The following is a 57671-nucleotide window of genomic DNA, read 5'->3' as shown; positions in this document are numbered from 1 at the left end:
GCCTGATACGTACGAAAGGGGAACGAGACACATGGCATACCTTCCCACTTGCTCTTCCATCGGCGCACAGGGGATTCGCCGCTTCGGCTGCGCGATCGCCGCGGTTTCTGCGTTTTCTGCGTTCACTGCGAGTTCGATGCCAGCCAGCGCGCTCCCGTCGTTTCCGGGGGCAGAGGGCTTTGGCGCCGTCGCGACCGGCGGGCGCGGCGGGCGCGTCATCAAGGTCACCAACCTGCGCACGAGCGGGTCGGGGAGCCTCCAGGCGGCCCTCGACGCGAGCGGGCCTCGCATCATCGTCTTCGATGTGAGCGGCGTGATCGAAGGGGATGTCCTCATCCGGAACGGCGATGTGACGATCGCGGGCCAGACGGCGCCAGGCGCGGGCATCACCATCCACGGTCGTTTGACCGCGAAGTACTCCACCGCGGTCAACAACATCGTCGCACGGTTCTTGCGTGTCCGGCCCGTGTACAACGGCTCGGCCGGAGAGCAGTTCGACGGAGTGCAGATCTCGCGGAACTCGAAGGTGATGCTCGATCACATGTCGATCTCCTGGGGCGTCGACGAGAACCTGGACCTCTATGAGGCAGATGACGTGACGGTTCAGTGGTCCACCATCGAGTCGTCGTCGACCACGGGGCATCCAGAGGGGATGCATAATTACGGTCTCATCAACGGCCCTGATGGCCACCGGATCACGCTCCACCACAACCTGTTCGCCCACCACAAGGCGCGTTGCCCCGCGGTCGCGAACGGCCCGGCCGACATCCTCAACAACGTGGCCTACAACGTGAGGCACGGGTTCGTGCACCACAACCCGGCGACCGGCCACTTCAACATCGTGGGCAACACGTACATCAAGGGGCCGAGCGATCAGCTGATCCCGTTCTACTTCGACGACAGCGCCGGCGCGGGGCTCAAGTACTTCCTCGGCGACAACTACATCGATGATCCCGGGAAGTTCACGGGCACCGTCGAGAACCCCTGGAAGCAGCCGTACCTCCACCCGAGCTTCAGCAAGCTCAACAAGCCCGAGTCGTACCGCTCGGCGACGCAGTTCAATTTCACGCGGGAGGTCCCGGGGTACATCCCGGTGACGACGCAGCGCGCGCAGGACGCGTATCGGCTCGTCGTCGCGCAGGCGGGCGCGCTGCCGCGCGACGTGGTGACGAAGGGCGTCTTCAAGAACATGGAGCGCCGCGACGGCTCGTGGGGCGCCCGCTACGTGAACAACCTGATGGACGGGCTCAGTCCGGGGACGGCCCCCGCGGACGCCGATCGCGACGGGATGGCGGACGCGTGGGAGCGGGCGCACGGCCTCAGCTCGTCGAACGCGAACGACCACACCAAGGTGATGCCGTCCGGGTACACAGCCATCGAGGAGTACATCAACGAGCTCGCCGCCGCGCTGATCAACAAGGCAGCGGGCAGCTCCGCGATGCTCCCGGGCGAGGGCGAAATCGAGGAGCAGATCGAATAGCGAGCTCCAAGAGAGCGCGATCGAGAGGCCACGGCTCGGTCCAGCGTACCGCGCCGCTCCGCCCAGCGAAGCGGGGCGGCGGCGGCGGTGCGGCCTCGCGACGTGGCGCGGCGCCGGCCCGCCTGTTGCGTGGGCCGTCGCCCCTGCTAGGTTCCCCGCGGCGCTCGTTCAGACAGAGCGTCCCGGACGAGACGCGCCGTACCCGGTCAGGATAAGACGACGCAGCCGCATCACGAGGAGAGTCGTCATGTCCTGGCTGGCGTTGCTCCTGGCAGGCCTGCTCGAGGTCTGCTGGGCTATCGGTCTCAAATACACACACGGCTTCACGCGCCCGTTGCCGACGGCGCTCACGGTCGGCGCGATCATCACGAGCATCGCGCTCCTCGAGACCGCATCGCGGACCTTGCCCATCGGCACGGCGTACGCCGTCTGGGTCGGCATCGGCGCGTTCGGGGCGGCGATCGCGGGCATCCTCCTGTTCGGTGAGCCCGCAACGGCCGCGAGGCTCGGTTTCCTCGCGCTGCTCGTCGTGTCCATCCTCGGCCTCAAGCTGGCGAGCCCCTGAGCCCTCGTCACCCGGCGCGCGACCGGACGCCTCGGGTCGACTAGCCTTCCCTCCATGCACGGAACCCCGGAAGCCCGCGCCCTGCACGCGCAGTACCCCGCCATCGATCTCCACGCCGACAGCCTCATGTGGGCGCGCTGGGTCGGTTACGATCTGCAGGAGCGGCACGAGCCGCCGCTGCCGCTCGCGGCCCTCGGCGGGCACGTCGACGTCCCGCGGCTCCGCGAGGGCGGCGTCGGCGCGCAGTTCTTCGGGCTGGTCTCGCTGCCCATCGGACAGCGGCGCGGGCTCGCCGCCGTCGTCGAGGAGCAGATCGATCTCCTGGAGCAGGCCGTCCGCGCGCGGCCCGGCCGCCTCGTGAAGGCGCTCACGGCCGAGGACATCAAGGCGGCGAGGGCCGGCGGCGCCGTCGCGGCGCTGCTCGGCGTCGAGGGGGCGCACGCGCTCGAAGGCGACCTCGACACCCTCGCTCGCTTCGCGCGGCGCGGCGTGCGCTACCTCGGGCTCTGCCACTTCAGCGCCAACGAAGCGTGTTATCCCGCCTATGGCAGCGGTCGGAGGGATGGTGAAGGCCTCACCGCCTTCGGCCGCGATGTCGTGCGCCTCGCCGAGGACCTCGGCGTCATCGTCGATCTCGCGCACATCAACCGGGCTGGCTTCCTCGACGCATGCGCGCTCGCCCGCCGGCCACCCATGGTCAGCCACACGGGTATCGCCGGCGCGTTCGAGCACTGGCGCAACATCGATGACGACCAGCTCCGCGCCCTCGCCGACCGCGGCGGGTGCGCCGGGATCATCTTTTGTCCGCTCTATCTCGGCGGAAACGGGCTCGCGCCCGTCGTCAAGCACCTCGTGCACATCATCAACGTTGCCGGCGAGGACACGCCCGCGCTCGGATCCGATTGGGACGGTTTCATCATTCCCACACGTGAGCTGCGTGATGCGGCCCATCTTCCGCTCTTGACGGATGCGCTGCTGCGAGCTGGCTTGAGCGAGCGTGTGATCGCCAAGGTGCTTCGAGAGAACGTGATGCGCATTTTGAGCGACAACCCGCTTCCAACACGGCTCCCGCTTGCGTAGCCTCTCTCGACGGGCCGTCGGGGTGGGTGGTCCCTCCGGCGCTGCGTGAGATCCTCCTTAACGCGGAGCGGATGCAGGCCATGACTCTCCATCGCCTCGCTGCACAGGGCTACGCGACTGCAGCGGATGCATATGAGAAGGGGCGCCCGGACTACCCGCGCGGCGCGATCGAGCTCCTGCGCGACACGCTCCGCATCGACGCGACGAGCACGGTGCTCGATCTCGGCGCCGGCACCGGCAAGCTCACGCGCCTCCTGGTGCCCACGGGCGCGCGGCTGCTCGCGCTCGAGCCGGTCGAGGGGATGCGCCGCAAGCTGGGTCAGATGGTCCCGTCCGCCATCGCGCTCGATGGGGTCGCCGAGGCCATCCCCTTGCCCGAGACATCGGTCGACGCCGCGGTCGCCGCGCAGTCGTTCCACTGGTTTCACGGCGATCTCGCGCTCGCCGAGATCCACCGCGTGCTCCGGCCGAGAGGGCGCCTCTCCTTGCTCTTCAACCTGCGCGACGAGCGCGTCGACTGGGTCGCCCGCATCTCCCACATCCTCGACCGCCACGGCCGGGATGCCCCGATACACAGGTTCGGCGCCTGGCGCCGGACGTTCTCCGACTCTCGCCTCTTCGCGCCGCTCGGAGAGCACGAGTTCACCCATACGCAGGAGCTCGACCTCGACGGGCTGCTCGAGCGCGTCGCGTCGATCAGCTACATCTCGGCGCTCCCCCTGCAGGAGCGGTATGCGGTCCTGAACGAGATCCGTGAGCTGGCCGCGAACCACCCGGACCTCGCGGGGAGGAGCGTGTATCTCTTCCCCTACCGGACGCTGGTGCCCCTGTACGAGCGGCGCTGAGCGTCCGCAGCCCGCCGGCGGGGGCGCCGTGCTAGAGCGGCCCCCGCATGGCGGCGCATGAAGTCGTGATCGTCGGGGGCGGGCCGGCGGGCGTGAGCACGGCGCTCTTCCTCGCCCACCATCGCCCGGCCCTCGCCGACAGGATCGTGGTGCTCGAAAAGGAGCGCTACCCGCGGGACAAGTCCTGCGCGGGCGGCCTCGGCGAGCGAGCGGACAGGGCGCTGTCGGCGATCGGGGTGACGATCGACGTGCCCTCGGTGGTGGTGCACGGCATCAGCGCGGCCTTCCAGGCCGGCGAGGTCGCGCTCCGCGAGGGGAACATCGGCCGCGTCGTCCGGCGCGTCGAGTTCGATCGCGCGCTCGCGCTCGCCGCGCGGGCGCGGGGCGTCCGGATCGTGGAGGGGGCGCGGGTGACGGGCGCCACGCTGAGCGAGCGAGGCGCCCGCGTCGAGAGCTCGGCCGGGGTCTTCGACGGCCGCGTCGTCGTCGGCGCGGACGGCGTCGGCAGCGTCGTCCGCCGCGCGATGGGGCTGCCGTTCGGCAGGCTGCGCGCGCAGGCCGTCGAGGTCGACACCGAGCCCGTCGCGGGGGACCGGGCGCGCGACCTCCTGCACTTCGAGATGCGGGATCGCTCGTTCGCCGGCTACCTGTGGGACTTCCCCACGATCGTCGACGGGCGCGAGCTCGTCTGCCGGGGGGCCTACGTGCTGCACGAGGGCGCGCTCGACATGGCGCGCCCCGCGCCCGACGCCGAGCGCGTGCTCCGGAGCAGGCTCGAGGCGCTCGGCCTCGACCCGGACCGCTACCGGCGAAAGCGCTTCGCCGAGCGAGGCCTCGACCGGCGGGCCGTGATCGCGCGGCCCGCCGCCCTGCTCGTCGGCGAGGCCGCGGGCATCGATCCGATGCTGGGAGAGGGGATCGCCCAGGCGATCGCGTACGGGGCCCTCGCGGGCGAGTACCTCGCCGAGAAGCTCGAGGCCCGCGATCTCGGGTTCCACGACTGGGGCCGGCGCGTCGAGCGATCGCTGCTGGGCCTCGATCTGCGCTTCCGGCGCCGGGTGATGCGCGCCTTCTACGGCGCGCCGCGGGAGCGCGTCGAGCGTTACCTCCTCGGCGAGCCGTCGTTCCTGCGCTTCGGCGTCCGGCACTTCGCCGGCAGAGCCCAGCCGGCGCGCGACGCGCTCCGCGCCGCGGCGACGGGCGCGCTTGTCGCGGGCCGGATCGGGATCGAGCGTCTCGTCGCGTCGCTCCCGCCGCGCGCGCGCAGCGCCGGCAGCGGCGACGGCGCGCACGCCTGACGAGGCAGCGGGACAGCGAGGCGGGCCGTGCGCGCCGCGCGCCGCGCCCGTGAGCCCCGACACCCCCGCGACGGCCACCATGCTAGCATCGCCCTCCATGGTCGCGCCGTTCCAGCCGGCGGTCGGGATGCTCTTCGGAGAGTTCCGGATCGTTCGGCCCCTCAGCGCCGGGGGCATGGGGGCCGTGTACATCGCCGAGCAGGCGAGCACTGGCAAGCTGCGGGCCCTCAAGCTCATGCACCCGCAGCTCTGCGCGGACGCCCGGCTGCGCGAGCGCTTCGAGCAGGAGGCGCGCGTCGGCGCGCTGGTCGAGAGCGATCACGTCGTGCAGGTGATCGGCGCCGGCGTGGACGCGGCCAGCGGCGTGCCCTGGCTCGCGATGGAGCTGCTCGAGGGGGAGGACCTCTCGCAGCGCATGAGGCGCAGCGGGCTGCTCCCTGCGCAGGACGTGCACGAGATCTTCCGGCAGCTCTGCCACGCGCTCGGCGCCGCCCACCGGGCGGGCGTGGTCCACCGGGACATGAAGCCGCAGAACGTGTTCCTCGCGAAGACGCAGAGCGCGACGGCGCGCTGGTCGGTCAAGGTGCTCGACTTCGGCATCGCGAAGATCGCCGCGGAGGCGAGCACGATGGCGACCGCGTCGCTCGGCACGCCCCTCTGGATGGCGCCCGAGCAGACGGACGCGCGCGGGCAGATCTCGCCGGCGACCGACGTGTGGGCGCTCGGGCTGATCGCGTTCGCCCTGCTCACCGGGCGGATGTACTGGCGCGCCGCGAACGACCCGATGGGCACGGCGATGCCGGTGCTGCTCCGCGAGATCCTCTTCGAGCCGATCGACCCGGCGTCGGTGCGCGCGACCGCGCTCGGGCGCGCCGGCTGTATCGTGCACCCGTTCGACGCCTGGTTCGCGCGCTGCGTCGCCCGGGAGCCGTCGCAGCGCTTCCAGACGGCGCAGGAGGCCTTCGATGCGCTCGGCCCGGCGCTCTTCGTCGACCCGCGCAGCGTGCGGGCCGCCGGCGCCGCGATCTCGGTGGTGCCGCTCGGCGCCGCGGCGGCGATCACCTCGGCGGGGTCTGCCTCGCGCCTGTCGATGACCGGACCGACCGAGGTGGCCTCGGACGCGCGGCGCCCCCCGTCGACGCCCGCGCCCGTCCTGGCGAGCAGCGGGCCGGCGGAGGCCCCTGCCAGGCCTGCGCGGCGGGGGCCGATGCTCCTCGCGTGCGGCCTGGCCGGCGCCTTCGCGATGGCGGCGATCGCCTTTTACGCCGGCCGCGCGCAGAGCGACGTCCGGATGGTGCAGCGCCTGCCGGTGCCGGCGCACCCGACGGTGGTCAACCCGGGCCGCGGCGACGCGCGCTCACCGGCGCTGGCGGGCGACGCGAGCGAGCGGCAGCCGTCGCCGGGCCCTCGCGACGCTCCGGTGCCGGCGCCCGCGCCGAGGTCTCCGCGCCCCATGCGCGAAGGCGGCACCACGCCGGCGGCGACGGCGATCGCGGCGAGGCCGTTCGATCGCGGCGCGGCCCACGCGGCGCTGCAAGCGAAGGCCGACACCGCGCGGATCCACTGCAAGGGCAAGGCGGGGCCGAAGGCGGTGACGGCGCGGGTGTTCTTCAACCCCGCGGGCGCAGTGCAGCGCATCTCGATCGAGCCGCAGGTCGCGATGACCCCGGCCGGGGGCTGCGTGCAGATGCTGCTCGGCTCCGCGCGCGTGCCGGCGTTCGACGGGAGCGAGCTCCAGGACGTCACGACGACGGTCGGGATCGAGTGATCGCCGCGGGCGAGCGCGCGGCCGGACCCGTCAGGGGTCGACAGAGACGCACTCGCCCTCGCCGCGGTAGTGCCCGATCGTGCGCGAGAGCGCCGCGACGAACGCCCCGAGATCATTGATGTCTCCGGCGCTGCCCGTCCCGTAGGTGCCCTCCTCGATCGCGACGAGGCGCACCGCGGCGAGCTCCTCCAGGGTGACGGCCCCGTCGTCGTCGGCGTCCGCGGCGGCGATGGGCGCGAACCGGCGCGCGGCGGTCGCGGCCTGCAGGTCGTCGTAGAAGAAGTGGTCGCCGTGGATGGTGAGCTCCACGTCGTCGGTGCCGCCGTTCGTGACGAGGACGCCCTCGGTCTCCTTGCCGGCCTTGTCGCCCTTGCAGTCGGCGTAGCGCGTCGCGAGCGAGAAGGTCCAGTCGAGGCGCTTCTCGACCTCGCCGCCGTCACCGCTCTTCCGCGCGATCGCCTCGATGTGCACGGACGCCCCCGCCGCGAGCATGAGCGCCTTGTCCTCCGCCGTCGCGCCCTCGAGCGCGGTGTCCGCGTCCACCGGGCCGATCTCGTAGGAGACGGCCTCCCAGGGCTTCGCCTCGAGGCCGTCGAAGGTCACCACGGGCTTCGCGCCGGCCTTCGTGTGGTCGAACAGGATCGAGCCCTGCATGCGCCCTCCGACGTTCCCCTCGCGATCGGCGACGGTGACGTTCCGGACGACGAACAGGAACTTCTCGTACTGGATGCTCCAGCCGTCCGCGAGATCGGCGGCCGGGATCTCCTGCTCGATGTAGCCCTCTCCCCACGTCGAGAAAGACACGCTCCCGGCCCCAGGCTCGCCTTCGCCGCAGCCGGCGAGCGCCGCCGCGGCGAGCGCCGCCGCCACCCACATCCGTCTCGTGGTCCTCATCCTCATTCTTTCTCCTCCGGGGAGCCGGGCGCGAACGAGAGCGCGTAGGCCGTCCCCTTCTTGAGGCCGCGCGTGAAGCCGCGCTGGGCCTCGCTCTCGGGCTCGAGGTCGACCGGCGCGCCGTCGTCGCTCGCGGCGACGGCCTCGAGGTCGACCTGATCGAGCCAGACCGTCGGCTTCACGACGAGCGTGACGACGCCGGGCCCGTCGAGGAAGACCTCCTCGAACACGCACCCCTCCACCGACGGCTCGCCGGTCGCGTCGTCGAGGACGTCGGCGGCCAGCGCGCGCGCGCGGAACACCCGCGCGAGCTCGCCCTTCTCGGCGCGTCCCTCCACGGCGACGATGCGCCCGTCGAGCGCCGCGGCGAGCGGGCCCGAGGGCGGCGCGCCGAACGTGAAGCGCGCGGATCGCGCGACGCCGCTCACGGCGTCCGCGTCCGCGAGCGCCGTCGTCCCCTGCAGCAGGTCGACCGACGTCGGCAGCGTCATCTGGCCTCTCGCCTCGCCGGCCTGGTAGTGGCCCGGGTGCGCGTGCGCCTCGGGCACGGCCCACCGGGCGAGCCGCTCGAGCAGCGAGGGGCCGCCGCCCGGCGAAGGCCGCCGCGCCGTGAACGGGGCGCCCTCGAAGTAGTGGAGCGACCCGATCGCCAGGTGCGCCTTCGACAGCGTGATGGTCCAGCCGAGCGCGTTCGTGAACGGCGCGGCCGACGCCGCGTCGGGCGCGATCCGCGTCGCGAGGGTCAGGCGCTTGCCGGAGGTCGCGCCGTCGCCTCCGGCGCCGCAGCCGGCGGCGAGCGCGCCCGCCGCGAGCGCCGCGGCGAGGCGCCCCGCCGCGGCGAGGGCGGCGCGCCGACGGGATCGGGTCTGTGCGGTGGTGGATGTCATCGAGGACCTCAGCCGATGTAGAGGGAGAGCGAAGCGAGGAAGCTGCGCGGGGCGCCGACCGTCACGTGCCGCGCGGGGAGGAGGTCGGGCGCCGCGCCGCGGGTGAAGCTCGAGGGGTAGACGAACTCGCCGTCGAACCACGACGCGTCGAGGAGGTTGTAGACGTCGAGCCCGAGCTCGACGCGGTGGTAGCGGACGTGCGCCGTCACGTCGGTGACGAGCGCGTCGTGGCCGACCTCTCCGAACGGCAGGGGGCGGCCGTGGAGCAGCGTCACGCCGGCACCGGCGCGGGCCTCGAGGCGCCGGCCGAAGAGCGCGCCGAGGCGCGGCGTCACCGCGAGATCGGCGCGGGCGACGACCTGGGGCACGAAGGGGAGGAGATCCCCCGCGGCGTAGCGCCCGCCGGACGCGGTGAAGGCCGCCCGGGTGTACGTCAGGCCGACGCTCGACACGAGCCACGGCGCCGGGTGCGCCACCGCGTCGATGGCCACCCCGGTGCGGGCCGTGGCGGGCACGGGCTCGTTGCGGGCGGTCGCCTCGTCGAAGACGAGATCGTCGCTGAGGCGCGTGTGGAACAGCGCCGCCGACGCCCGCACGCGCTCGTCGGCGTAGCGGAGCCCGGCCTCGGCGGAGAGCACCCGCGTGAAGGGGGTGCGCTCGCCGTCGCCGAGGCTGCGCGCCTGGGGCGAGCGGAACCCCTGGCCCACGCTGGCGAGCGCGCGGAGCCCGGGGAGCAGCGCCACGTCCACCGTGCCCTTGCCGCCCACGTGGACGCCCATCGCGCTGCGCGCCTGCGCGCCCTGGCCGATGTCGTCGACGACCTGGTACGCGAGGCCGTCGGCGCGCAGCCCGCCGCGCAGCGTGATCCGCCGCGCCGGCCGGATCGACGCGTCGAGGTAGCCGGCGATGTCGGTCGCGCGGACCTCCGCGTCGACGAGCGTGGTGGTCGGCCTGTCGTCGACGGCCGCGAGGCGCCGCTGCGACTGCTCGATCCAGTCGGTGCGCGCGACGACGCCCGCCTCGAACGTGTCGCGGTCGGAGAGCAGAGGGAAGGTGAGCCGGTACGACGCGGTGGCGCCCGCCGTGATCGCCTCGTTGAGCTGCTGGGTGGCGTCGCCGTTCGTGGGATCCGCGAGGTACCCGGTGAAGTTCGAGCGCAGCCGGAGCGAGCGCAGCACGACGAACGGCGTGAGCGAGAGGCCCTCCCCGCGGGCGGCGCCGTCGCCCGAGCCGCGCAGATCGACGACGAGCTGCGCCCGCGACGAGTCGCCGCCCTGATCGGGATCGTACGAGGCGAAGCGGTCGACCTTGCCCGACTCGATGTCGCAGAGGCGCAGGACGCCGGCGGAGCCGCAGCGGGAGGCGAACGCCGACGCCATCACCCGCGCGGAGACGCCGGCGAGCGGCCGGTAGACGGCCTGCGCGACGAGCGACGCCCGGCCGGCGGCGCGGGCGGGCCCGAAGCCGTCGGTCCCGTACGCCTCGAAGGCCGCGAACGTGGCGTCGTCCGCGTCCTCGGGGTGGTAGGCGAGGAAGAGCCGGCGCGCGCCGAAGGAGCCCGCGGAGGCGGTGGCGGTGATCCCGGGCTCGCCGTAGGCGAGATCGAAGCGCATCGTCCCGGCGACCGCGAAGTCGCCCTGGCGCGGGTCGTACGACCCCGGCTGCGCGCGGAGCTCGCCGATCACCTCCGGCATCACGAAATGGAGATCGGTGTAGCCCTGGCCGTGGACGTTCGAGACCTCGTTGACCGGCGCGCCCGCGACCCAGACCTCGAGGTCCTGCCCGTGGACCGCGTCGAAGCCGCGGAAGAAGATCTGGTGCGCCTTGCACTCGCCGCTGTGCTGGGAGGTGAACACGCCCGGCACGAGCTGCAGCACGTCGCTCGCCGTCCGGTGGGGCGCGGCCCGGATCTCCGCCTGCCCGCGCACCGACTCCGAGGCGCTGCGCGGCGGCGCGGCGCCCTGCACCACGACCGTGATGGGCGCGGCGTCGGGCACGGGCGCCGCTCCGCCCGTTGCGCCGGAGACGGGCGCCGCTGCGCCGGTGCTGCCGGAGGCATCGCCGCCCACCGACGTTGCCGCTTCGGCCGCGAGCGGTGCCGCTGCGCCGGCGCGTGCAGGCGCGGCGCTGTCGCCGGCGCGCGCAGGCGCGGCGGACGCGATGAGAAGAAGCAGCGGGAACGCCGTGCTCAGGGAACGGACCACAGGTGGGCCGGTCAGTAGCACGATTTTCTCAGTTCGTGTTATCGTGCGGATGCGCACGCTCGCCCGGTGGGCGTGCCGGCGGTTTGGCCGACGTCGCAGGCGGCGAACGCGGTCGTGCGGTTGTCGATCGCGTCGCTGCCCGCTGGCTGCCGAAGGTTGCTCTGGGGCCGTCCGCGAGCCCTCTTCCGACGCCGGATCGACTCGCGCTCTCGGCCGGATCGCGATAGCGACAACATGTCGCATTCAGGCGAGGGGCGACGTGGCCTATCGTGGCGCGCATCGTTCCTCGGGAGGACGCTCATGGAATCCGGTCTTCGTGCATCACGGCTCTGGTTCCCGCTGGTCGGGGCGGTGCTCGCGCTCATGGCGTGCGGCGACGATGATGTGGTGAACCCTCTCGACGGGGCGTCGACCTCGACGGGCGTCGGTGGCGGCGCGGGAAGCGGCGGTGACGGCGGGGCTGGCGGTGGCAGCGGCGGGGCTGACGGCGGCGGGGGGAGCGGCGACGCCGAGACGATCGCTGTCGAGCTGCAGTTCGAAGGCCGCGTCCGCGACGAGGTGTTCTCCTGCAGCGAGACGTACGCTGTCGGCAGCGCCGCGACGGAGGTGGGGCTGAACGATTTCCGTCTCTACATCCACGACGTGCGCCTGCGCCGCGCGGACGGCGAGGAGGTGCCGCTCTCGCTCGATCAGGACGGGCTGTGGCAGGTCCAGGACGTCGCGCTGCTTGATTTCGAGGACAGATCGGGCACCTGCGCCAACGGGACAGAGGAGACGAACGGCGTGGTGCGCGGGACGGTCCCGGTCGGGGACTACGACGGGCTGTCGTTCAAGCTGGGCGTCCCGTTCGACCTGAACCACGGCGACGCGTCGGTCGCGCCGTCGCCGCTCAACCTGACGGGGCTGTTCTGGAGCTGGAACGACGGGTACAAGTTCCTGCGCCTCGACAGCGTCTCCACGGCAGACGACAAACCGTTCCTCGTGCACATCGGGAGCACTGGCTGCGTCGCCGACGCGGGCGGCAAGGTGACCGCGTGCGATCACCCCAACATCGCCGAGATCGCCTTCCAGGACATCGACCCGCTCACGACGAAGGTGCTCGTCGACTATGCGGCGCTCGTCTCGGACAGCGACCTGTCGGCGAGCGCCGACGACATCCCCGGCTGCATGTCGGATCCGTCGGATTCCGAGTGTCTACCGCTCTTCACCCATCTCGGCATCGACAGCACCGACGGCTCGCCGCGGCCCGACCAGCAGTCGTTCTTCAGGATAGAATAGGCGCCATGGCGATGTTCGCTCCGATGACCGCTCTCCGCCGCTCTGCGATCTCCTCTGCCCTCGCCGCGCTCGCGGCCCTCTGCTGTGCCTGCGGCGACGGCGATCGGCCGCAAGGCGTCGGCGGGTCGACAGGAGAGGGCGCCGGTGGGTCGACGGGGGAGGGCGCCGGCGGCCAGGGCGCCGGCGGCGATGGGGGAGGCGGCGCGAGCGCCTACGCGTGGGGGCTGCCGACGGGCTTTCCGGTGCCCAAGGTCCCCGAGGACAACCCGATGTCGTCGGTGAAGGTCGAGCTCGGCAGGCGGCTGTTCTACGACGTGCGCCTGTCCGGCAACCTCACGTACTCGTGCGCCTCGTGCCATCGCCAGGAGCTCGCGTTCACCGACCACCGCGCGAACGCCGAGGGCTCGACCGGCCAGCTGCACTCGCGCAGCTCGATGAGCCTGGCCAACGTCGCTTACCTCACGACGCTGACCTGGGCGAATCCGCTCGTCGACGCGCTCGAGGAGCAGGCGCTCCTCCCGATGTTCGGCGAGACGCCTGTCGAGCTCGGGCTCGCCGGCATGGAGGACGAGCTGCTGGAGCGGCTACAGGGCGAGCCGGTCTACCAGGATCTCTTTCCCGAGGCCTTCCCCGGCGACGACGAGCCCCTCCGCCTCGCGAACATCACGAAGGCGATCGCGGCGTTCGAGCGATCGCTGCTCTCCTACCGCGCTCCTTACGACCGTTACCGGTACGGCGGCGACCCCTCCGGGATGTCCGACGCGGCGCTGCGCGGGATGGATCTCTTCTTCTCCGAGAAGCTGGAGTGCTTCCATTGCCACGGCGGCTTCAACCTGTCGGACTCGGTGGAGCACGACGGCACCACCTTCACGGAGGTGATGTTCCACAACACGGGGCTCTACAACATCGACGGCAACGGCGCTTACCCGGAGGGCAACGGGGGAGTCTACGAGATCTCCCACAAAGAGGCGGACATGGGCCGGTTCCGCGCGCCCACGCTGCGGAACATCGCCCTCACGGCGCCGTACATGCACGACGGCAGCATCGAGACGCTCGAGGGGGTGCTCGACCATTACGCCGCTGGAGGGCGCACGATCGAGGCTGGCCTTCCCAACGCCGGTGTGGGCAGCGAGAACAAGTTCAAGAGCGAGCTCATCAGCGGGTTCGATCTCACAGAAGAGGAGAGAGCGGACGTGATCGCCTTCTTGCAAACCCTGACGGACGACGAGTTTCTGAAGGACCCGCGCTTCGCGGATCCCTGGACGGAGGCGCCGTGAGCCGAAGGCCCTTCCTGAGCCGGGCGCTCCTCGTGCCCGCGCTGGCGGCGCTCGTATCGGCCGCGATGTACACCGGGGCGTGCGGCCACAGCCACGACCACACGTCGAGCGGGACGTCGTCGGACTCGAGCCTGGATGACGTCATCTTCGAGGGCGGCGCGACCGACGAGGCCCTGGAGGAGCTGCTCGCGGTGGACCCGAAGGACGAGCCCTCGCAGGGCACGGTGTTCGACGCGCCCGAGGACGGGGCGATGCTCCCTGGCGACGCCGCGCCGGAGCTGACCTTCCATGTGGCGGGCGCGGCGCAGCGGACGACGCCTCGGGCCGCGCCGGATCTGCAGCTCGCGGCGGCCGCTGCGCCGGGGGCGCGGGAGCTCGCCGCGCCGAGGGCGTCGATCGCCGCGGAGCTCGGGGCGCTCCTTGGGCCGGCGCGCGCCGCCTGGGCTCACGGGACGCCCATCAACGGGCGCGCTTACTTCCTGGTCTTCACCACGGCGGAGCGCGAGCTGCTGCTCCGGGTGTTCACGACCAAGCTGAGCTACACGCCGGACGCGGCGGCCTGGGACAAGCTCCGCGCTGCCGGCGTACCGATCACGGTCAGCGTGATCAGCGCGCTGTTCGAGAACAACCGCATCGTGCAGGGCGGCGGTCCCTTCATGGGCGAGCCGGTCACCTTCACCGTCCTGCCCTGAGGCCGTCGCGCGGCGCTCGGCGCGCGGCGCGGCGGTGCCGGCTCAGGACGAGCGGGGGAAGATGAGCGTGTACGAGCCCGGCGCGGGGTTGAAGAGCACCGCCTTGTCCGGGTGCTTCTCCCTGTCGAAGTGGGGATACCACGGCAGCGCTCGCCAGGACTCCGACTCCTTGATGAACTCGCGGACGATGAGATCGAGCTCCACGTACTTCCCGCCGGTGATCGCGGAGAGCTCCGGTCCGAAGCTCCAGCGCTCGCGCCCAGGGCGCGGGGCGACGTCGTTGTGCAGCGCCCCGCCGTAGGCGATCACCATCTTTCCCGCGGCGTCCTCGCGGCCGAGCAGCGCCTTCGCCTCGGCGGCCGTCTGGCGCGCGATCATCTCGAGCATGGCCGTCACCGCAGCCCAGCGCGCCGCAGGGCGCCGGCGCAGGGGAGGCCGCGGCCGCGGGGGCGGCGGCCTGCGCGACGGGCGGCGGCGGGGAGGCCGGGGGCGAGCTGGAACCCGAGGCGGCGGCGCTCGCAGAAGGAGCGCCGCCGGCTGGAGCGCTCGCAGAAGGAGCGCCGCCGGCCGGAGCGCCGCAGGCGGCGAGGAAGGCCGCGGCCACCAGGGAGGTTCGCGCAGCTCGCATGGGAGCATCTTACCGAGCTCCGAGAGCTCCTGTTCAGCGCGGCGCCTCAGAGCAGCCGAGCGGCTCCCCGGCCGAGTCGCGGCCGCCCGGAGGCTCTCCCAAGGGCTACCCGCAGCCGGGGTGCTGACCCATGTTGCGCAGCGCGTGACGTGATGAGCGAGGGGCATCGTGTCCAGACGGAAGCGAAAACCTGGGGGAGCGCGCTCAGTGAGGCGTCGCGAGCGCGACGAAGCGATGCGAGAGCGCGATGAGGAGCGAGCTCGGCTTGCAGAACGCGACACGCGCGGAACGCAGGGAGAGGGGGGCTTCATCATGACCATGAGGACGAGCGGGCGGGCGGAGCACGAAGCCGCCGCAGGACACGCAGAGTCCGCGATCACCAACAGCCTGGAGCAGGTGCGCGACATCCTGTGCGGCGCCCAGTTCCGCGAGTTCGCTCGCCGGCTCTCGCACACCGACGCTCAGCTCGCCGCCCAGGCGGAGGAGCTGCGGAGCGAAGCGCGGCGGCGTCTGGACATGCTGGAGGCGCACATGCGCAGCGAGGTCGAGGCGCTCAACGCGTCGATCGAGGCCCAGCGCGTGGCCGCCGACGGCGCGCTCGGCAGCGTCGCGCGCGAGTCGCGGGAGGCGCTCGAGCTGATCGCGCAGCGGGTCCAGCGGCTGGAGGAGCTCGTGGCGCGCACGCAGCGCGAGCTCCGGCAACAGCTGCTGGATCAGTCCAAATCGTTCCTCGACGAGACGCGGCGCACGCGGAGCGAGCTCAGCGCGATGCTCGAGCGCGAGCTGGCCGCCGTGTGGGCCGACGGCGCCGACGCGATCGCGGCGGCGCCGCGCGAGGCGGCGGCGGAATCGGAGCGGTACCAGAAGGCGGAGCGCCGCTCGGACGAGGCCGCGTGAGGCGGCCGCGCCGCTCCGGCCGGCGGAGCGAGCGCGGCGGCCTGGAGAAGAACGATGCGAGAGCCGAGAGCGCGACGCGGGGCGCCTCCGCCGAAACAGACGCTCGAAGACCTCCGCCCCCTGCTCGTGGGCCCCGAGCAGCACCGGATCCAGCGGATCGAGGAGCGACTCGACCAGTCGATGGTCGAGATGGTCGCGGGGGCGCTGCCCGAGGCGGTGATCGAGAGCCGCAAGAAGGGCGAGGCGCTCTCGTGGGCGCTGGAGCCGCTCCTCACCGGCGCGATCGAGGAGCGCGTGCGCCGGGACCCGGGATCGTTCGCGGACGCGATCTCCCCTGCCATGGGGCCGGCCATCCGCAAGGCCGTGCGCTGCGCTCTCCGGGCGATGATCCAGCGCCTGAACGAGGCGGCCGCCCTCGGCCTGTCCTGGCGGAGCGTGCGCTGGCGCGTCGAGGCGCGCCGCACGGGGCGCCCCTTCGCGGAGGTGGTGCTCCTCCGCTCGATGGTCTACCGGACCGAGCAGCTCTTCCTTGTCCACCGCGGGACGGGGCTCGTCCTCGAGCACCTCAGCGCAGACGAGATCCCCTACAGGGATCCCGATCAGGTCACGGCGATGCTCACCGCCATCGAAGCGTTCGCCCACGACGCGTTCCGGACCGACGCGCGGCTGGAGCGCTTCCGCGTCGGCGATCTGACAGGGTGGGTCGAGCACGGCCCGTCCGCGCTCCTCGTGTCCATCGTGCGCGGCGTGGCGCCGCCCGCGTACGGGCTCGTCCTGTGCGAGACGCTGGAGCGCGTCCACCTCGCGTACGGCGGTGAGCTCGCCGGCTTCCGCGGCGATCGGGCGCCGTTCTCGGGCGCTCGCGAGCTGCTCTCGCGCTGCCTCCAGCAGCAACGCCAGCCTGTCCCGCGCCGAGCTCGGGCCTTGCTCGCGGCGGCCGCGGTGCTGGCCGGGGTCGTCGCGACCGCGCTCGTCTTCCGGGTGCGCGCCTCGCAGGAGGATCAGCGCCGCTTCGAGGGCTGGGGCGAGGCGCTGCAGCGCGAGCCCGGCCTGCTGGTCACCGCGGCGGAGCGGCGCGCCGGCCAGGTCGCGTTCACGGGGCTCCGCGATCCGCTCGCCGCGGACCCGAGGGTCGTGCTCGAGCGCGGCGGCCCCGTGCCCCCGGCGGTCGCCCTGCGCTTCGAGCCCTTCTATTCGCTCCACCCGCAGATCGTCGAGCGCAGGGTGGCGCGCATGCTGGAGCCGCCGCCCGGGGTCGCCCTGGCGCTGCGCGGCGGCGTCGTCGTGGCCAGCGGGGTCGCGCCCGAGCGCTGGATCGAGCGCGCGCGCTGGTCGGCGGCGGTGCTCCCGGGCGTCTCGGGGTTCGACGGCGAGCGCCTGACGGCCCAGGAGTCGATCGACCGCGCGCGCGCGGCGGCGCGGGCCCTCGAGGCGATGGAGCTCCTCTTCCGCCGCGGCGCCGCGCGGCTCTCCGGCGAGCAGGCCGCGCGCCTCGACGCCATCGCGGCCGCGGCGCTGCGGCTGATCGCGCGCGCGCGCGAGGCCCGCATGACCGCCGACATCCGCGAGATCGGCTACGCGGACTCCGCCGGATCGGAGGCGTCGAATCGAGCGCTCAGCCAGGCGCGCGCGGAGCACGTCGCGGCCGAGCTCGTTGCGCGGGGGATCCCGGCGGATCGCCTGCGAGCGAGCGGCGGGGGACTGCGGCGTGAGGTCCTGCCCCCGTCCTGCTCCGGGGGCGCGGCCGGGGCCAGGTGCCTCGCCGGCGCGGACGAGCGCCGCGCGCGCAGCGTGATCTTCCTTGTGGACCTGCGCGCCGAGAGCAAGGACTGAGTCATGGCGGAGAGACGCAAGGTCTGCGTGCTGGGCGCGACGGGGGTCGGCAAGACAAGCCTCGTCGCCCGCTTCGTGCGCAGCATCTTTTCCGACTCTTACCGGACGACCATCGGCGTGACGATCGAGGCACGGCGCGTGAAATGCGATGAAGGCGAGCTCGACCTCATCCTCTGGGATCTGAGCGGAGAGGACGAGTTTCAGGCCGTCCAGACGTCGTACCTGCGCGGCTCCGCGGGCTGGCTCCTCGTCATCGACGGCACGCGGCGCCTCACGGCGGAGACCGGGCTCCGCCTCTACACCGCTGCGCGGACGATCGTCGGAGAGGTCCCGGCCGTCGTCGTCCTGAACAAGGCCGATCTCACCGCGGCGTGGGAGATCGACGACGCCATCGAGGCCAGGCTGAGGAGGGCGGGCCTCTGGATCACGAGGGCGAGCGCCAAGACCGGCGCCGGGGTCGAGGGCGCGTTCAACGCGCTGACGCGCGCCATGCTGGCGAGCGAAGCGCCTTCGTTGCGGGGATGATGGACGTGGACACGTGGCTCCTCGCGGCGCTGGACAAGCTCGTCCTCGAGCGTTTGCACGACGGGACCTTCGTCATCCGCGGCGAGCCGCCGCCGTGGTTCCGCCGGCTCGGGTTCGCGCCGCCGTGGCGCGACTCGCCGCTCTCGATCGATCGCGCGCTGCCCTTTCTGGAGGTGTTCCTCGCCGAGGCGGAGCGGGCCTGGTCCGTGGAAGGAGCGCCGAGCGTGCAGTCCGACTTCTGGACGCAGATGATCGGCGACGACGAGGCGCTCCACCTCGAGGCGACGGCGCTCCGTGTGGGCGCGTCGCGGCTGCTCGTGATCACCCGGAACGACGCGCTGTTCCAGGAGCGCCGCCGCGTCCTCCAGCGGGCGCGCGAGCTTCGCCTCGTGCACGAGGCGCTGTCGCGCGAGGTCGAGCGCAAGGACGTCCTCGTCCACTGCATCGTTCACGACCTCTCCGGCCCGCTGAACAGCCTCCTCGGCGCGCTGTCCCTGCTGGGAGAGCAGCCGCTCCCGGAGAAGAGCGGCGCGCTCGCCGCGGTCGCGTTGAAGGCCGCCCTGCGGCAGCGCGAGCTGATCCGGGAGATCCTCGACGTGTTCACCGCCGAGGGCATGGCGTCCGACGCCTCCAGCGGCGACCTCGCCGCGGTGGTCGACGTGCGCGGCACCGTGGCCCGGGTCGTCGAGGCGCTCCTGCCCATGGCGCGCAGCCGGGGGGTGCGCCTGGACGCGCCGCCGGAGATCGGCCGCGCGCAGCCGTGCACCGTCGTCGGTGAGGAGCGCAGGCTCGCGCGCGTGGTCTCCAACCTCGTCGAGAACGCGCTCCGCTTCACGCCCGCGCGCGCGTCGGTGCGGGTCGCCGTGCACGACGATGCCAGCTGGGCTCGCGTGACGGTGGAGGACGACGGGCCTGGCGTCTCGCCTGCCATCGCGCCGCGCCTGTTCCAGAAGTTCGCGCACGGCGGCGACCCCGGCGCGGGCAGCGGCCTCGGGCTCTACGGCGCCCGGATCGCGGTGGAGCGGTGGGGCGGGGCGATCGGCTACGAGGCGCGGCCGGAGGGAGGGGCGAGGTTCTGGCTCCGGTTGCGGCGCGTCGGCGCCGCGGGCGAGGCGGGCGGCGGCGGGGCGCAAGGGGAGTGATGCCATGGCCAAGCTCATGCTGGTCGACGATGACTCGGGGACGCTCGCGTGGATGGCCGAGGCGCTGCAAGGCGCGGCGTACGACGTCCGGACCGTGCGCGGCGGGAGCGCGGCGCTGGAGCTGCTCCGGACGTGGACGCCGGACCTCATCCTGGCCGACTTCCTGATGCCCGAGATGGATGGCTTCGCCTTCAACCGGCTCGTGCAGTCGCGCGAGCGGGTGCCCGTGATGCTCGTCTCCGTCGTGAACAAGCCGGCAGAGGCGATCCTGCGAGGGGTCGCCGGCTACGTGCGCAAGCCCGTCACCGCGGGGGAGCTCCGCGCCGCCGTCGAGCGCGTGCTCGGCGCCGTCGAGGGGGTCGCCATCCTCGTCGTGGACGACGACGCGGACATCCGGGAGTGTTACCGGCTGATCCTCGAGCCGCGCTTCAGCGTGCTCGAGGCCGAGAACGGGCGCGACGCCCTCGAGCTGCTCGCGCGCGAGCCCGTGGCGCTGGCCATCGTGGACGTCCACATGCCCGTCATGAACGGGGTGGAGTTCATCCGCGCGATGCGCGACGACGCGAGGTTCTGCACGATCCCGGTCGTGGTGCAGACGAGCGACCGCGCGGCCGCGCGCGCGCCCGTCTGGACCGATCTGCACGTGGCGCAAACGATCCTGAAGGACGAGTTCCTCGACTGGCTCATGACCCAGATCGACGCGCACCTCGCGCCGCAGCGCGAGGCCGAGCGCGCCTGGTCGACCGCGAGCCGGTGAGCGCCGGGCGTCGCTCCGGCGGAGAGCGCGGTCCGCCCGGGCGCCGTCAGCCTGGCGTCCACTGCGGGTGCGCAGTGAACAGCCCGGACCCGAAGCTGATGTCGTAGGCCAGGAACAGGCCGAAGCCCACGCTGAGGAGGCTGGCGGCGGCGCCGAAGGCGTTGTGAATCCCGCTGGTGCGAGCGCGCGCATAGGCGAACGGCAGCGCGAGCACCCCGGTGATGAGCGTCATTCCGGCGATCGTGCCCACGCCGAACAGCGCGATGTAGCCGATGCCCCACCGCGGGTCGCGCACCGTGGTGAGCACGAGGAGCGCCACCGCGGCCGAGCCCGCGAGGCCGTGGACCACGCCGATGAGCAGCGGCCGCAGGCTCGCATAGACGCGCGAGCCGCCGAACACGCGATCCGCCCAGCCGAGGTCGTGCCGGTGGCCGTCGTGGTGAGCGACATGCTTCACCGGAGCAACGTCGTGGGCCGGCGGCTCGCCCCGGCGGACCGCCCGGTAGAGCCGCGCCAGGTGGAACACCCCGAGGCCGATCAGCATCAGGGCGACGGTGAGCTCCATGGCCAGGCCGACGTGCGGCGGCACCACGAGCCCGAAGAGCAGGATGGCGCCGCCGATCACCATCAGCGTGAGTGTGTGGCCGACGCCCCACATCGCGCCGATCATCAGCGCCGTCCCGAGGCTCCGCACCCGACTCACGACGGTCGCCACCGCGATCACATGGTCCGCGTCGGTCGCGTGGCGCATTCCCAGAGAGAAGCCGAGGAGCAGCAGCGGAAACGCCGAGGCGAACATGCCCCGTCTCGTAGCACGGACGGCGAGCGTCGTGCCACGCCGTGCACGGCAGCCTGCTCCCGTCTCCCGGCCGGCTCGCTAGCGTGGCTCGTGCTCTCCTGGCCGTCTGGAGACGCCCACCAGTCCACGGGGCGACGAGCGCTGTTTCAGTCCAGCATGTCAGTTCGCGCGCTCTCGACTGCGCGCGTCGATGGCCTGCTGCATCCAGACCGCGTCTTCTTCCGCTTGCTTCAGGCCATGCATCATCTGCTGGCGCAGCACCCCCGTGGTCTGACGGATACCCCGTCGAAAGACATCGGCCGCGCGCTCGTGGACGACCTTGAGCCATGGGGCAAGGTCGCGCTTGTCGAGCGGCCCTGGTGCGTCCAGGACGGTGATGCAGGCATCGATGGCCTCGCGCATGGATCGGGACTCGAGCGCGTCGGCGAAAGCGGAGAACTGGAGCAGCGACTCTCGCAGCGCAGCGCGTCCGGTCGATGAGACTCTGTCTGTCATGGCCGCGCTCAGCCTACCACCTGGGCGACACCTCCGCCCGTGAGCGCGCTGCGATTGCGCGTCAACGCAGGCGGGATCGCCCCGCCGTCTCCAGCAACATCGCGAGCACGAGCGGATCGCCGAGGCCTTGCTCTGCGCCCATGTGCGCGCGGAGGCGCGACAGGCGCGCCGCGTCCTCCAGGAACAGCGGCTCGTTCAGCCGGGTCGCAGCCTCGCGCAGGATGCCCTCGCGCTCGGAGAGGAGCGCTGCGGCGCCGGCGCGATCGCCGCGCGCCACGCGGGCAGCGGCCTCCGCGAGCGACTCGCCCGCGGCGAAGCCCTGGAGCGTGCGCGCCATCGACGGGTCGACGGACGCCGCGCTGGCGGCGTCGCTGTCCGCATAGCGCACCTCAATGGGGATCTCCTCGATCACGTTCTTTCTGGAGAGCCGATCTTTGTACTTGAGCTCGACGGTCGCGACGGCTCGCTTCCCCGCGCCGGGGCCGGCGCTCAGCTTGAACAGCAGCGCGTGCCGATCATCGCGGGCGAACACAGGCATGAAGAAGCGCATGCCGCCCTCGGCGTCGTCGCGTCGGTCGGCCGCGATCCGGTCCCGCGACAGGGCGGCGACGTCGGCCGCGATCTCCTGGGCGCGGACGCGGGAGGCCTCGGCTTCGTCCAGCCGGCGCGAGCCGTAGACGCGGAGCAGATCGACGCCCGCCTTCAGGCGCACGCGCACCTCGACCGCTGTCGCGACCGGGTCGAGGCGCTTGTCGAGCTCTGTCGACAGCGCGGGCGCGATCTGCTCCGGGTGTCGCAGGTAGTAGTAGCCGCCGGCCCCGTCGCTCGCGATCGAGCTCATGAGCTGGCCATCGAAGTCGTCGCCGAGCCCGAGCGCGCTCGTCTGGATGCCGCGCTGGAAGGCGTCGAGGGCGAGCCGCGCCAGGCGCTCGCCGTGGGTGAGGCCGCTCGTCGCCCGGCCGTCGGAGACGAGCAGCACCACGCGCACGGCGTCCTCGGGGATGCCCGGCCGGCTCGCCTGCGCGTAGCCCAGCGAGAGCCCCGCGCCGATGTTGGTGCCGCCGCCCTCGCGGAGCCCCTCGATGGCGCGGCGGATCGCCGCGCGGCGCGGGCCGACAGGGCCGTCCTCGATCACCTCCTCGGCGTCGCTCGAGAAGGTGGTGAGCGAGAAGTCGTCGGTCGGCGCGAGCCGATCGACGAGCGCCTGCGCGGCGCGGCGGGCGCTGTCGATCGGCGCGCCGGCCATCGAGCCGCTCGTGTCGAGGACGAGGTGCACCGAGAGGTGCGGCCGCGCGGGCGCCGCCGCCGCCGCGGAGCGGAGCGCGAGGCGCAGGTGGAAGGCGCCGCCGCCCGGGCCGAGCGCGGCGCGCTCCAGGTCGGTGCGCAGGCCGAGCGCCTTGTCGGGGGCGAGCGGGACCTCCGGGGCGTAGCGGGCGGCGACGTCGCCCACGAGCTCGCGCTCCGCCGCGGGCACGACGCCGCGCGCGAGGGCGGCCTCGAACGCGGCCAGGTGACCGCCCCCGGGCCTGTACGTGGTGGCGAAGCGGCCGTTCGGATCGAGGGCGACCTCGGGCTCCGGCGCGTAGGCGGCCGCGCTCCGCGCCGAGACCGGCGGCGAGGAGGCGCCGGCGCGCCCGTGGCCGCTCCCGAACCCCTGGCCCGTCCCGGCGCCCGCGCCGTGCCCGATCGTCCCGATGGATCCGCCCCCGAGCGCCGCGCCGTCGCCGGCGGGACCTCCGTAGCCGAAGAGGGGGAGGCCCGCGCCGCCTGCGGAAGACGCGGCGCCGTCGAGCCCCCACGCCGCCGTGGGCGCGCTCGGATCGCCGCCGCCCCCGGCGTTGAGCAGCCCGATCATCCCGAACTCGGCCGCGTCGCGCAGCGCCTGCTGCTGCGCCACGTGCGGATCGGGGCTGTCGCTCGGGCCCTTGACCCCCCACCTGTTCCCCGTCGCCCCCGCGCGCGGCGTGGACGACGATGGGTGGCCCATCGACCCTTCCTCGCCCTTGGCTCGCGTCCCTGCGCCGCCCTCCTTCGCGTCGGCGGCGGGCTCGCCCTCGCGCTCGATCGCCGCGCGCAGCTCGCGCTCGTCGGCGGACGCGAGGTACTGCTGCACGAGCGCGATCCGATCCGCGCTCATGCCGGCGGACGAGTCGATGAGGGGCGGCGCCCAGCGAGCGAGGGCGCCGAGGAGCCCGAGGTGCAGGGCCGCCGAGAGGGCGTGGAGGGCGAGGCTCTTCCGGCTCACGAGCGAGCGGCCCACGCGCTCGCCCGCCGCGGCATCGGCGCGGATCTGGATCCGCACGCCCGCGATCTCGACGTCCACGCGGCCTTGCGCGGGGAGGGGTACGAGCGTGGCCCCGGGGATCGCCGCGCGCGCCGCGCGCTCCACGCCGACATGCAGCTCCCGCGCCGCGGCCGCGGACAGCGGCGCGCCGCCGGGGGTGAGCGTGAGCGTCCCCGTCGCGGCGCCCGGCAGGACGAAGCCGACGCGCCCGGCGCCGTCGACCTCGAGGAGCGGCGCGCGGCGCGTGCCGAGCACGCGCTCGGGGAGGAAGCAGTCGCACGGGCGCCCGTCGCCGCGCCCCTCGCCGACGTCGAACGCGCACGGCGGCGTCAGGTGCCGGACGAAGAGCACGGTCGTGCCCCAGGAGATGACGATCTCCACGGAGCGCACCGGGCCTCCGGCCTCGCCGGCGCTCGCCGCGTCGGGCTGCCTCGCGGCGGTGAGGTTCGGATCGGTTGCGGCGCCGCCATCCCCGGCGTCCGTCGTGTTCGCGCTGGGCATAGATCTCCCCTGTGCGCCGCGCGGAGCGGCGCGCTCACGTCCTCGGGAACCGCGCGGAGGACGCGCGGATCCGCGTCCTTCAGGCGGGCGCTCGGCCGCGCTGGCCGGCTGTCCGTCGTGCCTGCGGAATGACAGCGGCGGCGCCGGGAGGTTCCGGGGCTCGAACCTCACGCGCCGCGGCAGCGCCTGTGCTCGAGGCAGATCTTCATCGGCGCGACCGGCCTCCCCCGCGACCTGTCGATCGCCGGAGGGACGCTGCGCTCGTGGTCGTTCTGCCAGCACGTCGCGCGCGACAACGCCCCGCTCATCGTCGAGGACGCCCAGGCGCACCCCGTGCTGTCCGAGAACCCGCTCGCGGCCATGAACCTGGTGCGCGCGTACGCGGGGTTCCCCGTCGTCATCGAGGGGGTCGGGGCTGTCGGGAGCGTGTGCGCGGTGTCCAGCGAGCCCCGGGAGTTCGACGCGGGGAGCATCGCGACCCTCCAGCTCGCGGCCAGGCTGGTGAGCGAGCAGCTCGCGCGGCGCTCCGGCCTCTCGCCGAACGTGACCGAGTCGAACGAGCGGCCCACGTCGCAGCCTGCGCCGGAGAGCGCCGGCGCACCCGCGCCGCCCGCCCGGGGCGACGCGAGCGAGCTGCCCGTGCGGCTCGCCCCCGGCGATCTCGTGGATGACAAGTACTGGATCACCGCGATCCTGGGCGAGGGCGGTCAGTCGCAGGTCTACCTCGCGCGCGAGAAGCTCCTCGGTCAGCTCGTCGCGCTCAAGGTGGTCACGGCGCCGGACGACAGCGCGCTGCTCCGCGAGGCCGAGGCGCTCGTGCGGCTGAGGCACCCGAGCATCGTCCAGCTGTACGGCTGGGGGCGGCTCGACGGCGCGCGCATGTACCTCCTCCTCGAGTACGTCGAGGGAGAGACGATCCACCGCCACATCGTCGACCGCGCGCCGCAGGGCGGGTTCATGCCCCTCCACCAGGTCCTCTGCGTCGTCCGCCAGATCGCGGGCGCGCTCGCGAGCATGCACGCCGAGGGCTACGTGCACGCGGACGTCAAGCCGGGCAACATCCTCCTCGACACGCGGATCGAGCGGGCGGTGCTCATCGACTTCGGGCTCGGGGCCCGGCTGGGCAGCGAGCGGCCTCACCTCGTCGGCGGGACGCGCGGCTTCGCGGCGCCGGAGCAGCTGATCCCCGGGGCAGCCGACCCGCAGCCGGCGCTCGACACGTACGCCCTCGCAGCGGTCACCTACGCCATGCTGACGGGCAGGGCCCCGTTCGAGGCCGCGGGCACCTACGGCATCGTCGCGATGCAGCAGCGCGGGGAGATCACGCCCCCCTCGCGCGCGCGGCCGGGGCTCTCCCCGAGCGTGGACGCCCTCTTCGCGCGGGCGCTCGAGCCGGAGCCGTCCCGGCGCATCGCTTCGCCTGTCGCCTTCTCCGACGCGCTCGCCGCCGCGCTCCTCTCGAGCCCGCTCCTCTCGGGCCCAGGTGAGCGCACGCAGGCCCCGATCCCGGCGCCGCACGACGGCGCGCCGCTGAGCCGCGGCCTGGCCTTCCGGCTCTGCCGGGCCGAGGCGGCGCGGCGGCTCGGCGAAGGGGGCGAGGCGCGCGTGTGGAGCGGCCTCGATCCGGCGGACCGCGACGCCATCGCCGCGGCGACCGACGACGCCGCGCTCTACCCGGTGGCGCCCCTCGTGGCCTACCTGCGCGCGCTCGGCGGCGAGGCTCCCGGGACCGTGGAGGCGGCCGGCGGCGTGCTCGCGAGCGCGGCGCTCCCCGAGATGCTGCGCAGGCTCCAGGTCGCGCGGACGCCGGAGGCGCTGCTGGAGGTGGCGGGGCCGCTGCTCCGCCGGTTCCACGCGTGGGGGCGCGTCCAGGTCGAGCGCACGTCGACCCACAGCGCGAAGGTCGATCTCTGGTTGCCCGACGGGCTCGCGCCTGTGATGTGCCGCTACGTGAGCGGCTTCCTGCGGGCGCTGCTCGCCACGTCCACGTCAGGGTCCACCGCGCGCCTCCTCGAGCTGCGCTGCGGGGCCGGCAGCTCGGGGGCGTGCGTGCTGCAGGTCGGCTGGCGCTGAGCGGCGCTGAGCCGCGCGGCGGTGCGCGGTTCCTTCACGGCCTGCGCCCTCCGCCGCCTCCCCCTCAGCGCCATCGCCCCGACCAGCGCCGCGCCCAGCGCCGCGCCCGCGCCGCGAGCGCCGGACCCGCGCCGCGGCTCGGCGCCCGCGGCCTCGCACCCGCAGCCTCCGCCCAGCTGGAGGATGAGCGGCGCCTGCTGCGCTCCTTCGCACAGGTCCACCGTGAGCGGCCGCGGCGCCCTCCGCGCGCTCCCTTGCTTGAGCGGCGTGTCGAGGTTGCCCGTGTTCTGGTTGTCGTGATGGAGGCTCTCCCAGGCGATGAGCGCGCTTGTCGTCGCCTCGGTGTGCCAGGCGAATAGCCAGCCGTCGCGCGTGCCCACCGCGATCTCGAGCGTGCCGTCGCCGTCGAGGTCGCCCACGGCGGGCGTCGTGGTGATCGACTGGCCGGTGAACTTGGGGAACCCGCGCGGCTCCCGACCGCACCCGTCGAAGGCGTGAAGGAAGTAGCCGCTCGATCCGCTCAGCACCTCGGGGTAGCCGTCGCCGTTCAGATCGACGACCGCCTGGCTGCCCGAGATCGCGTAGTCCTCGAGCACGAACGGGGCGCGAGGCAGCATCGCGCCCGACCTGCCGCTCCAGATGGCGAGCAGGTGAGGCCCCGGCTGCGCCGCCCCCTGCGCGCCCGTGAGGGCGAGCGCGGCCGCGTTCGACGCGCCCGCGGCGATGACGTCGGGGGTGCCGTCCTGATCGATGTCGCCGAGCGCGGGCTGCGACAGCAGCGGGATCATCGTCCGGGCGCCGGCGGCGGGCGACAGGGGCCCGAACGTCGGGTCGAGCCCGGCCTGCGAGCCGTCGCTCGCCCGCGGCAGCGCGCCCGCTGGCGTCGCCAGGAGCTCGAGCTGCTCGCCGGGCGAGGCCGGTAGGACGAGCGGCGGCGCGCCGTTGCCCTGGACGACGCCCGCCAGCGCGCCGTCGAACCGCCCGACGACGCCCGAGGCCGTGATCCCCTCCGCGGCGAGCGGGTCGAGCGAGAGCGACGGCACCGTGATGGGCCACCCCGCGAGCACGGGCCCGGAGGGCGCGGTCGTGCCCCGCCCATCGATCACGTAGGCCGCCCCGGCCTCGCCGTCCTCGCCGAGCCGCTCGCTCGACGCGACCAGCAGATCCGGCAGCGCGTCGCCGTTGAAGTCGGCCACGGCGGGCGTCGCGAGGAGGCGGCTCCGCGCCGGCTCCTCGGCGAGCGGACCCGCGTAGTGCACCTCGACGGGGAAGCCGCGCAGCGCGCGGCCATCCCTGTCGAACGCGTGGACCGTGCCGTCGAACGCCGCCTGGATCACGTCGAGCCGCCCGTCGCCGTCGAGATCCGCGAGGACCGGCGAGGCGAAGGCCCCGCGCGCGATCCGCGCGGCCGCGGACATGCACGGCGCGCTCGCCGGAGCCCCGGGATCGAGGGGGCAGGAGGGGATCTCGGGCAGGCGTATCGGCCACCCGTACCGGTCGCTGCCGTCCGCGCCGATGACGTAGATCGTGCCCGGCCACGTGGAGATGGCGATCTCCTGCCTGCCGTCGCCGTCGAGGTCCGCGATGGCGGGCGCGCTCAGGATCGGCTCGCGGCCGAGCTCACTGTTCACCTTGCTGTACGCGGGGGCGCCGAGGTAATCGGGCGTGGCCGGGGACGGCGGCGGAGCGAGCAGGCCGTCGGTGGCGCGGGTCATGAACGGGAACCCCGGCAGCGGCTGCGGCCCCTTGGGCGTCACCTTCAGCACGTGCAGCGCGCCGCCGGCCGTCGGATAGACGAGCTCGCGGACGCCGTCGCCGTCGATGTCGGCCATCTTCGGGCTGCCCTCGCCGCTGTCGCCGACGCGGACGGGGAAGCCCTGGACCAGCGTCGGATCGCTGTCGACGTGGACCGTGCGCCGCGCCTCGCTCTCCACGTTGCCGGCGGCGTAGTGGGCCCTCGCGCGGACGCGCACCGTGATCGCGCGATCGTCCTCGCCGTGGGGGCTGTCGGGGTCGCGGAGGTGGGACGTGTCGATCGTGCGCACGTCGAGGGAGGCGATCGGGCCCTCGGTGCCGGTGACGACCGTCGGCGCGAGGTTCGCCTCCTTGTGGATCACCTTGAAATCCGCCTCGAGCGGCTGCGCGCCTGCAGCCCACTCGACCCAGTAGTCGTAGGCCATCGCCCGCTTCGCCGAGATGGTGCCCTCGATCGGCACCGGGCCCTGGACCTGATCCTTGTAGACGACCTCGAACCACCGCGGCGACGTGATGTCGACGGCGGGCGGCACGCGCCCTTCGCTGAGCGCCTCCACGGCGCGGTTCGCGTTGACGCGGCCGTGGCCGAAGCGCTGCTCGAACCCCGCCTGCGAGAAGCGGTACAGCGACCCGGGCTCCTGCGACTCCGGCACCGCGATGTCGTCGGCGGTCGCGATGAGCAGGCTCTGCACCTCCCCCGGGGACAGCGACACGCCGCGGTCGAGGGCCACGGAGTAGAGCAGCCCCGCGACGCCGGCGAGCTCGGCGGTCGCGTCGCTGGCGCAGCCGGGGCTCGACACGGCCAGGACGTTGTTGCCGCCGAAGCTCGAGCACGGGGACGCGTCGACGAACGTGGTCGACGTCGCGACGCTCTGGCCGTCGTAGCGGACGGCGCTCACGGGCAGCGCGTGGTTGCTCGTCGCGGGCACGCCGTGGTGGCGCGAGCCCTCGTTGCCCATCGACGCGACGACGAGCGTCCCCTGGGCGTGGGCGTAATCGAGCGCCGCCTGGACGAAGCCGGTGTTATCGACAGCGGTCACAGGGCACTGCACGACGTTGGCCCGGCCGTCGGCCGCATAGAGGAGCGCCTTCGCGAGGTCCTGCGCGTCGGCGACGTGGCTCTCGCCGACGCGCAGCGGGATGACCCGGCACTGCGGGCAGACGCCCGCGCCGCCCAGCTGGTTGTTCGTCTGCGCGGCCGACGTCTTCGCGCCCTCGGTGCCGTGGCCGTCGCGGGCGTCGTCGAACGGATCGTTGTCGTTCTTGAAGAAGTCCCAGCCCGCGATGTCGTCGACGTAGCCGTTCTGATCGTCGTCGATCCCGTCGGAGAAGTGGAGGATGAGGTCGCCGGCGTCGAGCTGGCCGTTCCCGTTCCGATCGCCCTGAGGCCGCCCCTCCGACGCCGCGGGCGTGAGCTCCGGCGTGTCCCTGTAGTCCGCGACGGAGAGGACCCCATCGCCGTTGCAGTCGAAGCCCTCGAGCGCGCCGTCGCCGCCGCACGCCGTGCCGTCCGCGCGCAGCGGCTTGTGGGCCGCGAGCTCGCCCTGGTTGAGCCACACCTTCTCCAGGAGATCCCCCTCTCCCCAGAGGATCCCGGAGTCGGCGACGGCGATCCTGACGCGCGGGTCCCCCTGGGTGAAGCGCCAGGCGAGATCGATCGCCATGCCGGCGGCGGACTCCTCTTGCCGGACGTACCCGCTCGAGGCCGGGATGAACGAGTAGAAGCTCCACTGTCCGCTCTGCGTGACCGACGTGCCGTAGTCGGGGTCGTTCGGCCAGTGCTCGGGCTCGCTCATGTCCTCTGCGCTGGCCGACGCGGGCGGCGGCCAGCCGCCGGACGCGTCGGATGGAACGAGCACGCCCGCCGCGGCGCCGCCGAGCGCCCCCAGAAGAGCAAGCGAGGGAAAGCAAGTGCAGCGCATGCCGAGACCCTACCATCGGTCCGCGCGCGCGAGGCAACCGCCGCCTCCAGCAGGAAACCGGCGCTTTCGCCGCGCCCGAGCGCGGATCGCGGCGGCCTCCGCGCCGCTCGGGACCGGACGCCGCCGCCGCGCTCAGCGCGCGCAGGCCGCCGGCGTCGGGTGCTCGGCGCAGTACGCCTCGTCGTCCGGCGGGCCGATGACCAGCGCGACGCGCTGCGACGCGAGGCGCGGCCGCGCGCCGCAGATCTCGCCGTCGGAGGTCTCGGCCTCCGACGGCGCGCACACGCCGGCCTCGTTGGGCACGGTCCAGGCCTGGCCGGTGCCGTAGATGAGGCTGAGCGCGTAGCGCCCCTCGGGCAGGCACCCGAACGCGACCTTGATCTCTCGCCCGAACTGCCGGCTCAGCGCCTCTTCGACCTGGGCCACGTCCCGCTCCGCGATGATGTCGTGGCCTTCCTTGTCGGTCTTGTGGCTGAGCACGAGCACGCCCCCCTGCTGCGGCTCGGTCGGGTGCATGCACAGCGCCGCGGGCCGGACGCCGATGAGCGCGCTGTCTCGCGGCTCGTTCAGCGGCTCCGGGCCGAGCGTGGCCGTGGTCACGAGATCGTCGTAGATCGTGAGCCCCTGGAGGAGCACCGCGGGCGCGGCCTGGCTGATCAGCGGCTCCTCGTCGTCCTGCTTGGCGAACACCGAGATCGGGAAGAGCGCCGGGATCAGGGCCGAGTCGGGGACATGGTCGTCGCTGTCGATCGCCCCGTCGCCGTTCACGTCCTGCCGCGCGTAGGTGAGGGTCGGCGCGGCCTCGCCGCCCACCGGCAGCGAGAGCGGGGGCTTCGCCGCGCGCGCGACCTCGCCGTCCGGCACCCCCGCGGCGAGCCGCAGGCGCAGGAGCGACGCCTCGGTGCCGGCGGGATCGGCCTGGCTGAACGTCTCCAGCTGGAAGTCGGAGGCCATGACCACCTCGCTCGCGCTCTGCGTGACGCCGGACGCCGGCGCGAGCACCTCGGCGACGTGGAAGAGCGGCCGCTCCAGCGGGAGCGGGAGCCCGAGGGTGACGGCGATGCCGCTGACGCGCGTGCCCGTCTCGGGGATGGGGGCGGCGATGGTGATCGCGCGGTACCGCGGCGCGGCGCCAGCGAGCACCTCGGTCGCGTTCTCGATCGCGCCGCCGGCCACGTCGCCCCGGGTCGGCAGGTTGGCGATGCCGAAGGTGGGGTCGAAGTTGCCGTCGTGATCGTAAAATCCGCGGATCTGGTAGGTGCCTGCGGCCAGGGGCGAAAGCCTCCAGGTAGCGCTCACGGTGACGGGCGGCGCGTCCGGCTCGGGGCAGTGGAGCGCGCCGTCCTCGGTGCGATCGAGCGCGGCGCCGAGGCCCCCGAAGAGCTCGTCGCCGGGGATCACGTCGATGCTCGCGGCCGAGGTGCCGAGCCCCTCGGGCGGCGGCAGCAGGCGCGCGTCGAAGCCGAGCACGATCGCTGCGCCGACGACGTGGCCGTCCTTCGTGCAGGGCCTGGGTCCGGCGTACGTCACCGTGCCGTCGAGCACCCCGGCGGGGCCGCTCTGGTCCGGCAGCGGGACGAAGACCTCCACGTCGTCGCAGCCCGGGAGGGCCGCGAGGAGTGCGCCGAGCAGGAGGAGACCGGTGCGGGGGCTGGGTCGGAGCATGGCGGTGGCTAGAGCGAGCACTAGAGCGAGTAGCTGAAGAATCCCATGAAGCGCCGGCCGATGCGGTTGCCGAACGGGTGCATCTGCAGCGCGTTGTCGCCGAGCCCGTCGAGCGCGTTGAACACGGTCGCGGAGATCTCGGCGCGGTCCAGGAAGCGGTAGCCGACGCGCGCGTTGAGCAGCGTGTACGCGGGCAGCTCGTACTGCTTCGTGGCGATGACCGTCCCCGTCGGGACCTGCTCGGCCCACACCTGCGAGGACTGGTAGTGAAACGTGACCTCGCCGTCGATGCCGCTCGGCGTGCGGAGCTGGACCCCTGCGTTCACCTTGTGCCGGCTGGTGCGGGCGTCCTCGAGCGTGTCGCGCCCGTCCGGGCGCCGGTGCACCGAGCGGTTGAGCGCGTAGTTGGCGAAGATGTCGAGCCCCTCGATGGGGTAGACGCGACCGCCGAGCTCGCCGCCGAAGACGTGGTAGACGTCGCTCTGGTTCTCGAAGCCGCCGAACCCCGAGGTGTATCTCCCCGTCTCCGGGTTCAGCCCCCCGGACCCGTGGGCGCGCTGCGAGAGGGTCGTGCGCTGAGGCTCGGCGAGCACGATGAGATCGCTCACGCGGTTGTAGTACGCGGTGACCTCGAACTCGAAGTAATCGCTCTGCTGGTTCAGGTAGCTCGCCTCGGCGGTGATGATCTGCTCGGGGTCGATGGGGCGCTCGGAGCTGTCCGGCGTCCTCGATGTCGAGAGGAGCTCGAGGCCGGGCAGCGCGAGCTGGATGGGCAGGTCGACGTACGCCTCGAGCGACGTGGGCGAGCGGAACGCCGTCGAGCCGGAGACGCGGATCGCCTGGCGCTCGGTCGGCTTGAAGATGACGGAGCCGCGCGGCGACGGGATGAGCCGCTCCAGGTAGGGCACGTAGTCGAGCCTCCCGGACGCGACCACCGTGACGCGCTCGCCGAGCTTCATCGAGTCCTGGAGGAACACCGAGCCCTGGTGCTCGAGCGGCATGTCGTCCTCGAGGTAGCTCCACGACGTCGCCTTGAGCCGGTAGCCGAGGCCGATGTGGAAGTCGTGCACGACGGGGCTGGGCGCGCGGAGCGTCTTCACGAACTCGAGCTCGGCGTTCACGACGTGCTGCTGCGGCCGCCCCGCGAACAGGGTGTGCCCGAGGTAGGCGGCGTTGAGCAGCGAGCGCCCGTCGAGGTTCGAGTAGTACGTCCGCGCGTTGACGTTCTCGCTGCGGTACGCGACAGCGACGTCGGCGTTGGCGACCTCCAGGTTGTAGTCGTTGAACGGGCCGATGCCGTAGATGTCGAGCTCGCTCCGGGAGTAGCCGGCGCCCACCGTGAGCTCGCGCTGCGGCCCGAGCCGCTGCGAGGTCCGGAGGTCGATGCGGACGTTCTGCGCGCCGAGATCCTGGCTCTGGCCGCTCGTCTCGAGGTCGATGCGGTCGTCCGCGACCTCGCGCGACCACCGGGGGTAGCGGGTGTAGCCCGCGGAGAGGCGGTACGCGAAATCGCCCTCGCGCGCCGAGGCCCACACCGAGGCGTAGCCCTGCCGGTGGTCCCCGTAGCCCGCGCGGAAGCCGCTCTTCCCGACGCCGGGCTCGATCGTGATGATGTTGACGATGCCGGCGAACGCGTCGGCGCCGTAGAGCGCGGAGCCCGGGCCGCGCACGACCTCGATGCGCTCGATCTGATCCACGTCGATCGAGAGCGCCTCCCAGAAGGTCGAGCCGAGCACGTCGTTCTTGACCGTGCGGCCGTTCACGAGGACGAGGATCTTGTTGGCGAGGCGGCTGTTGAAGCCGCGCATCGACACGTTCTCGTCGCCGCCCGTGATTTGCATGACGTCCATGCCGGCGACGCGCCGTAGCAGCTCGGGGATGCGCGTGATCCCGGAGAGCCGGATGTCCTGCCGGGTCACGATGGTCGTCGAGTTCGGCGAGTCGAGCGGGCTCTGGGCGCCGCGCGAGGCGGTGACGACCGTCTCCTGGTAGACGTCCTCGGTCCGGGCCGCGCCGACGATCCCCGCGGCGTCGCCGGGGGCCGCCTTCGATCCTGGCCCTGGCGCCGGCGCTGCCGCCTTCGTCGCGGCCGCCGCGGGCGCGCCCTGCGCGGCCGGCTCCCCGGCGGGGGCCGGCGAGGCGGGCGGGGCGGGCGCCTCGCCCGGGGCGGGCTGCTGTGGCGCCGGCTGCTGCGGCGCGGGCGTCGGCGGCTGCTTCGGCTCGGGGATCGCCGCGGTGCGCTGCGCGGCGAGGCGCTGCTCCAGCTGATCCACGATCCGCGTCACCTGCTCACGGTCCGGGGGATCGCTGGCGATGTACTCGCGGTAGGCGGCGAGCGCCTGCTCGATGTGGCCGGCCTCGGCGTGCGCGCGCGCGATGTTGAAGGTGACGTTCGGGTGCGGGAGGATCTCGTTGGCCTTCTGGAGCTGCCGGATGCCCTCGTCGAACTGCTTCTGGGCGATGAGATCCATGCCTGCCCGGAAGTGGAGGCGCGCCTCGGTGCGGGCGTCGGCGAGCGCGCCGCGCGCGGCGGTCATCGCGCCGAAGGCGACGGCGCAGGCGAGGAGCTTCCGCTGGAGCGCCCTCGCGCGGCGCGGCCGCGCTGCGCGGGCGTCGTGGGTCGGGTCGAGCGCCGGGACGGCGTCGCGCCGGCGATGCGAGCAGGAATCGGAAGACGACATGAGTTCGCCCTGTCCTCAGCGGGGCCGGGGAGCGACGGCGATCCCGGCGAGAGCTCGGGAGCGCTGACGGCGCTGCTCCCCACATCACACCGAACACTTCATCGACGGGTCGACGCGAGGAGCGTCCGGTGAGCTCTCGCGCGAACGCGAAGCCACTGCGGCCATGGTAAGGGGTCGCAGCCGCGAGAGCGCCGCGACTCTACCAGAAGAGCGGCCGGGGCGCGTCCGCGCCCTCGTCAGTAGGGGTTGCTCTTGTACGGCTCGGGCTTCTGGATGTTCGCCCTGGGCTTGCTCAGGGCCGCCGGCGCCGCGATCGCGGCCGGGTCGAGCTTCGCGCGCACCTTCTCCTCGGCGCCGGAGACGCGCACCGTGGCGGGCTTGTAGCCCGGCTTCTCGAACACGAGCTCGTGCTCCAGCGCGAGCGCGGCCGCGGCCCCTCGCCAGACGATCTCGCACGGCGTCTCGGCGCAGAGCTCCTTGTTGCCTTCCCTGACGGCCGCGCCGGGCGGCGTGCTCTCGATCTGCAGCCCCCGCGCCGCCGGCGCTGCCGGAGCCGGCGCTGCGGGTGGAGGAGGGCTCACCGCGCCCTGCTCGCGCGCCGCCGCGCCCGTCTGGGCGGCCGGCGCGCGCGCCAGCAGGACGGCGGTGACGCCGACCCCGACACCGAGGGTCGCGGCGAGCGCCCAGGGGATGACCTTTCGACCTGGGCCCGCGCCGGTCTGGGTGGAGGAGAGCCCCTCCGCGGGCGGCGCTGGGCGCGATCCCATCGCGTCGGTGATCGACGGAGGGACGAAGACGGGCGCCGCCGGCTGCTTGAGGGCGCTGTCCGTGGCGAGGGGGCCTGTATAGGTGGCGGGCGAGCTCGTGGGGGGCGACGAGTTCGGCGTGGAGAGGCCCGGAAAATCGCTCGTCGTCGAGAGAGGAGGGGCCGATGGGTACGGCGTGGCCGGCGGATGCGAAGGCGCCGATGGGTACGGCGTGGCCGGCGGATGCGAGAGCGTCGACGGGTACGAAGCGGCCGACGGATACGAAGGCGCCGATGGGTACGGCGTGGCCGACGGACGCGAGGGCGCCGACGGATACGAGGGCAACGACGCGCGGTAGCCCGTCGTGCCGGACGGCATGGGCGGGTTCTCGCCCGTGTCTCGCGTGGAGATGCCGCCCGCGGCGAACTTGAGCGCGGTGACGAGCTCGTTCATCGAGGAGAAGCGATGCGCCGGGTCCTTCTCCAGGCAGCGATAGACGATCCCCTCCATCGTCTGCGAGATGGAGAGCTGCGGGTTGTGGGCCTGCATCGGCGGGAGCTGGTCGTGGACGTGCGACATGAGCGTCCCGACGCTCGCGCCCTTGTCGAACGGCACCTGGCCCGACAGCATCTCGTACATCATCACGCCGAGCGCGTAGATATCGGTGCGCGCCGAGACGTCGTTGCCGGTGATCTGCTCGGGCGCCATGTACTTGGGCGAGCCCATGAACAGGCCCTGTTGGGTCAGGTCCTCGCCGCTCTGGGTGTCCTTGACGAGCCCGAAATCGAGCACCTTCACGTGGTCGTGCTCGTCCTCGTGATCGACGAGCAGCACGTTGCCCGGCTTGAGATCGCGGTGCACGACGCCGAGCCCGTGCGCCTCGCGGAGCGAGCGGCAGATCTGGCGCGCGATGTGGGCCGCGCGCGCCTCGGAGAACGGCCCTTCCTCGCGGAGCACGCGGTGCAGGGTCTTCCCCTCGATGTACTCCATCGCGATGTAGTAGATATCGTCGTCGCTCTGGCCGTAGTCGAACACGGTGACCGTGTTCGGGTGCGTGAGCTTCGCCGCGATCGACGCTTCGAGGAAGAAGCGCCTGTGGAACTCGGGATCGTGGTCGCCCTCGTACTTGGGGCTCAGCACCTTGAGCGCGCAGATGCGGCCGAGCGGCGCCTGCTCGGCCCTGTACACCTTCCCCATGCCGCCGCGGGCGATGACGCTGACGATCTTGAAGCGGCCGTTGATGACACGCCCCAGCAGCGGGTCTGTCGCGGCAGCCCTCGAGACCTTCGAGCTGCCGGTTACCTCTCGCTGTCCGCTATCAGGCATGTCGCGCCTCTCCTCGGGCAGCGGGAGGAGGTGAAGATTGGACACACAGCAGCCGCCTCGGGAGCAGTGTGACTGAGGCGACTCTGAGGTGTCAATCTGCAGTGCCACGATACAAGCAGGAAATGCGCGGCGAATGGTGCGCTGCCGTCCGTACGGTCAGTGATGCGTGGCGGGCCGCACGAGGCTGAACGTCGGTGACCTTGGCGGGTCGCTGTGGCGCGAAGAACGTAGACGGATCGCGCGCAGCAGCGGGACGTCTGCATGGCCTGCGCATCGCCTCGGTCTGCGCGGTTCGCGGGCGGATCGCTCCGTCGTGGAGCGCTGCGCGGCGCGCGGTCGGAAGGGGGTTGATCTGCGGCGGACGCGACCACGGACAGGGAGCCGCGTTCAGCGCGAGGCCGCCCATCCAGCGGCGGTTCGCGTCGTCGGCGAAGAGAGAGAGCGAGCGACGTGCCTGCGATCGCGAAGCCCATGAGCGGAGCCAGGGAGCCGTCGGCGCGCACGCGTTGCGCACGCGAGCACCGTCGTCGCTGAAGGCGACGGCGACCGGCGCGAGGAAGGCGACGGCGATCGGCGCGAGCGCGTCGCGCCCGCTGTGTCGTCCCGGACGAACATCGGTCCGCTGGGCCGTTCTCAGGCCATCGCGGAGAGGCCGACCTTCTCGCCCGTCCGGTGGATGGACGTGGCTTCAACGGCTCGCTGGCCCGGCGTACAGCGCGCGCTCGCCGGCGTGCGCGGGGCGGTCGCGCCGGGCTGGCCGAGGCGCGTAAACAAATCAGCCGTCATCGTCAAGGGATCCCGGCGGCCGGGACATTCGGAAGGGCGATCTTGGCTCAAATCAGCGGGGAAGCGGCCGCCTCCGCGCGGTGTCCGGCCTCTCCCTCCGAACGACCGTTGCGCTCTACGTTCAGATGGACGACGCTGTGCGCCGCAGCCGGTGTCGGGCACGCTCCGGTTCGCGCTCCTTTTATCCACCGCGGGCCGTGACCAAGACACCCCCTCCTCCCATCACTGCCGGAACGGTCATCAATGACCGTTACGACATCCGTCAGAGCCTCGGTAAAGGCGGCATGGGCGAGGTCTTCCTGGCCTTCGATCGCTCGACGCAGCAGACCGTGGCCCTCAAGGTGGTCCGCGAAGAGTCGCGCATGCCAGGCGACGACGAGGCGCTCCGCCAGGAGCTCCTCCTCGCGCGCTCGGTGGGCCATCCGAACGTCTGTCGCGTGCACGACCTCGCGCCGAGCCCGTGGGGCCCCATCCTCGTGATGGAGCAGATCCCCGGGCAGACGCTCCACACGCACATCCGCAAGCGCAAGGCCCAGGGCGGCTACTCGGCGGACGAGTTCCGCAAGATCGCGAGCGAGGTCTGCAACGGGCTCGCGGCCATCCACGCGCAGGGCCTCGTCCACGGCGACCTGAAGCCCGGCAACGTGATGGTCTCCGAGGGCCGCGCTGTGATCCTCGACTTCGGCTTCGCCCAGGAGCGCGCGCGCGCCTCGGCGCGCCGTCCAGGCGCCCCGCCCGACGGCGGCACGCCGAACTACATGTCTCCCGAGCGGCTGCGCAATGGCGGCGCGAGCCCCGAGGACGACGTGTACGCCATGGCCTTGACCCTCTGGGAGATGTGGACCTGCCGCGTCCCGGAGCCCGGCTACAAGCCGCGGGTCAAGACGATGAAGCAGCAGATCATGTTCGACGTCCCGGCGGGCCTGTCGATCGACGAGGTGCGGCAGATCTTCCGCGGCCTCAACGAGGACCCGTCGATGCGGCCGCAGGCGCGGCACATGCGCTTCTTCAACCCGTCGCAGCTGACGACGAGCCCGATCCAGCTGCCGCGCGAGCGCCTCGATCCAGGCCCGCCGCCGGGCGGCGCGCTCAAGCTGAACTTCACCCCCGGGGCGCAGTCGCTGCTCGTGACGTACGCGACGAACGCGCCCGAGATCGTGGGCTCTCTGCTGCCGCTGCACGACACGAAGCTCGCGCTCGGCCGCCGCAGCGATCAGAGCCTGTGCGTGCCCGAGGCGACCGTCTCGGGGGCGCACGCGATCCTGAAGTGGCAGACGGGCTCGTGGTTCATCGAGGACCAGGGCAGCACGAACGGCAGCTACGCGGACTTCAACTACGAGCGCAAGTCGCAGGTCTCGCTGCTGCACGGCGGCGAGGTGCAGGTCGGCGAGTGCCGGATGAAGCTCGTGACGTTCGGCCCGGACTCGCCGCAGCACCGGCGCGCGAAGCAGTACCTCGCGAAGCGCGACGGCCTCACCGGCCTGCTCGTGCGCGAGCACCTGATGAAGGCGATCGACGAGGACGGCCTGTTCGCCGACTGGGCCGAGGTGCCGATGCAGGTCGCGCGGTACGAGCTGCGCGGGCCGAACCGCCAGGTCAGCGAGCGCCCGACCATCCTGGAGATGCTCGCCCTGCGGAAGGCGGCGCAGCGGGTGATCGATCTGACCGAGATGCTCCTGCTCAGCCTCACGCCGGCCGTCGCGGGCCGGACGGGGCCGCTCAAGTTCGTGGTCTCGATCGTGGGTCCGAGCATCGACGAGGCCCGTCACGTGGTCGAGCAGGTGGTCGCGCAGGTTCAGGGGATGCTCCCCGAGACGCTGGAGCTCGGCGCGACGCTGGTGAAGGGCGAGCCCGGGCGCCCTGCGCGGACGCTCATCGATTGAGCCTGAGCGTGTCCGATGAACAGCAGGCCTCCGTTCCCTTCCACCTCCAGTCCGCCGTCTCAACCCTCGCCGTACCGCTACCTCGGTCGCGGCGGCAGCGAGCGCCCCGTGCGGCTCCAGATCATCATCGCGCTCGTCGCGGGCCTCATCGTGGTGGCGGTGCCGCTCTACCTGTGGCGGCGCCCGAAGCCCGAGTCGATCCCCTCCGCGGACGCCGCGACGGCTGACGCCGGCGCCTACGCCTGGGACGCGGGCGCGCTCTCCGACGCGGGCGCCGCGCTGGCGGAGGGCGTCACGCTCTCGCCGTTCACCACGATCAAGTGCGAGAACCCCGGCCCGGGCACCACCCCGCCCGAGCGCTGCGATCACGTCACCTTCTTCGAGGACGGCCTGTCGCGCGCGATCCGCGACAACGTCCAGTGCGCCCCTTCCGACAAGACGGGCGTCACGGTGAGCTTCGTCCTCGAGATGGACTTCCGGCGGAAGCGGACCAACCTCTACGTGGGCAAGTCGACGACGGTGAGCCGCGCGAAGACGAAGGAGCTGCTCCGCTGCGTGAAGCGCGCCATGCCGACGCCCGACTGGGGGACGATCCCGCACCAGTACGTGAAGTACAAGATCAACGTCATGGCGACGTACCCTGCCAACGAGTCCTTCTGAGGCGAGCGGCTCGTGCGTAGCGCATCGATCGTGCTGGTGCGCTTCGCGATCCCGGCCCTCGGGGCGCTCCTCTCGATCGAGGCGCAGGCCCAGCAGGGCGGGACGGCGGCGCCCGCCGCGAAGCAGGGCGGGACGGCGGCGCTCGCCGCGCCGGCTCGGCGCGAGCGCTATTCGAGCTACGAGAGCGCCACCATCGAGCGCGTCCTGTCGCGCCTCCGGGCGCCCCTCGATCCTGCCCCCGAAGGGAAGATCGTCGAGGGGATCGACGTGGTCCCGCTCGAGGTGATCGAGGACCGCGATCCTGCGCCGGCCTTCCTGAACTGGTTCCACGCGCTCTCGCGGCCGCACGTCATCCGGCGCGAGGTGCTGCTCGCGGTCGGGCTTCCTTACGAGCAGGCGCTCGCCGACGAGTCGGCGCGCAACCTGCGCGAGCTGAGCCAGCTGTCGCTCGTCCTCGTCTTCGCCGTGCGGGGCGGCGCTCCGGATCGGGTGCGGGTCGCCGTCGTCACCAAGGACGTCTGGAGCCTGCGCCTCAACTCGGACTACCGCATCGCCGGCGGGCAGCTCGAGTACCTGTTCCTTCAGCCCAGCGAGCAGAACCTGCTCGGGATCCACCACGCCGTGGCGGCGCAGCTCGCGCTCGATCCCGGCGCGCTCTCGCTCGGCGCCACCTACGCGATGCCGCGCATCGGGGGCAGCCACGTGCGGCTGCGGACACAGGCGAACGCGATCATCGACCGGGAGACCGGCGACTTCGAGGGCACGAGCGGCGAGTTCATCTACGGGCAACCGCTCTACGCGACACAGGCGGAGTGGGCCTGGGAAGCCGAGATCTCCTGGCGCGACGAGGTGACCCGCCGCTTCGTCGGCACGAAGCTCGCCACCTTCGACGCGGCGGCCACGCCGGGGGACGATCGCGTCCCGTACCGCTACCGGAGCGACCTCCTGGTGGGCAGCTACGCCGTCACGCGCAGCTTCGGCGGCGGCGCGGCGAGGTCCTCGGCCGTGAAGCACGACGTCTCGGTGGGCATCGAGGCGAGCCGCAAGGTCTATCGCTTCGACGCGCCGGAGGGCCTCGCCCCGGCCGCGATCGCCGAGTTCGAGAGGCGCGTGATGCCGGTGAGCGACACCCGCGTCGCGCCGACGTTCAAGTACGCGACGTACTCGACCCGCTTCTTGCGCGTCCTCGACTTCAACACGCTCGCGCTGCAGGAGGACTACCGGCTGGGGCACGAGCTCGCGATCCTGATCTATCCGGTCACGACAGCGCTCAACTCCAGCCGGAACTTCCTCGGGATCTCCGCCGCCGCGGCGTACACCGTCGCGCTCGGCGACGGCCTCGCGCGCGCCGTGGTCGAGAGCGTCACCGAGCTCGACGGCTCGCAGATCTTCGACGCCTCCATCGAGGCGCGCGCGCGGGTTCATACGCCGAGCTTCGGCGTCGGGCGGCTCGTGTTCGACGTGCGCCTGCTCGACCGATACAGGAACTACCTGAACAGGAGGTCGGTGCTCGGCGGCGACACGCGGCTCCGCGGGTACCCGACGGCGGCGTTCATCGGCGAGGACGTGCTCTCCGCGAACCTGGAGCTCCGCACGCGGCCCGTCGAGGTCTGGTCGTGCCAGGTCGCGGGCGCGGCCTTCTTCGACGCGGGCGACGCCTTCGACGGCTTCGATGATCTGCGCCTCAAGCAGTCGGCTGGCTTCGGGGTGCGGGCCCTCTTCCCGCAGCTCAACCGCGTCGTCATGCGCGCCGACTGGGGGGTGCCGCTGACGCGCGGCTACAAGGAGCCTGACGCGCTCCCCGGCGACATCCTCGTCACCTTCGAGCAGGCGTTTCCGATGCTCCCTGCGGACGAGTAGGGGCGCCGCCTTCGCCGGGCGGCGCCCCCCTGGCCGGTGGACCGCTCGCGGCCGCCGCCATCGCGCCCGCGACGCGCGCGCGGTGCGTGGAGAACGCGCCCCGGAGCGCTGGCGGCACCGGCTCTCGGTCGAGCGCCGCGAGCGCCTCGGCCGCCGGCCTGCCCGCGAGCACCGCGTGCCAGGCCCGCTCGAGCGCTCCCCGCAGGCGCGCGGCGTCGTCCTTCGGCGGCTCCTGCCGCTTGCCCTGGCCGGCCGTCTCCGCGCCGGGGCCTTCGACGCGCGCTGCATGGAACGCCCGCGCGACGCTGCCGCGGTGCGTGTAGCGATCTCCCTCGAACCCCGCGACGTCGAGGAGATCCGGCGCGATGGGATCCCCCTCGTCCAGCGGGATCCGGCCGGCGAGCTCCAGGGTGCCGTCTCGATCGACGTCGAGCGCGAACCGCGGCGGCGCCGCGAGCTCGACGGCGTACCGGGCCGCGCCGAGCGGCTGCACGGCCCAGATCTCCAGCTCGCCATTCTCATTTCGGAGCACGACGTCCGGAGCGCCGTCTCGGTTGAGATCGGTCCCGGAGCGGAACACCCCGAGCTGCTCCGTCGCCTCCGGCTCGGAGCCCGGGAGCAGCGACGGTATCAGCTGGGTCGCCTGGCTATGGTCCACGCGCCTGGCATCGAGGGGCCCCGCGGCGAGGACCACGCCGCGCGGCGTCGCCACGCGGACCGCCGAGGTGCGGCGCCCGAGCGCGTCGGTCCCGCTGTAGCCGCGCACGACCACCGCGCCGCCGCGCCGTAGCGCGCCGCGGAGCTCGACCTCGAGCGTCAGCCCGAGCTCGGCGGCCTCCACGTCGAGGGCGTGCAGCCGAGCGTCGAGGTCCGGAGGCGCGATGAACGCGCCGAGCGTCGGTCTGCCCGCTGCACCCCAGGGAGAGACCTGATGATCGCTGGCGCAGGAGCTGGCGCAACTGACGCAGACGCCGCAGACGAGGAGCAGAACGCCCATCGTCGGCGAGAGCTTTTCTGTTACGGTTCCCGTCCGCATGCGCCTGCTAGTAGCCGATAAGATGGACCTCTCGGCTCTGGAAGAGCTCAAGGTGCTCGGGATCGAGATCGAGTCCCGGCCGGAGCTCACCAGAGACTCGCTGCCGGCGGCCCTCGACGGGATCGGCATTCTCGTCGTTCGTTCCACGGAGGTCACGGCGAAGGCGATCGCGTCCGGGCGGCAGCTCAACCTGATCGTGAGGGCAGGGGTCGGCGTGGGGACGATCGACGTCGCGGCCGCGAGCGCGCGCGGCATCTACGTGGCGAACTGTCCCGGCAAGAACGCGACCGCGGTGGCAGAGCTGACGATGGCCTTCATCCTCGCGCTGGACCGCCGCCTGGTCGATGCGACGTCGGAGCTCAGGGCCGGCCGCTGGGAGAAGGCGAAGTACTCGGTGGCCCGGGGCCTGTTCGGTCGGCGGATCGGGATCGCGGGGCTCGGCGCGATCGGCCGTGAGGTGCTCCTGCGCGCCCGCGCGTTCGGCCTCGAGCCGCACGCCTGGTCGCGCTCGTTGACGCCGGGCCGCGCTGCCAAGCTGGACGTCAGCTATGCCCGGACCTTGGAAGATCTGGCTGCCCGCTCTGACATCTTCACGGTCCATCTGACGGCCACCCCGCAGACGCGCGGCATCGTCAGCCGGAGCGTCCTCGAGGCGCTCCCCGACGGCGCCATCGTCGTGAACGCCGCGCGCCCCGAGGTGATGGATTACGCCGCGCTCGAGGAGCTCATTCCGCGCAAGGGGCTGCGGGTCGGCCTTGACGTGTTCGCCACCGAGCCTGACAAGAGCTCGGCGCCGTTCGAGTCGCACCTCCTCGGGCGAGGGCTCGTCTACGGCACCCCGCACGTCGGCGCGCAGACGGAGCAGGCCCAGCGCGCGGTGGCCCTCGAGACGGCCCGGATCATCCGCGCCTTCATGACGGAGGAGGAGCTGCCCAACGTGGTCAACATCTGCGCTACGTCGCCCGCCCGCTACGCGGTCGTCGTCCGGATGATGGACAAGGTCGGCGTCCTCGCGAACACGCTCAGCGTCATGAAGCGCCACGGGATCAACATCGAGGAGATTTCAAACACCGTCTTCGAGGGGGCCACCGCGACCTGCACGAAGATGCGCGTCTCCGGCCGGCCGAGCGAGGCCTGTCTGAAGGAAATCGCGGCGTTCGAGGAGGTCCTGCACGTGGATATCGTCGCGCTGCCGAATCTGGCGTAACTCGAGGGACCCGGCGGGCGCGACGCGAGGCTGTCGCGACTGCCGCGCGGCGGGGAGCGCTCCGGCGCTGACGCGCCGCAGGCCGCCGCGAAGACGCCGCGAAGACGCCGCGAAGACGCGAAAAACGCGAAGATGAACCGGCGGGAGATCCCCGGCCGCGCAGGGGCGGTTTGCCCGTATCCCCCCTTGCATGAAGGCCCGCATTCGACTAGGTTGTCCGCCGACAACTAGGCGGATCCGCGAGCCGGGTTCCCAGTTCGGGGAATCGGCTCTTTTTTTTTGGCGCAGTGGTACCGGGCACCCTCGCTCGGGGCCGATCGCGCTAGGAGGACCCGGATCCGCCGAGGGTGACGTCTCTCACATGCAGCAACCCATGGAGCCTTCGACCAGAGCCGTGTTCGATCTCGGGCGCGTCCGCGACGCCGTCGCGCCGGTGCTCGCCTCGCACGGGGTCACGCTCGTCGATCTGGAGTGGACCACGGAGCGGGAGCGGGCGGGCTGGACGCTGCGGCTCACGATCGAACGCGAGAACGTGGACGACGTGGAGGACGCGGGCGGCGGGGTCACGCTCGAGGACTGCGCGGACGTGTCGCGCGACGTCTCATCGGTCCTCGACGTCGAGGATCTCATACCCAACCATTACAACCTCGAGGTCAGCTCTCCTGGCCTCGATCGGCGGCTGCGCACAGCGGCCGAGTTCGCTCGTTTCCTCGGCAGGACGGCGAAGGTGAAGCTGTCGCGCCCCGCGCCGGACGGCCAGCGGCTGCTCCGGGGCGAGCTCCTCGAGGCTCCGGAGGGGCAGGTCGCGGTGCTGGTCGATGGCAAGCGGATCGCGGTCCCGTTCGCGGATGTCGTGGAGGCGCGCCTCGTCTTCGAGCTCCCGTCACAGCCCAAAGCCAAGAAGGGGCAGCGGCAGGGCAAGGAGCCCGCTAAGGAGTCGGGGCAGATCAGGCAGCTCGCGGAGGCGGCTCCGCGGTCGGGCTCGAAGCGGAGCGAGCGCGGCTCCGAGAAGCGCAAGTAGAGAGAAGAAAGATCAGGAGACAGGGACGTCATGGCAACGATGGCAGCGATGCCGACCTCGGAGACGAGCCTCGGCAGCATCCTCGATCAGGTCGCGAAGGAGAAGGGGATCGACAAGAAGATCCTCGTCGAGACGATCGAGGCCGCGATCTTGAAGGCCGCGCAGAGCGTCTTCGGCCCCACCCGCGAGCTCGAGGCGCGCTTCAACGAGGACACCGGGCAGATCGACCTCTTCCAGTACATGACCGTGGTCGAGGCCGTGACGGAGCCGGAGCGCGAGATCTCCATCACTGACGTGGACAAGCTGAAGCTGGACGCGACCCTGGGCGAGGAGCTCGGCTTCCAGGTCTTCTGGCGGCCCGAGGACGCGGAGAAGGCGCGCGATCAGGACAAGGAATACGGCGACATCCTGAAGCTCAAGCACGGCCGCACGACCTTCGGGCGCATCGCCGCGCAGACGGCGAAGCAGGTCCTGCTGCAGCGCGTGCGCGACGCCGAGCGCGATCTCATCTTCAACGAGTACAAGGATCGCAAGGGCGAGCTCATCCGCGGCATCGTGCGGCGGTTCGAGAAGGGCAACAACATCATCGTCGACATCGGTCGCACCGAGGGTGTGCTCACGTTCCGCGAGCAGACGCCGCGCGAGACGTACCGGCCCGGGGACCGCATCGTGGCGTACGTGAAGGACATCGATCGCGAGGCCCGCGGCCCGCAGGTCATCCTCTCTCGCTCCGATCCCCGGCTCGTCGAGAAGCTCTTCGAGGCCGAGGTCCCCGAGATCTACGAGGGCATCGTGCGGATCGTGTCGGTCGCACGCGAGCCGGGCGCCCGCTCGAAGATCGCGGTGACCAGCCGCGACGCGGACGTCGACCCGGTGGGCGCGTGCGTGGGCATGAAGGGCTCGCGCGTGCAGGCGGTCGTCCAGGAGCTCCGCGGCGAGAAGATCGACATCGTGCCGTTCGATCGGGATCCGGCGCGCTACGTCATCGCCGCGATCCAGCCGGCCGAGGTACACAAGGTGATCGTCGACGAGGCCGACGGGCGCATGGAGCTCGTGGTCCCGGACGAGAAGCTGTCGCTCGCGATCGGGCGCAAGGGCCAGAACGTGCGGCTCGCCGCGCAGCTCACGAACTGGAAGCTCGACATCATCAGCGAGACCAAGTTCAAGCAGATGGAAGAAGAGGCGATCTCCGCCTTGCAGCAGATGGACGTGGTGACAGAGCAGATCGCCAAGTCCATGTATCGGCTCGGCTTCCGCGCGCTCGAGGAGGTCAGCGAGGCCTCGGTCGAGGAGCTCGCGGCCATCCCGGGCCTCGGCGGCGCCGAGGCCGCCGAGCGCATCAAGTCGCAGGCGGACACGACGATGGAGCGGCTGCGGCAGGAGCGCATCCGCTCGGCGAGCTCACGCACCGAGCCGCTCACCGACCGCGAGCGGCTGATGTTCATCCGCGGCGTCGGCGATCGGACGGTGGTGTTGCTGGAGGAGGCCGGGTACCGCAGCGTCGAGGACGTGCTGCGGGAGGACGAGGATCGGCTGGCGATCCGCACCGGCCTCGGCATCAAGAAGGCGCGCGCCATCAAGCAGGGGGCGCGGGATTTCGTTGAAAGCGAGCAGAAGGTGCTCGATGCGGCGCGGGCGGACGTTCGTCGCGCTGTAGAGGCGAGGCACGCATAGGCTGTCGGGGAGGAAGAGGATCGAGGATGGAATCGGTGGTGAGCAGACAAAGCGACGCGGGTGAGCGCGAGCCCTTCGAGAAGGGGCGAGTGCGCACGTGCGTCGGCTGCGGGGAGCGCGTCGGCGTCGACGACGTCCGCGGCGCTCGTCCGCTCGTCCGGCTCATCCTTGGTCCTGGCGGCGTGATCGCGGTCGATCCCGGCGACGGCGGGTTCGGGCGGGGCGCACACGTGCACCCGCGGAAGGACTGCCTCTCGGCGGCGGTCGCCCGGGGGCTCGCCCGCGCCGCGAAGGGACGTGTCCACGCGATCGTGGGGGCCGCTGGAGGAGGCGCCGAGGGCGCCGGCGATCAGGCCACGCAGGGCGTCGAGCCGCTCACGACCGTCTCGCTGGCGCGGGCGATCCGAGAGGCGACCGAGCGCCGGCTCCAGGGGCTCATCCGCGCCGCTGTCCGCTCCCAGAGCGCGGCGATCGGCGCCGATGCGGTCGTGGGGTCGTGCGTGCGGGGTGAAGCCGCGCTCGTCCTGGTCGCGTGCGACGCGGCGGCAGGCGCGGATCTGCCGGAGGTCCGGCGCGCCGTCGCCGAAGGGCGCGCCGTCGCGTGGGGCAGCAAGCTGGGGCTCGGCGCCCTGGCGGGCGGCCCGCGCGAGCGCGGCGTTGCCGTGATGGCGATCTCAGCGGCGCCGATCGCCGCTGCCGTCGCGAACGCAGCGCACGTCGTGGACACGTGCGCGCGCGTCGAGCGAGGCGAGGACGCCGCGGACGATGCGCGCCGCGGCGCCGGTCGCAGGGGGCGGCCTTCGCGCAATGCAGCCGCCCGATCAGAGGAAGGCGGGAGCCCCGAGCAACGGAAGGCGCCGCCTGGCCATGCTGGCCTCCGGCGTCGCCGTGAGCCGGGGACGTCGGGCGTGGAGCGCGAGAACCCCGGGGTCGGGGTTCTCGCGGCGTCCGAGGATGTCGGGGGAATACCCGGCAGCCCGCAGGGCGCGCTTACCAGCCGCGAAGAGCGGCGGGGGCCGGAGAGTGAGTCCGGTCGGCTTCTTGCTACTGCGCCGGGCATGGGGGGAGGCGGCGCGGTCGGGGGCAGGGCGGCGATGTCCGGTCCTACCGGACGCGCCTCGACGGTGGACAGAGTGGCCGCAAATCGTCGCCCGCGCGGATGGGTGAGGCGGATTGGTTAACGTGGAGCGAGGTGCATGAGCAAAGTCCGGGTCTACGAGGTCGCCAAGCAGCTGAACATGGACCAGAAGACGCTGGTCGCGCTCTTTCAGTCCATGGGTATAGGCGACGTGCGCAATCACATGAGCGCCGTCGAGTCCGACGTCGTCGAGCGGGTGAAGCGACACCTCGAGCGGCAGAAGTCGCCCGAGGTGGTGGAGGAGAGGATCCGCCCCACGGTCGTGAAGCGCCGCGCCCGGCCTGGGGCCGAGCCCGAGCCGTCCTCGCCGGGCCGCGGGCCTGACCTGTCGGAGGCGCCCGTTCGCGCTGCTCCGGAGCCTGCGCCCTCTCGGCCTGCGGCTGTGCCCGTTCCGGCTTCGCCGCCGCCCGAGCGCGCCGTTCAGGAAGAAGCGCCGCCCCGTCGCCCCGCTCCGCCGCCGCCCGCCGTTCCCGTCGCAGCGCCCTCGGCGCCGGCCCACGAGCCGGTCGTCGCCGCGAGCCTGCGCGAGCCTGCTCCCGCACCCGCGCCCACTGCGCCTGCCCCGGCGATGCCGCCTGTTGCGGCTGCGCCCCCAGCGCCGCCGCCCCCGGCGGCTCCCGCTCCCGCAGCAACCGCGCCTGCCGCGGCGTCCGCGGCCGCGGAGGAGACGAAGGTGACCTCGCCCGAGCCGAAGCCTGCGCCGCCTGTCGCGGCGCCGCCTGCCACCGCCGCCGCACCGGCGCCCGCCCCCGTGGCGGCCGCGCCCGAGGCGCCTGCAGCCGCCCCCGCGCAGGCGGCCGCGCCCGCGCCGACCCCTGCGCCTGCCGCAGCGCCCGCAGCAGCGGCGCCCGCAGCAGCGCCTGCCGCAGCCGCAGCGCCTGCGCCTGCCGCAGCGCCCGCAGCAACCGCGCCTGCCGCAGCAGCCGCTGCTCCCGCAGCAGCCGCGGCGCAGGCGCCGGCCCGGCCGCAAGCCGCGCCCTCGGCGCCCGCTCCGGCGCAGGGGGCGTCGCGGCCGACGTCGCCGCCGCCCGCGCCGCAGCGGTCCGGGGCTCCGGCCGCGGCCCGCCCGGGCACTCGGCCCACCACGCCGCCCGTGTCGACCCCCGCGGCCAAGCCGGAAGAGCCGGCCGGCACGCCGGGACAGGCGCCGCGCCGCCCGTCCTCGCCGCCGAAGACCGGCATCGAGGTATGGCAGGGGCGCCCCGGCGTCACGATGCCGGCTGCCCGCACCGGCACACCGCCGGCGCGGCGCACGACCTACGATCCGCGCGCCAACGCCCAGCAAGCGCGCCCTGGTGGTCCCAGCTTCGGTCCGGGCGGCCGGCCCATGGGCGGTCGGAACACTCGCCCGGGGATGTTCGGGCGGCCGCGCCCGGGAGGCGGGCTCCCGCGCAAGCCGGTCCAGGTCTCCACGCAGGAGATGGCCTCGCACAAGAAGGTCATCAAGATCGAGGAGCAGGTCACGCTTCAGCAGCTCGCCGCGAAGATGAGCCTGAAGGCGACGGACGTGCTCATGCGGCTCCTGTCGATGGGCATGACGGGCGTGAACATCAACAGCACGCTCGACGCCGAGACCGCGAAGATCCTCGCCAGCGAGTTCGGCTGGAGCGTCGAGGACGTGGCCGTCAGCGAGCAGGACACGTTGACCGCGGCCATGCAGGCCGGGGCCGAAACCGACGAGGAGGTCGAGATCCGGCCGCCCATCGTCACCGTCATGGGCCACGTCGACCACGGCAAGACCTCGCTCCTCGACAGGATCAGGAAGGCCACGGTCGCCGAGGGAGAGGCCGGCGGGATCACCCAGCACATCGGCGCTTACCGCGTCGAGACGCCGCGCGGAACGATCGCGTTCCTCGACACGCCGGGCCACGAGGCGTTCACGGCGATGCGCGCCCGCGGCGCCTCGCTCACCGACATCGTGATCCTGGTGGTCGCGGCCGACGACGGCGTGATGCCTCAGACCAAGGAGGCGATCTCGCACGCACAGGCCGCGAAGGTGCCGATCATCGTCGCGGTGAACAAGATCGACAAACCGGGCGCCGACGCCGACAAGATCAAGCGCGACCTCGCCGCGCTCGGGTTGCAGCCCGAGGAGTGGGGCGGCGAGACGATGTTCTGCAGCGTGTCGGCGAAGATGGGGCAGGGCATCGAGCAGCTCCTCGAGTCGGTCCTGCTCCTCGCCGAGGTCCAGGACCTCCGCGCCAACCCGAAGAAGCGCGCCAGCGGCACCGTCATCGAGGCGCTGCTCGATCGTGGCCGCGGCCCGGTCGCGCGCGTCATGGTCCAGGACGGCACGCTCCGCACGGGCGACATCCTCCTGGCCGGCGCCGCGTGGGGCAAGGTCCGGGCGATGACCGACGAGCTCGGGCGCTCCGTCGCCGAGGCCGGCCCCGCGACGCCCGTCGAGGTCCTTGGCCTCAACGAGGTGCCGAGCGCGGGTGATCCCGTCCACGCCGTCAAGGACGGGAAGACCGCGGAGGAGATCGCGGAGACCCGGCGCAAGAAGGCGTCGAAGACGCTGATCCCGCAGGACTCGCGCGTCTCGCTCGAGTCCATTACGAAGAACCTGCAGGAGGCCGATCAGCTCGAGCTCAAGCTGATCATCAAGGGCGACGTGCAGGGCTCGGTCGAGGCGATCATCCACGCGCTGGCGAAGCTCTCGACCCAGAAGGTGAAGGTCACGATCGTGAACGGCGCCGTCGGCGGCATCACCGAGGGCGACGTCAACCTGGCGGTCGCGTCGAAGGCGATCATCGTCGGCTTCAACGTCCGGCCGGCCGGCAAGGCGGGCGCTCTGGCCGAGAACGAGGGCGTCGAGATCCGGCTCTACAACATCATCTACAACGCCGTCGACGACATCCGGAGCGCGATGGAGGGACTCCTCCCCGCGACGAAGGTGGAGAAGGTCCTCGGCCGCGCCGAGGTCCGCCAGGTCTTCAAGATCACGAAGGCGGGCACGGTCGCCGGCTGCATGGCCATCAGCGGCTCGGTCAAGCGCACCGGCGAGGCGCGCCTCATCCGGGACAACGCCGTGGTCTGGACGGGTCGCCTGTCCGGGTTGCGCCGGTTCAAGGATGACGTGAAAGAGGTGGTCGAGGGGTTCGAGTGCGGTATCTCGCTCGAGGGCTACTCGGACATCAAGGAGCGCGACATCATCGAGAGCTTCGAGATCGAAGAGGTCAAGACGAAGCTCTGAGCCTCATCCGATGTTCGTGGGCGTCCTCCGTCTCCGTCTCGATATCGTCGGGGCCCGCTCCCTCAAGGACAAGCGCAGCGTGGTGCGCTCCTTGAAGGAGCGGGCGCAGAGCCGGATGCGCGTGTCGATCGCCGAGGTCGGCGTGCTCGACGATCCGAGGCGGGCGACGCTCGGCGTCGCGGTCGTCTCGAACTCGGCGGTCATGTGCGACAAGGTCCTCGCGGACGTGGCCGCAATGGCGGGGTCGCTGCCGCACGCCGTCCTCACGGATCGGGCGACAGAGATCGTCCCGTTCGGCGACGGAGGCGCTGGGGTGCAGGGCGGCATCGAGCAGGCGCTCGGCCGTGACGATGGAGATCTGGGAGCGCCCTCGGACATGCTCGAGGACGCAGAGGACGACGAATGAGCGGCGTGGTGAAGCGGGCGACGCGGGTCGCCGAGCGGCTCCGTGAGGACCTGTCCAACCTGCTCCGGGATCTGCGTGACCCGCGGATCGCCGGCGTGCTCGTGTCGCGCGTGGAGATCACCGACGACCTGCAGAGCGCGAAGGTCCACGTGCGCCACGAGTTCGGGGCGGAGGACGCCGCGGCGCGCCGCGCCCTGCTCAAGGGGCTGGAGGCGGCCTCGGGCCGGCTGCGCAGGGACGTCGCCCGCACGATGGGGCTGCGCGTGGTGCCGACGCTGCGCTTCTTTTACGACGAGGGGCCCGACGCCGAGCGGCGGATCGAGGAGCTGCTCCGAGAGATCAAGGACGGCTCGGGCGAGCGCTCCTAGAGCGACGGTCACCCGCTTCGGATACGGGCCCACCTCGACGTTTTCGGTGCTCAGCGCACCGGAGTGCGCTTGCGCGCCGAAAACGCCGATCTGGGCCCGTCTCCTGTGCGGGTGCCCGCCGCTCTGCTCCGCACGTAGCAGAGGTGGGCGGAGACCGCTGTAGAGCGGGGTCGAGCGGCGCGCGGCCGAAGCTCGGCCGCCATCACCGCGAGATGAGGCGCTCGATCGACTGCGCGGGATCGAGGTCGAAGCGCCACGGTCCCATCTTCGTCGGGGCGTCGAGGGCCACCTTCAGCGCGCCGAGGAACTCGCGGCGCGGCCACTCGACGGCGCCGAATCGCTCGAGGTGGTCCGTGTACACCTGGCAGTCCACCAGCGCGAAGTCCCAGGCGACGAGGTTCCCGAGGAGCGTCGCGAACGCGATCTTCGAGGCGTCGGGCGCGCGTGCGAACATCGACTCGCCGAAGAACATCCGCCCCAGCGACACGCCGTAGAGGCCGCCGACGAGCTCGCCGCTCGACCACGTCTCGATGCTGTGCGCGACCCCGGCGGCGTGCAGCGCCGTGTAGCCGGCGACGAGCTCCTCGGTGATCCACGTGCCGTCCTGGCCTGGGCGCGGCGCGGCGCTGCAGGCCCGCATGACCCGCTCGAACGCCGTATCGGTCCGCACCTCGATCTCGCCCCGGCGCACCCGCTTGCGCAGCGAGTGCGGGACGTGCGCCTCGCGCGGCGGCAGGACGAAGCGCGGATCCGGGGAGAACCAGAGGAGCGGCAGCCCCTCGTGAGGCCAGGGGAAGATGCCCCGGCGGTAGCCGGCCAGCAGCCGCTCCGGCGAGGCCTCGCCGCCCACGGCCACGATCCCCTCCGGGGTCGCGCGTTCTGGCGGAGGGAAGTCGAGCTTGCTCGTGAGCACCGGGACCCGCATCGCTGTGGGATCGAATCCTCCCAAAAGAGCGCGCGGTTGCAAAGGGTCGCCCGGCGCTCGCTCAGGAGGCGCACACGTAGTCGGAGCCCTCGACGAAGCCGCGCGCCGCGAGGTGGCCGCGGATGAGCGCGCGCGCCCCTCGCGCCCCCACGGCGACGACGAGGGTCTCTGCGCCGCGCTCCAGCCGCGACGGGTCGACGATCGGCGCGCCCTGCGCGATCCGGCCGATCTTGCGCGGGTCGATGTCCACGAACCGCGCGGGCGTCACGCCGTTCCGGGCGAGCGCCCTCGCCAGCCGCCGGCCTGTCTTTCCCGCGCCCCACACGGCCACCGGGCGCGCCGGGCCCAGCTTCCTCGCGAGGTAGTGCGCCTTTGCCTCGAGGAACCTCGCGATCGCGTACCGCGGATCGGCGAACGTTGCGCGCCCCTCGCGGTGCCGCCAGCGCAGGCCGAGCTCCGGGAGCTTCGCCATCCGCGCGCCCGCCGCGTCGAGGCGCAGCCACAGATCGTAGTCCTCCGCCCACGGGACCTCCCGGAACCCGCCCACCTGCTCCAGCGCGCTCCGCCGCAGCATCACCGACGGGTGGCACAGCGGCGACTCCACGAACATCTCCCGCGCGTGGTCCTCCGGGGTGACGATCGAGTTCAGCCAGTCGACGTAGCGCAGCATGCCCTCGCCGATCGGCCCGGCAGCGAACGCCTCGACGCGGGCCCCGACGACGCCGAGCCGCGGATCCCGGAGGAGCGTCTCCGCTTGCCGCGCGAGCCGCTCGCCGACCGAGATGTCGTCTCCGTCCATGCGGGCGAGGAGCTCACCGCGCGCCGCCTCCGCCGCGCGCGAGAGCGCCCGCGCGATCCCCACGCCGCCCGCCGCGATCTGGAGGACGCGGCGATCGCGCTGCGCGACGCGCGCGACCCTCGCTGGGCCGCCGTCCGTCGAGCCGTCGTCCACGGCGACCACCTCCAGGTCGACGGCGCGCTCGGCGAGCACGCTCTCCAGCGCCTCCTCGATCGTCGCTTCCGCCTGCCGGTACGGGAGCAAGACGGAGACGAGCGGCGCCACGCGGAGACCATGGCGGCGCGCCCGCGCAGCGTCCACAAGAACGGGCGCGGACGCCTAGTGCTTCTTGAAGTCGCCGAGGTGCGTGATGTACCAGCGGCCCTGCCACGAGATGATCGTGTGGACGTCCAGGCTCGCCGGCTTCCCGTCGATCTCGTACTTCAGCTTGCCGTGAAAGGAGCGGTAATAGCCGATCTTGTTGACCTCGTCCCCAGGAGGCACCCACTTCGGCTTGGACCCCACCACGAAGCCGACGAACCGCGCCCCCTCCCAGCTCTTGCGCTTCCGATGCATCGACTTCACGTCGTTCGCGTAAGCGGCGTGGAGGTTGTCCCAGTACTTGCCGGGGTCCTTCACGTCCTTGAGCGGGATGAACGGCTCCTTGGGGAACCAGAAGGGGTCGGCCAGCGCCGGTTCCTTCTTCACGATGGCGTCGAACAACGCCCTGGCTCGCGCCGTGAGCTCCTCGCTCTCGAGCGCCGGCAGGATCTTGTTGTCCGCGCGGGCGGATGTCGCGGCGCTGGGGTCGGCGCCGGCGCTCGCCTCCGCTCCTGGGCTGGGCGACGCGTCGGCCGCGGGCGCCTCGGCCGCGCGACCGCCCCCGTCCTGCGGCGGCTCCGGCGCGCCTGCGTCCTCGGGCCGAGGCGCTGACGCCGCCTCGGCCGCGCTGGCGCCTGGCGTCGCTGCTGCCGCCGTGGGCGCGGCGCCGACCGAGGAGGGCCAGGCGCTCTCGGCTGGCCGGGCATCGGGCGCCGGGGTGGGCGCCGCGCAACCCACGACCACCGCCAGCGCGGTCGCGACGACCTGCTTGATCATGCGCGTGCCCTATCGCAGCGCCCCGGCGCCGACAAGCGACGCCGAGGCGCGGCCGGATGCGGGGCCCGCCCGGCGGCGGACCTGGCTCACTTCTCCACGATGATGAACTGAACGCGCCTGTTCTTGGCCTTGTTGGCGGGCGTGACGTTCGGCGCGACGGGGCGGTCCTGTCCATAGCCCTTCGCGAGCAGCCGCGACCCGTCCACGCCGGCTCGGATCAGCCAGGCGCGCACCGCGTTCGCCCGGGCCTCGCTGAGCGTCTGGTTGTGCTCACGCCCGCCGGTGTTGTCGGTGTGCCCCTGGATCTCGACCTTGCGGATGTTCGGATTCCGCTGGAGCACGTCCGCGATCTCCTCCATCAGCGAGTTCGAGTCGCCGAGGATCTTCGCCGAGTCGGTCTCGAAGTGGATCTGCCGCGAGATCTTGATCTCGTTGCCCAGCACCTTCACGAGCGAGATCTTCGGCCGCTTGTTCACCGTGAGGGTGGCGCGCGTGTCCTCGCTCGTCCGGACGTCGGCCTCGTTGACGTGGTTCATGTAGCCCTGCGCCTCGACCTTGAGCGTCACGGCGCCGGCCGGCAGGTCGGGGAAACGGAAGGATCCGCTTCCGTCGGCCGTCGCCGTCTGCTCGCGGCCCGCTGCGTCGACGAGCCGGATCGTCGCGCCGGCGACCGCGTCCCCGCTCTCCGCGTCCTTCACCGTTCCGACGATGTTGCCCGTCTTGGGCAGCGCCTCGAGGGAGCAGTCGACGTCCACGAACGTCGGCCCCTGCGGCTGCGTCGGGCTCGGCGCAGCGCCGGGCCCTCCCGGCTGCGGACCGAAGGGACCCGGCTGCCCGGGCTGCGGGCCGAAAGGCCCAGGCTGTCCCGGCTGCGGACCGAAGGCGCCGGGCTGTCCCGGCTGCGGACCGAAGGGGCCAGGTTGCGGGCCGAAGGCGCCGGGCTGCCCGGGTTGCGGACCGAAGGCGCCGGGCTGCCCGGGTTGCGGACCGAAGGGGCCAGGTTGCGGGCCGAAGGCGCCGGGCTGCGGGCCGAAAGGCCCAGGCTGTCCGGGTTGCGGACCGAAGGCGCCCGGCTGCCCGGGCTGCGGACCGAAAGGCCCAGGCTGCGGACCGAAGGCGCCGGGCTGCGGGCCGAACGCCCCGGGTTGCCCCGGCGCCGCCCCGCCAGGGAGGATCGTCGCCTGGCAGGTGCCGGGCTTGTACCCGTTCGCCCGGATGTTGAAGGTGTACGTCCCCGGCTCGAGGTGCCTCGTGAGGAAGCGGCCGTCCGGCCCTGTCGCGTACGGCGGCTGAGCCGCGCCCTCGATCGTCACGATGGCGTCTGCCACGGCCGCGTCGGGCTTGTTCTGCTCGTGCACGAAGCCGCGCGCGAAGCTCTGCGGCGCCGGCACGAGCTGCGGCGGCTCCTTGATGATCTGCGGCGCAGGGGCCGGCGGCGGCTCCTTCTGCTTCGTATCGTACGCATAGCCAATCCCGAGATAGAGCGTCCACGGCGCCTGCGGCGCGACCTCCTCGATGAACACGGAGGTCGCCGACAGGCCGAGATCGAACGCCGCGTGTCCGGAGAGCCCGCGGAACGCCTTCTCGAACGGCGTCACCCGCACGCCGAGAGACAGCCGCGACGGCGCCGCGGCATAGCCCGGTCCGCCCTGGTTCTGCGGGTCAGGAGACGCGAAGTCGTCGAGCCCGAGGCAGACGTCGCCGCGCGACACGGTCTTCGTGTGGCACTCGTAACCCTGCCGGTTCACCGGGATGTCGAGGGTGTACTCGAGGTAAGGCTGCACCTTCGGCAGCGGCACCTCGACGCCGAGGTGGGTCTGGAAGAAGTCGACGCGGTTGATGCCGAGCCCGAACCGCTCGATCCGCGAGATCGGCTGCCGCTCGCGCCCGTCCGTGAACGCCTTCGCGCGCGCCTTCTCGACCTCCTCCACGAGGACGCCGGAGTTGTCGAGCTTGTAGCCGAGGTTCACGTTCACCCGCAGCGGGAACCCCTTGCCCTGCGGCTTGCGCAGATCGAGCGACGCGAGCCCGCGGAAGACCGCGCTCGTGCCGCCGCCGGCGAGGCCGACCTCGCCGGTCCCGTTGAGCAGGAGCAGCTGCGCCTCGCCGCCGAAGGAGAACGGCTTGCCGATCTTCGTCGGGGTGAACGCCTTCACGCCGAACGTCGTGTCGCCGAGCACCTGCAGCAGTCGCGGACGACCCTGATCGTTCGCGTTCGCGAACGTGCGGATCGACGCGTACCCCTCGAGGAAGGGCAGGGGGGTCGCGTTCAGCGCGAAGAACGCTCCGACGTGGCTCGCCGAGTCCTCCTTCGCGTCAGGACCGCACGTGATCGGGTAACCGGCGAGCGTCGACTCCGCCGGATCGCAGAGGAAGCCGCTCGTGGAGAACCAGTCGAGCAGGAACGACACCCGGAAGGTGCCCGGCGCGCCCGAGCCCGCGTACGACGTCCTGAGGAGGCCGGTCGAGCCCCACAGGTTCGGCTGTGCGGTGAGGGAGAGCGCGCGCTCCTCCTCGTCCCACGCGGTGGACCTCGGCGCCGCCGCGCTGGCCTGGAGGCCCTGATCCCCGACCGACGCCTGCGCGCCGAACGAGAAGTTCGCGTCCGGCGGCGGCTGGCCAGGCTGCTGCGGGCCGAACTGCGGCGGAGCGTCGCCCGGAAAGCCCGGCTGCGGCCCGAACTGCGGCGGAGCGTCGCCCGGAAAGCCCGGCTGCGGCCCGAAGGGGCCGGGCTGGGCGGGCTGCGGCCCGAAGGGGCCGGGCTGGGTGGGCTGCGGCCCGAAGGGACCGGGCTGGGCGGGAGGCTGCTCGGGCCCGAAAGCGCCGGGCGGCTGCGCGGGCTGGCCCGGCATCGGCTGCGGTCCGAAGGGCGGCTGCGGCTGCTGCGCCTCGGCAGCGCCCGCGAGCGTGAGCGAGCCGACGAGCGGCAGCGCCGTGAGCGCAGCGCGCCGGGGCCTGTCGGCAAACACCTTCCGAAGCGTATGCATCGAGCCTCACCCGCGAGGTCGAACAAGGAAACGCCCGCCAATCGGGACGGTGGAGACCTCGCGCGCGGCCCGTTGTATCACTCCGGGCGGCGCGTGAAACAGCGGTTTTCGCTGGCAGCAGCTCCGCGACAGGCGCGCCGCGCGGCTCGATAAGTACGGCATCACCGCGCGGGGATGCCGCGCCTTTCGGCTTCCTCTGCGCGCGTCACGGCGCTGCGCCGCCGCGCCGGCACCCCGGTCGCAAACGTGCTCGACCAGAGCGCCCCGGCGCCCCGCCGCCGCTCGGCCGGCGCCGAGCAGCCGTCCAATCCGGCAGGCGCGCATGCTAGGAAAGCCATCACCATGGCATCC

At 72.6% G+C, this 57671-nt stretch carries 41 protein-coding genes, 1 pseudogene and 1 riboswitch (1 of these 43 only partly in view); of the genes and pseudogenes, 26 read left to right on the top strand and 16 right to left on the bottom strand.

From position 1 onward, the window contains the following. Positions 1–136 precede the first annotated feature (136 nt). From WMF14_RS32250 to WMF14_RS32225, 6 genes are all read left to right on the top strand, one after another. Positions 137–1480 (top strand): pectate lyase family protein, encoded by a 1344-nt coding sequence (locus WMF14_RS32250; protein WP_437792481.1) that lies wholly within the window; start codon positions 137–139, stop codon positions 1478–1480. 160 nt (positions 1481–1640) lie between these two features. Beyond that, positions 1641–1706, top strand: a riboswitch (guanidine-III (ykkC-III) riboswitch). Between the two features lie 21 nt (positions 1707–1727). Next, entirely contained in the window at positions 1728–2045 is a 318-nt protein-coding gene (sugE, locus tag WMF14_RS32245; RefSeq protein ID WP_272094762.1) for a quaternary ammonium compound efflux SMR transporter SugE, read from the top strand. A gap of 54 nt (positions 2046–2099) precedes the next feature. After that, positions 2100–3125 carry a dipeptidase gene (locus WMF14_RS32240; RefSeq protein ID WP_437792478.1) on the top strand — a complete coding sequence of 342 codons (1026 nt, stop codon included), beginning with the start codon at positions 2100–2102 and terminating at the stop codon, positions 3123–3125. An 80-nt stretch (positions 3126–3205) separates the two neighbouring features. Continuing rightward, the gene (locus WMF14_RS32235; protein ID WP_437792475.1) at positions 3206–3970 is read left to right on the top strand and encodes a class I SAM-dependent methyltransferase; all 765 of its coding nucleotides are present in this window, start codon (positions 3206–3208) and stop codon (positions 3968–3970) included. 47 nt (positions 3971–4017) lie between these two features. Continuing rightward, positions 4018–5268 carry an NAD(P)/FAD-dependent oxidoreductase gene (locus tag WMF14_RS32230; protein ID WP_272094759.1) on the top strand — a complete coding sequence of 417 codons (1251 nt, stop codon included), beginning with the start codon at positions 4018–4020 and terminating at the stop codon, positions 5266–5268. Between the two features lie 97 nt (positions 5269–5365). Then, the gene (locus WMF14_RS32225; RefSeq protein ID WP_437792472.1) at positions 5366–7036 is read left to right on the top strand and encodes a protein kinase domain-containing protein; all 1671 of its coding nucleotides are present in this window, start codon (positions 5366–5368) and stop codon (positions 7034–7036) included. A 30-nt stretch (positions 7037–7066) separates the two neighbouring features. On the opposite strand, the gene WMF14_RS32220 is transcribed toward WMF14_RS32225, so the two are convergent. The 3 genes from WMF14_RS32220 to WMF14_RS32210 are packed head-to-tail and all read right to left on the bottom strand — an operon-like array spanning position 7067 to position 11021. Next, a complete protein-coding gene (locus WMF14_RS32220; RefSeq protein ID WP_437792470.1) occupies positions 7067–7930 on the bottom strand; it encodes a hypothetical protein in 864 nt (287 codons plus the stop codon). A 2-nt stretch (positions 7931–7932) separates the two neighbouring features. Beyond that, positions 7933–8817: a hypothetical protein gene (locus WMF14_RS32215; RefSeq protein ID WP_437792469.1), complete on the bottom strand. Its 885-nt coding sequence runs from the start codon at positions 8815–8817 to the stop codon at positions 7933–7935. An 8-nt stretch (positions 8818–8825) separates the two neighbouring features. Then, positions 8826–11021: a TonB-dependent receptor gene (locus WMF14_RS32210; RefSeq protein WP_437792466.1), complete on the bottom strand. Its 2196-nt coding sequence runs from the start codon at positions 11019–11021 to the stop codon at positions 8826–8828. 300 nt (positions 11022–11321) lie between these two features. Between WMF14_RS32210 and WMF14_RS32205 the strand changes: the two genes are divergently transcribed. The 3 genes from WMF14_RS32205 to WMF14_RS32195 are packed head-to-tail and all read left to right on the top strand — an operon-like array spanning position 11322 to position 14268. Next, positions 11322–12299: an MbnP family copper-binding protein gene (locus tag WMF14_RS32205; protein ID WP_437792464.1), complete on the top strand. Its 978-nt coding sequence runs from the start codon at positions 11322–11324 to the stop codon at positions 12297–12299. A gap of 5 nt (positions 12300–12304) precedes the next feature. Continuing rightward, entirely contained in the window at positions 12305–13576 is a 1272-nt protein-coding gene (locus WMF14_RS32200; protein WP_437792461.1) for an MbnH family di-heme enzyme, read from the top strand. Further along, positions 13573–14268 carry a hypothetical protein gene (locus WMF14_RS32195; protein ID WP_437792458.1) on the top strand — a complete coding sequence of 232 codons (696 nt, stop codon included), beginning with the start codon at positions 13573–13575 and terminating at the stop codon, positions 14266–14268. The genes WMF14_RS32200 and WMF14_RS32195 overlap by 4 nt, the downstream gene beginning before the upstream one ends. A 42-nt stretch (positions 14269–14310) precedes the next feature. Here WMF14_RS32195 and WMF14_RS32190 read toward each other — a convergent pair whose 3' ends face one another. Next, positions 14311–14655 carry a hypothetical protein gene (locus WMF14_RS32190; protein WP_437792456.1) on the bottom strand — a complete coding sequence of 115 codons (345 nt, stop codon included), beginning with the start codon at positions 14653–14655 and terminating at the stop codon, positions 14311–14313. Between the two features lie 553 nt (positions 14656–15208). On the opposite strand from WMF14_RS32190, the gene WMF14_RS32185 reads away from it, so the two are divergent. The 5 genes from WMF14_RS32185 to WMF14_RS32165 are packed head-to-tail and all read left to right on the top strand — an operon-like array spanning position 15209 to position 20050. After that, on the top strand, positions 15209–15793 hold the full coding sequence (locus WMF14_RS32185; RefSeq protein WP_437792454.1) for a hypothetical protein: 585 nt from the start codon (positions 15209–15211) through the stop codon (positions 15791–15793). A gap of 54 nt (positions 15794–15847) precedes the next feature. Beyond that, the gene (locus WMF14_RS32180; protein ID WP_437792452.1) at positions 15848–17626 is read left to right on the top strand and encodes an OmpA family protein; all 1779 of its coding nucleotides are present in this window, start codon (positions 15848–15850) and stop codon (positions 17624–17626) included. Between the two features lie 3 nt (positions 17627–17629). Further along, positions 17630–18151 (top strand): Rab family GTPase, encoded by a 522-nt coding sequence (locus WMF14_RS32175; protein ID WP_272094747.1) that lies wholly within the window; start codon positions 17630–17632, stop codon positions 18149–18151. Beyond that, entirely contained in the window at positions 18148–19293 is a 1146-nt protein-coding gene (locus WMF14_RS32170; protein ID WP_437792449.1) for a sensor histidine kinase, read from the top strand. The genes WMF14_RS32175 and WMF14_RS32170 overlap by 4 nt, the downstream gene beginning before the upstream one ends. Before the next feature lie 4 nt (positions 19294–19297). After that, on the top strand, positions 19298–20050 hold the full coding sequence (locus WMF14_RS32165; RefSeq protein WP_437792446.1) for a response regulator: 753 nt from the start codon (positions 19298–19300) through the stop codon (positions 20048–20050). 46 nt (positions 20051–20096) lie between these two features. Here WMF14_RS32165 and WMF14_RS32160 read toward each other — a convergent pair whose 3' ends face one another. From WMF14_RS32160 to WMF14_RS32150, 3 genes are all read right to left on the bottom strand, one after another. Continuing rightward, positions 20097–20849, bottom strand: coding sequence for a high-affinity nickel-transport family protein (locus WMF14_RS32160; protein ID WP_272094744.1), 753 nt, complete (start codon positions 20847–20849; stop codon positions 20097–20099). A 159-nt stretch (positions 20850–21008) separates the two neighbouring features. Continuing rightward, the gene (locus tag WMF14_RS32155) at positions 21009–21251 is read right to left on the bottom strand and encodes a hypothetical protein (protein ID WP_437792443.1); all 243 of its coding nucleotides are present in this window, start codon (positions 21249–21251) and stop codon (positions 21009–21011) included. A gap of 154 nt (positions 21252–21405) precedes the next feature. Beyond that, complete coding sequence (locus WMF14_RS32150) at positions 21406–24129, bottom strand: vWA domain-containing protein (protein WP_437792440.1); 2724 nt, start codon at positions 24127–24129, stop codon at positions 21406–21408. Between the two features lie 186 nt (positions 24130–24315). Here WMF14_RS32150 and WMF14_RS32145 point away from each other — a divergent pair. Continuing rightward, positions 24316–25536 (top strand): annotated as a pseudogene (locus WMF14_RS32145) (protein kinase domain-containing protein); the annotation flags it as partial. 539 nt (positions 25537–26075) lie between these two features. On the opposite strand, the gene WMF14_RS32140 reads toward WMF14_RS32145, so the two are convergent. The 4 genes from WMF14_RS32140 to WMF14_RS32125 form a co-directional block, all read right to left on the bottom strand. After that, positions 26076–29879: a S8 family serine peptidase gene (locus WMF14_RS32140; protein WP_437792438.1), complete on the bottom strand. Its 3804-nt coding sequence runs from the start codon at positions 29877–29879 to the stop codon at positions 26076–26078. A 132-nt stretch (positions 29880–30011) separates the two neighbouring features. Next, complete coding sequence (locus tag WMF14_RS32135) at positions 30012–31544, bottom strand: hypothetical protein (protein WP_437792435.1); 1533 nt, start codon at positions 31542–31544, stop codon at positions 30012–30014. 20 nt (positions 31545–31564) lie between these two features. Beyond that, positions 31565–34225, bottom strand: a complete 2661-nt coding sequence (locus tag WMF14_RS32130; protein ID WP_437792432.1) for a TonB-dependent receptor domain-containing protein — start codon at positions 34223–34225, stop codon at positions 31565–31567. A gap of 236 nt (positions 34226–34461) precedes the next feature. Beyond that, entirely contained in the window at positions 34462–36297 is a 1836-nt protein-coding gene (locus WMF14_RS32125; protein ID WP_437792429.1) for a protein kinase domain-containing protein, read from the bottom strand. A gap of 923 nt (positions 36298–37220) precedes the next feature. On the opposite strand from WMF14_RS32125, the gene WMF14_RS32120 reads away from it, so the two are divergent. Genes WMF14_RS32120 through WMF14_RS32110 form a run of 3 tightly spaced genes read left to right on the top strand, consistent with a single transcriptional unit; the run spans position 37221 to position 41486 of the window. Next, on the top strand, positions 37221–38966 hold the full coding sequence (locus tag WMF14_RS32120; protein ID WP_437804337.1) for a protein kinase domain-containing protein: 1746 nt from the start codon (positions 37221–37223) through the stop codon (positions 38964–38966). Between the two features lie 15 nt (positions 38967–38981). After that, positions 38982–39626, top strand: a complete 645-nt coding sequence (locus WMF14_RS32115; protein WP_272094732.1) for a hypothetical protein — start codon at positions 38982–38984, stop codon at positions 39624–39626. A 12-nt stretch (positions 39627–39638) separates the two neighbouring features. After that, entirely contained in the window at positions 39639–41486 is a 1848-nt protein-coding gene (locus WMF14_RS32110) for a hypothetical protein (protein ID WP_437792425.1), read from the top strand. Here WMF14_RS32110 and WMF14_RS32105 read toward each other — a convergent pair. Further along, positions 41443–42483 carry an FG-GAP repeat domain-containing protein gene (locus tag WMF14_RS32105; RefSeq protein ID WP_437792422.1) on the bottom strand — a complete coding sequence of 347 codons (1041 nt, stop codon included), beginning with the start codon at positions 42481–42483 and terminating at the stop codon, positions 41443–41445. The genes WMF14_RS32110 and WMF14_RS32105 overlap by 44 nt on opposite strands. Before the next feature lie 61 nt (positions 42484–42544). Between WMF14_RS32105 and WMF14_RS32100 the strand changes: the two genes are divergently transcribed. The 7 genes from WMF14_RS32100 to rbfA all read left to right on the top strand — a co-directional run bounded on the left by WMF14_RS32100 (position 42545) and on the right by rbfA (position 51532). Further along, positions 42545–43729 carry a phosphoglycerate dehydrogenase gene (locus tag WMF14_RS32100; protein ID WP_373372165.1) on the top strand — a complete coding sequence of 395 codons (1185 nt, stop codon included), beginning with the start codon at positions 42545–42547 and terminating at the stop codon, positions 43727–43729. 373 nt (positions 43730–44102) lie between these two features. Further along, positions 44103–44750, top strand: a complete 648-nt coding sequence (gene rimP / locus WMF14_RS32095; protein WP_437792419.1) for a ribosome maturation factor RimP — start codon at positions 44103–44105, stop codon at positions 44748–44750. 30 nt (positions 44751–44780) lie between these two features. Then, entirely contained in the window at positions 44781–46424 is a 1644-nt protein-coding gene (gene nusA, locus WMF14_RS32090) for a transcription termination factor NusA (RefSeq protein WP_272094725.1), read from the top strand. Positions 46425–46462: 38 nt separating this feature from the next. After that, the gene (locus WMF14_RS32085; protein WP_437792416.1) at positions 46463–47605 is read left to right on the top strand and encodes a YlxR family protein; all 1143 of its coding nucleotides are present in this window, start codon (positions 46463–46465) and stop codon (positions 47603–47605) included. A 15-nt stretch (positions 47606–47620) separates the two neighbouring features. After that, positions 47621–50758, top strand: coding sequence for a translation initiation factor IF-2 (gene infB, locus WMF14_RS32080; protein ID WP_437792413.1), 3138 nt, complete (start codon positions 47621–47623; stop codon positions 50756–50758). 10 nt (positions 50759–50768) lie between these two features. Continuing rightward, positions 50769–51164, top strand: a complete 396-nt coding sequence (locus WMF14_RS32075; RefSeq protein ID WP_272094722.1) for a DUF503 domain-containing protein — start codon at positions 50769–50771, stop codon at positions 51162–51164. Further along, complete coding sequence (gene rbfA / locus WMF14_RS32070) at positions 51161–51532, top strand: 30S ribosome-binding factor RbfA (protein ID WP_272094721.1); 372 nt, start codon at positions 51161–51163, stop codon at positions 51530–51532. Before WMF14_RS32075 ends, rbfA begins: the two co-directional genes overlap by 4 nt. Before the next feature lie 202 nt (positions 51533–51734). Here rbfA and aat read toward each other — a convergent pair whose 3' ends face one another. From aat to WMF14_RS32050, 4 genes are all read right to left on the bottom strand, one after another. Beyond that, positions 51735–52457 (bottom strand): leucyl/phenylalanyl-tRNA--protein transferase, encoded by a 723-nt coding sequence (aat, locus tag WMF14_RS32065; RefSeq protein WP_437792410.1) that lies wholly within the window; start codon positions 52455–52457, stop codon positions 51735–51737. Between the two features lie 61 nt (positions 52458–52518). Further along, a complete protein-coding gene (locus WMF14_RS32060) occupies positions 52519–53520 on the bottom strand; it encodes a glycosyltransferase (RefSeq protein ID WP_437792409.1) in 1002 nt (333 codons plus the stop codon). 54 nt (positions 53521–53574) lie between these two features. Further along, on the bottom strand, positions 53575–54333 hold the full coding sequence (locus WMF14_RS32055) for a hypothetical protein (RefSeq protein WP_437792407.1): 759 nt from the start codon (positions 54331–54333) through the stop codon (positions 53575–53577). Between the two features lie 86 nt (positions 54334–54419). Continuing rightward, entirely contained in the window at positions 54420–57320 is a 2901-nt protein-coding gene (locus WMF14_RS32050) for a carboxypeptidase regulatory-like domain-containing protein (RefSeq protein ID WP_437792404.1), read from the bottom strand. Between the two features lie 342 nt (positions 57321–57662). Between WMF14_RS32050 and WMF14_RS32045 the strand changes: the two genes are divergently transcribed. Then, a protein-coding gene (locus WMF14_RS32045) for a sigma-54-dependent transcriptional regulator (protein WP_437792401.1) crosses the window boundary here: on the top strand, positions 57663–57671 show its beginning. The gene runs 1419 nt beyond the window's last position; only the first 9 of its 1428 coding nucleotides appear in the window; its start codon is at positions 57663–57665; its stop codon lies beyond the right edge, outside the window.

This window comes from Sorangium sp. So ce693, from assembly GCF_051521375.1.
In the GTDB taxonomy this organism is placed as follows: Bacteria; Myxococcota_A; Polyangia; order Polyangiales; family Polyangiaceae; genus Sorangium; species Sorangium atrum.
This window is presented reverse-complemented; position numbering and strand designations above follow the sequence as displayed.

Excerpts from the sequence above, each read along its gene's own strand:
- nusA (WP_272094725.1), top strand. The coding sequence starts at position 44,781 with ATGGCAACGATGGCAGCGATGCCGACCTCGGAGACGAGCCTCGGCAGC.
- WMF14_RS32200 (WP_437792461.1), top strand. The coding sequence starts at position 12,305 with ATGGCGATGTTCGCTCCGATGACCGCTCTCCGCCGCTCTGCGATCTCC.
- WMF14_RS32075 (WP_272094722.1), top strand. The coding sequence starts at position 50,769 with ATGTTCGTGGGCGTCCTCCGTCTCCGTCTCGATATCGTCGGGGCCCGC.
- sugE (WP_272094762.1), top strand. The coding sequence starts at position 1,728 with ATGTCCTGGCTGGCGTTGCTCCTGGCAGGCCTGCTCGAGGTCTGCTGG.
- WMF14_RS32185 (WP_437792454.1), top strand. The coding sequence starts at position 15,209 with ATGACCATGAGGACGAGCGGGCGGGCGGAGCACGAAGCCGCCGCAGGA.
- WMF14_RS32220 (WP_437792470.1), bottom strand. The coding sequence starts at position 7,930 with ATGAGGACCACGAGACGGATGTGGGTGGCGGCGGCGCTCGCCGCGGCG.
- WMF14_RS32160 (WP_272094744.1), bottom strand. The coding sequence starts at position 20,849 with ATGTTCGCCTCGGCGTTTCCGCTGCTGCTCCTCGGCTTCTCTCTGGGA.
- rbfA (WP_272094721.1), top strand. The coding sequence starts at position 51,161 with ATGAGCGGCGTGGTGAAGCGGGCGACGCGGGTCGCCGAGCGGCTCCGT.
- WMF14_RS32180 (WP_437792452.1), top strand. The coding sequence starts at position 15,848 with ATGCGAGAGCCGAGAGCGCGACGCGGGGCGCCTCCGCCGAAACAGACG.
- WMF14_RS32165 (WP_437792446.1), top strand. The coding sequence starts at position 19,298 with ATGGCCAAGCTCATGCTGGTCGACGATGACTCGGGGACGCTCGCGTGG.
- WMF14_RS32115 (WP_272094732.1), top strand. The coding sequence starts at position 38,982 with ATGAACAGCAGGCCTCCGTTCCCTTCCACCTCCAGTCCGCCGTCTCAA.
- aat (WP_437792410.1), bottom strand. The coding sequence starts at position 52,457 with ATGCGGGTCCCGGTGCTCACGAGCAAGCTCGACTTCCCTCCGCCAGAA.
- WMF14_RS32125 (WP_437792429.1), bottom strand. The coding sequence starts at position 36,297 with ATGCCTGATAGCGGACAGCGAGAGGTAACCGGCAGCTCGAAGGTCTCG.
- WMF14_RS32135 (WP_437792435.1), bottom strand. The coding sequence starts at position 31,544 with ATGCTCCGACCCAGCCCCCGCACCGGTCTCCTCCTGCTCGGCGCACTC.
- WMF14_RS32250 (WP_437792481.1), top strand. The coding sequence starts at position 137 with ATGCCAGCCAGCGCGCTCCCGTCGTTTCCGGGGGCAGAGGGCTTTGGC.
- WMF14_RS32190 (WP_437792456.1), bottom strand. The coding sequence starts at position 14,655 with ATGCTCGAGATGATCGCGCGCCAGACGGCCGCCGAGGCGAAGGCGCTG.
- WMF14_RS32170 (WP_437792449.1), top strand. The coding sequence starts at position 18,148 with ATGATGGACGTGGACACGTGGCTCCTCGCGGCGCTGGACAAGCTCGTC.
- WMF14_RS32175 (WP_272094747.1), top strand. The coding sequence starts at position 17,630 with ATGGCGGAGAGACGCAAGGTCTGCGTGCTGGGCGCGACGGGGGTCGGC.
- WMF14_RS32130 (WP_437792432.1), bottom strand. The coding sequence starts at position 34,225 with ATGTCGTCTTCCGATTCCTGCTCGCATCGCCGGCGCGACGCCGTCCCG.
- WMF14_RS32050 (WP_437792404.1), bottom strand. The coding sequence starts at position 57,320 with ATGCATACGCTTCGGAAGGTGTTTGCCGACAGGCCCCGGCGCGCTGCG.
- WMF14_RS32140 (WP_437792438.1), bottom strand. The coding sequence starts at position 29,879 with ATGCGCTGCACTTGCTTTCCCTCGCTTGCTCTTCTGGGGGCGCTCGGC.
- WMF14_RS32100 (WP_373372165.1), top strand. The coding sequence starts at position 42,545 with ATGGACCTCTCGGCTCTGGAAGAGCTCAAGGTGCTCGGGATCGAGATC.
- WMF14_RS32225 (WP_437792472.1), top strand. The coding sequence starts at position 5,366 with ATGGTCGCGCCGTTCCAGCCGGCGGTCGGGATGCTCTTCGGAGAGTTC.
- WMF14_RS32230 (WP_272094759.1), top strand. The coding sequence starts at position 4,018 with ATGGCGGCGCATGAAGTCGTGATCGTCGGGGGCGGGCCGGCGGGCGTG.
- WMF14_RS32205 (WP_437792464.1), top strand. The coding sequence starts at position 11,322 with ATGGAATCCGGTCTTCGTGCATCACGGCTCTGGTTCCCGCTGGTCGGG.
- infB (WP_437792413.1), top strand. The coding sequence starts at position 47,621 with ATGAGCAAAGTCCGGGTCTACGAGGTCGCCAAGCAGCTGAACATGGAC.
- rimP (WP_437792419.1), top strand. The coding sequence starts at position 44,103 with ATGGAGCCTTCGACCAGAGCCGTGTTCGATCTCGGGCGCGTCCGCGAC.
- WMF14_RS32055 (WP_437792407.1), bottom strand. The coding sequence starts at position 54,333 with ATGATCAAGCAGGTCGTCGCGACCGCGCTGGCGGTGGTCGTGGGTTGC.
- WMF14_RS32155 (WP_437792443.1), bottom strand. The coding sequence starts at position 21,251 with ATGCGCGAGGCCATCGATGCCTGCATCACCGTCCTGGACGCACCAGGG.
- WMF14_RS32105 (WP_437792422.1), bottom strand. The coding sequence starts at position 42,483 with ATGGGCGTTCTGCTCCTCGTCTGCGGCGTCTGCGTCAGTTGCGCCAGC.
- WMF14_RS32240 (WP_437792478.1), top strand. The coding sequence starts at position 2,100 with ATGCACGGAACCCCGGAAGCCCGCGCCCTGCACGCGCAGTACCCCGCC.
- WMF14_RS32150 (WP_437792440.1), bottom strand. The coding sequence starts at position 24,129 with ATGCCCAGCGCGAACACGACGGACGCCGGGGATGGCGGCGCCGCAACC.
- WMF14_RS32215 (WP_437792469.1), bottom strand. The coding sequence starts at position 8,817 with ATGACATCCACCACCGCACAGACCCGATCCCGTCGGCGCGCCGCCCTC.
- WMF14_RS32235 (WP_437792475.1), top strand. The coding sequence starts at position 3,206 with ATGACTCTCCATCGCCTCGCTGCACAGGGCTACGCGACTGCAGCGGAT.